Genomic DNA, 57,671 nt, shown 5'->3' on the forward strand with positions numbered 1-57,671 from the left:
GGGGTGGCACAAAAAATTCTGCGCTCCGTTGATGGGATTGCATTTTGCGAACTTTCCACTCAAGATGTGGTTCGTAATCCTCTGGTTCAGCGCATTGTTGAGGCTTACGAGAAACATCAAAAATAAGGCAGTGGATAGAGGATAGAGGATAGAGGGTAGAGGAGAGAAGGAAAATTACTACTGCTCGGATAAGCTCTAATTTAATTTTTCTTCCCCAGCTCCCCCAGCTTCCCCAGCTCCCCCAGCTTCCCCAGCTTCCCCAGCTTCCCCAGATTCCAGACGCGCCATGGCACGTCTCTACATTGCTTCCCCTATCTTCCCCAGTTATCTACTGAGGATTACCAATCAAGGTAAAGGGCGCCCAGTAGTACGGATGCGAGAAATTGAGATTTTTGGTCTTGGCGAGTTCTGCCATTTCTGGGGGTAAAGTTATGCTCTTATCTCCATAATTTAATTGACCGTTAGCAATACTAACTTCGCCGCGAATCATGGCAAGTTGCGCTCGGCGTAATGCCTCACTTTTAATCGGAACTTGGCTTAACTGACGATAAAATTCAGTGGTGACACCTAATGCCCCTTCATCACTGACGTACCATAGAGTAGCCAAGGTAGAATCAACACCTGCTTGTAAGGCTGAGCCAGCAAAACCTAATTCAGCCTCTTGATTACCGAGGGCAGTTCGGCAAGCACTGAGGACTAATAAATCGATAGCGGAATCAGATAAGCCCAATTCCTTGAGTTCATTCAACCGGAGTTTGCGATTCCACAGTTGAATGTAAGAATTCTCTGGATTACCTGGTTTGAATTCGGCGTGAGTGGCTAGATGGATGATACCAAATTCATTCTGGCTGATTTGTTCTTGCAGATTCTGGAAGGTGAACTTCTCATTGAGAAATGCTTTGCCTTTCCATAGGTATTCGGTAATTGTGGATAATTCTAGGGGGACATAAGGTAACTCTTGTAAATCGAGGAATTTCGACGCCCCCATCGCTAGAACTGGACGCGAACGAATGTCGGGATTGCGAGCTTGCATTAAGCTGAAGCTAGGAATCAAGTTGACACTATAGTTCTCGATTAAGAAGTTGTCTCCATCATGAAGGGCGGCGATGGGGAGCGATCGCAACCCGGAATCCATTGCAAACATTAACCCTTGGATTTGGCGTGCTTCTAAATCGTCCGCTAAGGGTTCGATTAACCATTGGTAGAGTTTTTGAGCTGAATCCAGATAGTTCGTCGATCCGAGGTTACGGCGATCGCTGAGTGTCCGCTGAAACTTCTGAGTCTCTGCTAAAACCTCAGCCCGAATCGCATTAGGAACTCGACGTTGAATGGCTTCACCATTAGCAGTAATCAGTACCAATTCTAGCTGTTGATTGTCTTCTGGTGAGCAATTGCTTGATGCTGAGGGGGTATAACCAAATCGGCGATCCACGGCTGGCGCAGACTCTGCTTGACAAGCATTAGCTTCTGAGTTCATGGGTTGAGGGACAAAGCTGACATAAATCACAGCGGTTTTCAAGCCAGTGACTTGTTCAATGTCGCGAGTCTGTTCGCTGATCTGTTGTAGATTTAGCTGTCTGGTGACAAATTGTTGTTGGAGATAGGTTTGGAATTCTTGGGTAAAAGCAGCTTCAAGTTGATCCACGCGATCGCTAACATTATCCGTTTCTGACGATGTTGATGATTCTTCCTGGTTTGAAGCCTGCTGTTGGGATGTCTCACTGGGGGTTCCATTACCGTTATTTGCGGCTGTGGTGTCTTGTCCAGAGGATTCAGGGGTATTGGAATTACCGTTGGCGATACCGGAATTATCGCCACTGTCGGTGGGGTTCGAGCCACCGTTATTCACCGTATCGCTATTGTCAGGAGTATCCGGATTAGGATTACGGCTATAGGTTTCGCCGCCATCATCATTAGAGGTATCGGTGTTGGCGTTCTCTGTCTCCGTCGGATCTGTATTGTCGGTGTTGTTATCTACCGTCTCTGTATCACTATTGTCTTCAGGGATCTCACTATTTTCAGTGGTATCGGAGTTACGGCTATAGGTTTCGCCGCCATCACCATCATCATTAGAGGTATCGGTGTTGGCGTTCTCTGTAGAAGGCGTATCGCTAGCTTGAGTCGGAGTCCGGCTGTAGGTTGTCGGAGGGGAGTTATTATTCCCGCTATTAGAATTATTGCTCTCGGCGTTACTTTCCGCTACATCCCCCTCTTCGCAGCTAGGGTCATCTGCGGAGCAGTTTTCTTCATCTTCGTCATCATTATTAGTGTTGGTACTAGGAAGCCGACTATAAGTTCGGCTATAGGTTTGGCTGCTGTTTTCCGTATCTGAATTGGCAGCTTGAGTATCGCTGCTATTGTCCGAGGTATTTGTATCAGAATTAGCCGTCGTGTCAGTACCACCTTGACCTTGACCCTCGTCTAAGTTATCTTGACCGCCGCCAACAACGTCCTGTTCACCCTCGTCTAAGTTATCTTGACCGCCGCCAACAACGTCCTGTTCACCCTCGTCTAAAACATCACCTTGGTCATCTTCTAAACCATTACCTTGGTCATCTTCTAAGTCATCTTCTTGACCTTCACCTACCAAATCGCTGACAACATCACCGAAGTCATCACCTAAACCATCTCCGTTGTCACCGCCAGAATTGTCTGTTTGTTCACCGCCAGAATTGTCCGTTTGGTCACCGCCAGAACTGTTGCTGAAAGGAGGAAAACTAACGCTATTTAAAGGATTAGATATAGAAGTATTATTCAGCTCAGTTACTACATCCCTGGATGGATCTATAACTTCACCCGGCTTTTGTTGGAAACTTTGGGCAAACCAGTTAAGTTGACCATCCTCACCATTGCCGTTGTTTCTTAACCTTATCGCTCCATCAATGTAAATGTCGCCCTGTGGTGCTTCTAATGTAAACGTGCTAGCATTTCCTCGACCGCTATTGTTACCAAAAATATTTTTGGTAGTTATATCACCGTCTCGGGAAGATATCTGTACAGAAACGCTATCATCGTCTGGTCCACCTCGGTCTTCTGTTCTGATATCACCCGTTTCAATATTGCCTATAGCGAGTAAGGATATATCGCCTGCTAAATTGTTACCCTGGGCACTGGTATCTAGTTCTCCTGTGGTAATACGATTGCCGCTGATACCAATTCCATCTTGCCCCCTGATCTTTCCAGTTGCGACAACATCGCCATTATTTACAGTAATTCCTGAGCCTGATAAGATTACCTGCTCACCATCCGCGTCCGCGATCGCTTGAGTGGCATGATCAATCCCTCCTCCTGTCAGCAGTTGAGGCAAAGAAGCTACATTACCATCCCAACTGCCTGGATTACCACTTACTGAGTCTACAGGTTCAAACTCTAAATTTAGCACCATTCCCGGTTGGCTGAGGCGCACTACCGTATTACCGGGTACTGTGGCGATAGTCACTTGACCATCTGGTGCTGAGAGCGTGCCTTCACTGACAACAGTGCCACCGATTAAGGCTAAGTTCCCACTATCAACTGTTAGGTTAGCAGAGCTAACGATTCCTCCGGGTTCAGACGTATTAAAGGCAAAAGAATTGTTAGGATTTCCTGTTAGCTGACTTGCATCAATCTGCCCTGTCGCATTAAACCACTGGTCATTGTCTAAACCAATTGACGTGGCGGTTGTGGCAGTAAAGGAACCTGGCACATCCAGACTTGCACCAGCTCCAAACACAATACCAGCCGGATTCATCAAAAAGAGATTGGCACTGCTTCCTTCCGCGACTTTGATGATTCCGTTGATTTCAGAGGGACTACCACCCGTAATCCGACTCAGAATGTTTTGAATATTTGTATTATTGACATTAAATTTAGCCGTTTGCTCTGCGCCAATACTAAACTGCTCAAAGCTGTGAATCAGATTATTGCCAGCTTCAACACCACCGTCAATGTTATAAGTTCCGTTCTGTTCGTTAAAAGTCGTTGTGCTACCCGCTGTATTATCTGGAGTAACCTCGGCTTGGGCAAGCTTAGCAAAGCCCAGAAGCCCTGTTAGACTATAAAGGGCTGCCAGTGATTGACTTATTCGGCGTATGGCTGGTTTCATCTGGCTCACTTGAAAAACAGTAAATGCTGAGTCTCCTAACTGCTGGTGTTGTCATGTTTCCTGGTGTAGTGGATAACCCAAACCGTTGCGGTAGGTAGCTAGTAGGAGTGTTTAGGCTGATCTGCTGATGATCTTGACTCTGGCTATTGTGTGTTGTATATATTTTACCCTATACTCATCACTTTCTTGTCGAAAATTTTTTTCTTTCCACAAGCTTAATGATTGAGTTGTGACTAACGCTACACTTTGAGCCAGGTAGGAAAACCTATACTTGATTGATATTATCGATCTATCCTAAACCTCCATTATATTAAATATTGTGAATTTGTCGAGAAAAAGGCTAGAATCCGCATCTCAGGGTCGATACACTATGGAACAGTGCGGATGTACTGACAACTTGATTAAATCCCTAGTCTCAATGGCATTCCAGCCTGCATGATTCCCCTGAAACTGACCCTGAAAAATTTCTTAAGCTACCGCGAAACGACCCTGGACTTTCGCGGACTGCATACGGCTTGTATCTGTGGCGCCAATGGTGCGGGCAAATCGTCTCTCCTAGAAGCGATTACCTGGGCGATTTGGGGACAATGCCGTGCCGCGTCGGAAGATGATTTAATCCATTCCGGGGCGAAAAATGTGCGGGTAGATTTCATCTTCCATAATAACCAACAAACCCATCGGGTGATTCGCAGCAAGCAACGGGGACAAAGCAGTTCCCTAGAATTTCAAATTGAAACCCCAGATGGATTTCGTTCTTTAACTGAAAAAGGATTACGGGCAACTCAACAGCTCATCCTGCATCATATTAAGCTGGATTACGATACCTTTATCAACTCCGCTTATTTGCGTCAGGGGCGGGCGGATGAATTTATGCTACGGCGTCCCTCGGAACGTAAACAAATCTTAGCCGATTTATTGAAACTGGATCAATATGAAACCTTAGCCGATCAAGCCAAGGATTTATCCCGCCAATTTAAAGGTCAAGCCGAACAACTGGACTCCAGTTTACAAGCGATTGGGCAGCAACTGGAAGAACGAGAGGCGATCGCACACCAACAAGACGCCACTCAAACCACCTTATCTCAACTGCGCCAAGACCAGGACACCGACCAAAGCCAACTGCACCACCTGCAATCTTTAAAACACCAACGCCACACCTGGGAACAACAACTCACCTTTGTCCGCCAGCAATACCAAAATCTTACCCAAGAGTGCGATCGCCTACACCAGGATATCACCACCACCGAAAGCCAAAAGCAGCAATTAGCCACGATTCTCGACCAACAGGATCAAATTAACACGGGTTATGCCGATTATCTCACTCTGCAACAGCGAGAAGAAAGTCTCAGCCAAAAATTCCACGCCGATCAAAACGCCCACCGCCAAAAACAGCAGCACCAGCAGCAACTCAACCAACAGATTCAGGAATTGAATCTACAAATTCGCCAAACCCAAGCCCAACTCGACGCCCTGCGCCCCCAAGAACAAGAAATTCAACAGATGCTTACCCGTTCTGGAGACGTAGCGGAAGCCGTGGAAAAACTCAAAGCCGCCCGTACCCGCCTCAACCACCTGGATCAACTTCAACTCGATGTCTCCCCTATCCTACAACGTCGCGCCGCCTTGCAAAGTGAACTGGATCGCAACCACGCCCGCCTCAGCGCCCGTTTAGATGAACTCAACGCCTCAGAAGATCAACTCTCGCACCAAATCGCCACTACCCCCCAACTGCGACAAACGGTTCTGCAAGTCGTCGCCGAAATCAGTACCTTAGAAAAAAAGAAAGTCTATCAACAGCGCGTCCAAGAAAAAGGACTCGAACGCCGCAGCTTCCAGGAACGACTGCAAGAAAGCCAGCGCCGTTATGAAAAGCAAATCGCCGAACTCACCCAGAAAATCCAAATGCTACAGGTTCAGGACGCCGTATGTCCCCTGTGCGATCGCCCCTTAGATGAAGCCCATTCTCAGCACGTTATCCAGAAAACTAGCACAGAACAACAGGAAATTCAAGATCAATTTTGGGTGGTGCGAGAACAGCTAGCGGTTTGTGAACGGGAACTGCAAGTCTTACGTCAAGAATACGCCCAACTCTCCCAAGAATTGGCACCGTTTGAACAATTACTCGAACAACGGGGACAACTCGAAGCCCGACTCGAAGCCACCGATGAAGTGTATGATCGCCTCTACGACATCTCCGAAGAAAAGAAACAACTGGAGCGATCGCTAAGTGAAGGAACCTACGCCCTAGATATCCAAACCCAACTCCAAACCCTGGATAGCCAACTGCAACAACTAAACTACAACGAACAAACCCACGCCCTCGCACGCGGAGAAGTCGATCGGTGGCGATGGGCGGAAATCCGCCAAGCCAAACTCGAAGACGCCCAGCGACGCTTAGAGAAAATTCAGGAACAAAAACCCCAACTGCAAGCCCAACTCGATCAGCTAAACCAATCCCTAGAGGAGTTACAAACCACCTCTCCCCTCAAACAGCAACTCGACGTGATCGAGTCACAAATTAGCGAAATTGGCTACAACTTAGACACCCACAACCAACTCCGCACCTCCCTGCGACACGCCCAATCTTGGCAACTGCGTCATCAAGAATTAACCAAAGCCCAAGAACATTATCCCCAACTCTGTCAACGATTAGACAGCCTGACTCAAACCCTCGCCCAACGACAAGGCGATCGCGAAACTCTCAATTCACAACTTGCCGAAATTGTCAAGCAATTGGAACAGTATCCCGACACCAGCCGCGACATCCAAAGCTTGGAACAGCGCATCCTTCAGCGACGCCGACAACTCGACGAACACCTATCCCAAATTGGGCGTTTACAACAGCGCTTAACTCAACTGGATACCCTGAAAACTCAATATCAAGAACAAGAGGAACAAGTTAAAACCCTAAAACGGCAATATCGAGTGCATCAGGAACTCGCCAAAGCCTTTGGCAAAAACGGGATTCAAACGCTGATGATTGAGAACATTTTACCGCAATTAGAGGCAGAAACCAATCAAATTTTATCCCGACTCACCGGAAATCAGTTACACGTCCAAATTGTCACCCAAAAAGCCGGAAAACGGGCATCCAAGCGAAAAAGTAAACTCATCGACACCCTGGATATTTTAATCGCCGACGCTAGCGGAACCCGCCCTTATGAAACCTATTCTGGCGGTGAAGCCTTCCGGATTAACTTTGCCATTCGCCTCGCCTTAGCCCGACTCTTAGCGCAGCGGGCGGGAACCTCCTTGCAAATGCTGATTGTCGATGAAGGCTTTGGTACGCAAGACGCCGAAGGGTGCGAACGATTGATTGCGGCAATTAACGCGATCGCATCCGACTTTGCCTGTATCTTAACCGTAACCCACATGCCCCAATTTAAGGAAGCCTTTCAGACACGAATTGAAGTGCAAAAAACCGAGCAAGGTTCACAGTTAAGTTTACTGATGTAACGCTTAAAATTATTGAGCTGGACGATTTACTCGAATCACTTTTCCCCTTAAGGAGTCTTCCAGATATAGCAAATCGCTAGGCGTGTATTTACAACTCCCGTACCTGAAGCTGAGTCCAGATGAGATGTTCGTACACACAAAGTGTAACTAGACCAGCGCGAAGCGCTATAAATGGCTTAAAGACGTGCCATTAATCAATCTTCTTCGTTCTGTCGAATAACGAGTTCAATCTCATCAGCATAGACTTCAGCATAAATCCATGCATTCACTAAATCAGCAGCCGATAACGTGGGATAATCTTGTAGAAGTTGAGCTTCACTAATCCCTAAACGGCGAGCATCGGCTAACACCCAAACCGGAATGCGAGTATTGGCAATGCAGGCTGTTCCCCCACAGACACCAGGGTTTTTTTCAATTCCCTTCCAATTGTTATTGAAACTTTGGGTGAGGAGGTGAATAGCTTGAGCTTTTTCAGTTGGCTTTAGAGCAAGCAACTGCGTTTCTAACTCTTTAATGTTCATTATTATAAATTATGAATTCTGGATAAAACAGAAAGTGATACATCAGTAAGTAAGCCTTACACCCCTACATTCGGGTAAACATAATCGGTTTGAGAAATGCTATATTATCATTGTCCAATAAAAACGGCAATAGGGAAGTGTAAGAATGTCCTAACCTGCATTGGTAAGGTGATAAAACCCTCATCGATCAAAAGTTTGTTAATGTAGCTGTTTTTCTTTCCAGAAAACGCCGACTTTATCTGATTTTGTCATCTAGCAAGGCAAACAAATAGCTATCCGTTAGAATTCGAGTGAGAGGAAACTTGAATCCTATGACCCAAACCATTACCCTGCAAATCCCAGAGCCACTCTACCAACGGCTTGTCCATACTGCCCACGCTACTAACCGCCCTCTAGAGGATGTCATGCTCCACGCACTGAAAGTGGGCAGTCCCCCTGATTGGAATAATGTACCCGATGAGTTTCAGGTTGACCTAGCTGCTTTGGACAGAATGGAAGATGAGGCATTATGGAAAATTGCTCAAAGTCGAAAGACTGTAGCCGATATGGAGCGGTACAATATCCTACTCGATCGCAATCAAGAGGGTACACTGACGGATGCCGAACGAACGGAACTAACAGCACTACGAACCGAGGCAGACTGCTTCATGCTGCGGAAAGCACAGGCAGCTGCACTACTGCGCTGGCGCGGACATCATGTACCTTTGCCCTAATTTCTTGTGTCTACCTATATCCCTGAAAGACTAAAAGCTCAAATTGAAGCGTGCGATCGCCACCGTTGCTGCTACTGTTTGACCAGTGAAACCAATAGCGGCATTCCCATGACCTACGATCATATCTTGCCCTGCTCAAAAGGCGGAGCGACAACCTTTGAAAATCTCTGCCTTGCTTGTCGTACCTGCAATGAATTTAAGTCTGACACCACAGAAGCCGAAGATCCGCTAACTGGAGAAACTGTGCCACTTTTCAACCCACGCACTCAGAAGTGGACTGACCACTTTACCTGGAGTCTGGACAGCACCAGAGTAGAAGGGTTAACTGCTACAGGTTGCGCCACCATTACGGCATTGCGAATGAACAACCCCATCATTGTGTCTGCGCGTTGGCGCTGGACAATCAGTGGTTGGCATCCTCCTGCTGATTGACACTTGAGCGATCGCTCCTTTAGCCATTACAGCAGTTTTCAAGTTATAGCACTACGCATTGAGGTTAGGACAATAAAATTGGGTGAAAAGGCAACAGGCAATAGGCAATAGGCAACAGAGAAATGTCCTAACGTATCCCCGTAGTGCTATACTAGACTACGAAAGCAATCATTTCGATTTAGCGTTAAAACCGCTTGGTATATTTCACAGGCTTGAGAACTGCTATATTAGCATTATCCATTACGATCACTCTTCACGCCAAGTAAACTGAATTTGCTCATCAGCCTGTCTAAACTCAATATTAAACCGATCAAAAACAACTTCCCGCCCCAAGAGCAATTGTTCTGCACCTGTAACGCTTTGTAACCAAGCGACAGGAGCGATAAAACTGTGTCCATCAATCGTCATTTCCACATTACGCAGAACATACTCAACCGTTCCCCCAATCGTCTCCGCTAATAACGTTGATTCAGCATCCGCTAAACTGTAGCCTAAATCTTGACCTACCTTTAAAGAAATTAAACTAATTTCCGCCCCAGAGTCCACTAACATTGTAGTAGAAACCTCCAAATCCTTATGCTTAAGCCTGACATGATAATTCGGCAACCAGTCATGGCGAGCCACTGTGCGAAAGCGAATTGGTAAAATCTGGATAGAAGCCGTGCTGCGTGGCACTAAATAAATAGCAAACGTCTCGCCTGATGCCGTAGCTATGTCCAAAACGTCTCGCAAACTTTCACTATGAGCAATGACACGATGGTCATTATAAGCCACATATTGATTCCGATATAAATCCAACAAAGTGTGCCGATTTTTATTCAGCCACTTCAACATTTGCTCACTTTCACGCTTAGATGGCATTTTAGTCATAGCTTATCAAAGGAAATCCTTTCAACTATCGAAAACGACACTATTCACCGTTGTTTCCGAACCCAATAAAATACCCTCCCAATCCGGCAAACCCCCTCTGCGTCCCTCTGCGTAAACCTCTGCGTACCTCTGCGTTAAAAAAACAAAATTATCATCCATAAAACCCTCATCAATCAAAACGGCGATAAAAACCGTAAAAGTAGTGAACCAATCCCCACAAGCGCATTCCCAAACGAAGGGCGAGAACGAACTTCCGGAGGATTTTGGGCAATTTCCACCATAGCGATCAGATTCTGTGAGGCTTGGAAACCCACCGGGTTTTCTTGAGTCGTAAACAGCTGACTCGCCACTTCAGCATCTCGGATTGCACCGCCGTGATTACTTAAGCGAAATTGGGCAATTCCCCGGGCTAAATAGGCGGGAGCAAAATCTGCTTTTAGATTCAGGGCTTGATTATAATGTTCAATAGCCGCTTGATAGTTTCCCCGTTCAGCTTCAATCACACCCCAAGCATAAAAATCTTCAGCGGTTCCGGCATACTCAGGAAGACCAATTGTTCCTTGAATATAAGCGCTACTGAGATCCGTACCAAACAGTTGTGCATTCACCAGATACGCATCTCTGAGATCCGTTCCCACTAAAATAGCGCCACTAAGATTCGCCCCCGTTAAGTTCGCACCATTGAGAGACGCGCCACTGAGATTTGCCCCAGTGAGATCCGCCCCCGTCAAATTTGCCCGACTCAGATTAGCGCGACTCAAATCTGCCCCACTCAAGTTTGCCCCGACTAATTCTGCCATGACTAAACCTGCATCGGCGAGATCGCATCCGGGACAGGTTTTGGTGGAGAGTACCTTTTGGATATTTTGCAGATTTTCCGCCAAGGCGCTGGTATTCAGAGTAATGGCGGTGAAAATAGCAGCCGTGGTTATAAGTATGGGTTTCATAGCACGATGACGGGGTGAATGGGGCTAAAGGTTCTACGCGATCGCAGTACTTGGGATTGGGGTATACCTTTGACTGAGTTAGGGCGGGTTTAGTTACATCCGGGTGACAACCTACGATACCGATAAAACCCGCCCCTACAGAAATCAACACTCAGAATTCTTGTCAGCTACACCTGCTAATAATTCTAATTCACTCACCACCCGATCCAATTCGTCAATGATTGGCGTAGATTCCTGGGTGCGAAAGGCTTCAATTAAGGAACGGTAATACCAAAGTGTACCGTCTTTACCCCCATGAAAGCGTTGCCATAAATTATCTCCTAAAATGCGATAATCTTTAAGAATTGACCAAGCATTATGCAGCTTATCAGCAGCAGACACTAAACGCACCGAAGCCGAGGCTGTGGGAATATGGGCAATATAAGCCGCTTTGCGCTGACGCCAAGGGGGTTTAGGTGTGGTGTCAGCGTCGGTACACCCATCGACAATCTCCGTGATAGTATCCCCAAAGCGGCGGCGAATTTCCTCACGGGTTGCTGCACCACCTTGGTCTTCAATGGCATCATGGAGAAGCGCCGCGATCGCTTCCTCTTCATTTGCCCCATATTCTAAGGCAATACTAGAAACGGCTAACAGGTGGGCGATGTAGGGAACGCCATTCCCTTTCCGGGTTTGGTTGGCGTGCAGTTCAGTAGCAAAGGTTAAGGCGTCGGTAAACCGTTGGGAGAGTTTCATGGAAAAATTAGGACAAAATCTAACTTAAAGTAGTAACAATTGTGACTGAATTTCTAGCAAACAATCTACCGAAGATATGGATTGCGTCTTATTCCGAAGCCAGCCAACTCTTAGCTTCCGAGACAGGAGACGCGATCGCGCATATCATCTCGATTGGCGAACCCGGTAGTACCCCTCCCGCCGGTTACACCCAAGTTCCTCACCGACTGCGGTTAGAGTTTGATGATATTGTGGCTTTAAATCATCATGAACCCGACTATGTTTTAGCTACATCTGAGCATATTCGTCAAGTCATTGACTTCGTACCGATAATTTCTCAGGAAGGCGGAGATGTTCTCATCCATTGCCAAGCTGGGATCAGCCGATCAGCCGCGATCGCTTTAACAATTTATGCCATCCTCTTGGGGGCGGGTCAAGAGGAGGAAGCCTTATCCCTAGTTCTAGAAAATAGACCTCAAGCCGTACCAAATATTTGGATTGCCCAATTAGCCGATGAAGCCTTAGGTCGTTTGTCTAAGAATTAGAGTGACAACCTTTCTGCAAAATAAAAATCATAGAAGGACTGGTTTCACTGTTGAATTCTGAATAGGAATAATCACCATACACAGCCACTATTTTGTAACCCGCTTTCTGCGCCATTTCCTCAAAGTCTTGCTTTTGGATCAGGCAAAACTGCATATTCAGGAGGCGCTTAGATTGCAAAAACCCATGGTGATCATAGATTTCGTAGAACTGAGTGCGATCAACAATGCAGTGATTCGATTGCTGTTTTTCCAGTCCCCAGAACAGGAGTTGTTGCTTTTCCAGACTGTACGTTCCCTCTAAACGCAGAGAACCATCGACCAATTTTAACCGGACATTAGGATTATGTAAAGTACAGATAAGTCGCCCACCTTCACGCAAATGGTTGTGAATTGATTGGAGTGTACTCTCTTGGTCTTTCTTTGACAACAGTTCCGAAAATGAATTGAACGGAATAATCGCTAAATCAAAACACTCTTGCAGATTCAACTCTCGCACATCAGCCCGCTGAATCCTAGCAGACAACCCCTTTTGTACCAGCTTCTTTTGCAGAACAGCTAGTATTTGCGCTGAAGCATCCACACAAACCAGGGAAACGCCAGCCTCTAATAAAGGAATCGAGACGCGACCCGTTCCCGCCATCAATTCGAGGATTTGACCTGATACGTTACAGGTTTCTCGAATAAAGAAGGAAATATCAATATCACTATGGACATAGATATCATACAACTCGGCGACTCGATCCCACTCAATCATTTTTTTCTAGTTACAACGGCTGAATATCATTAAACCGAATCCTTGTATCTGCCACAGGTTTTTCTTCCGGATTTTCCTCCTTTGCATATCGAATCGTCCGGTTCGTTAACAAATAGTAGTTGCCCACCTTTTCATGAAAATCTCGCACATCTTCTTTTTCCAGAACTTCATCGGTTTGGGCATCGCGAAACGTAGTTTTAAAGTGACTGACTAAATACCCCTCTGGCGTTTTAGTCGTACCTAGGGTGTCAACGGTTACGGCTACATCTCCAAAGCTACGATTTACTTGAGTGATTACATCTCCTTTAACCTTATAGTATGAATTATCACCCATCTCATTAATTTTTAACGCGCCATACTCGTCTTTCCCCTTTAACTCAAAGTCATTGTTTCCATGCAACTGTTCAAATGGTATCTGGCGACGGTGAATGATTTCCATCTTAACCGTATTGGCGACCAAATCACGTAAATCTTCCGGTTCAACATTAATGACATCCACACTTAAATCCGGTTGAACCCGAACGATTCCTTGGTCAATATCTCCCTGGTGCGTAATCGAAACCTCTGCGGAATAACCTGGAAAATTTTTATCCCAGGTATAGCGCTGATTGTATGCATTGCGAAACGCTTCGCTGGCTGATACTGTAGCGATTTGAGTTGGATGAGTTTTTGAGATAGACTGAGCATTTACACTTGCAGGTAGTCCAAAGACGCAGCTAATACTAGCGATAATTAAACTTAAACTCCAACAGATGATGCGATGCTGTAATTGCTGTGTCATGATTTTAATTGGCTATCGACATTGAGGATAAATCTCCATTTTACAAGGGGATGCCCATCAGCATGAGGTCACTGATTTTCTCCCCCATATCCCTTAATTATCTGGGTCTTCTCCTAACTCCCGCAATCGTGCGGCTAAACGTTCGGCGCGTTGGCGTTCAGTTTCGGCACGTTGACGTTCGGCTTCGGCGCGTTGGCGTTCAGATTCAGCCCGCTGACGTTCAGCTTCTTCGGGTAATAAAACTAAATTCCCTTCTGAGTCATAAAATCGTAACCACGGTGCTGTTTCTCGGCTTATTGTTCCTTGCCAAATTCCTAACCATAAGCCTAAGGTTTCGCACCATAACCATCCTGACTCATTCGGAACCAACGGTTGATAACGGAAATTTGCATCCAACCGCCATCCTTGTAAAGAGTCGGGATTAAACGGGTCAAAGACGAAATAATCGGGTGTTCTAAAGGTTCCTTCGTAAATATCCTTTTTTGCCCCAATATCCGCATTGGCTGTAGACGCCGACATCAGTTCAATAATCACATCCGGGTAACGCCCTTCTTCATCCCAGACTACCCAACCTTGGCGAGAACGGCTTCCATCCACATTCAATACCACAAAAAAATCCGGTCCTCGAAAGTCCCGATTGCGTGCCTGGGTGCGACTATAATAAATGAACATATTGCCACCCACAAAATAATCCTCGCGCTGTGCCAAGACTTGGTGGGTTAACTGAATCAATAGATTCATGGCAATGCGGTGGCGGTTACTTTCCAAGGGTTCTCCATCATCAAAAATTAAATCAGTGGGTGGCATTTGGGGTTCCCAATCCACCACGGGAGGTGTTGGGGAACTTTGAGTTTGAGTTGTCTCTGTTGACATAATCCAACTCCTCCATCTGTAAAATTCTGTCTTCTTATGGTATCGCGTTTCTGGTAATAGGTAAGTAATATCATGTCCGGTTGAATACCCATAATTACAGTGATGGGGAGTAGAGGCTTGGTTACCAGATCCCTACATTTTTATTAGGGGTGAGAAAGCCGGACATCATATAAGTAGTCGGACAAGAGAAAACGTTACACCTACTTAGAAACTTCTGCGGTGACAGGAAAGTCTTGGTAGAAACGATGAAAGCTGATAGCGTGAGACAGAGGAAAATTGGATTTGGGTGATTATACATTGAAAACCCGTTCTCATTACTGGCAACTGTTGCCTTATCTTCGCCCTCAAGGAGTTACCATTGGGCAAGCCTTAGCTTGTACTGTGGGATTTGTCGCCGTGTGGCCCCTCCTAGCTTGGCTAGCGGGGCGGATTGCGGCTTATGTGGGACAAGGAAATGTGGGCGCGATCGCACAAGTTGCCGGAATTGCTGCTTTAATTTTCTTGGGTCAGAAGCTGGCACAGTATGGGCAAGATACCCTCATGGCAAAGGCGGCTTTGTCGATTACACTGGATTTGCGGAAAAATGTCTACGCCCACCTGCAAACCCTGAGTCTGGACTACTTTGAAACCACCAGAACCGGGGACTTATCCTATCGACTCACTGAGGACATTGACCGCATTGGTGAGGTGGTGAACAAGTTCTTTCACCAGTTTCTCCCCAGTGTCTTACAGTTGATTGCGGTCTTCGCTTATGTGGTTTACCTGAATTGGCAACTTACCCTGGGTATTATACTCATTGCCCCACTGATGGGTCTATTAATTGGCTGGTTTGGCGAACGGATGCGCCAATTTTCCCGGCGGAGTCAAAATCGGGTGTCGGATTTATCGGCGTTGCTGATTGAAGTCTTTAGTGGGATTCGGTTAGTCCAAGCGTTTGCGGCTGAAGACTACACATTAGAGCGATTTAGTCAAGAGGCAGAACACAATCGGAAAGCTAAGTATGCGGCGGAACGGTTAAAGGCGATTCAGTTTCCGGTGGTGGGGTTTCTGGAGGCGATGTGTTTGTTATTAGTCTTTTTACTGGGGGGATGGCAAATTGCCCAAGGTAACTTAACGGGGAGTGAATTTGTCAGCTACGGGGCGGCGGTTGCCATGCTCATTGATCCAATCGCGATCGTTACCAGTAACTATAACGAATTTAAGCAAGGTGAGGCATCGGTTGATCGCATCTTTGAACTGTTTGCGATTGTGCCAACGGTGATCGAAAAAGAGGGGGCGATGACTCTACCCCCGGTTACGGGTAAAGTCGAATATCGTCAGATTAGCTTTGCCTACACTCAAGCCCAAGAGAACTTAGAAAGGGCGGGTTTTGAGGAAACGTTATCATCAATCGCCAAAGATCAAGACGCGCCATGGCAAGACGTGCCATGGCACGTCTCTACAGGTAAAACGCCTTGGGTGCTAAAAGACTTAAGTTTTCTGGTTCAGCCAGGAGATGCGATCGCACTGGTTGGCGCATCGGGTGCGGGTAAAACCACATTAGTTAATTTACTCCCCCGTTTCTATGATCCGCAAGCCGGAGAAATCCTCATCGATGGGATTAATATTCGAAACGTTACCCTAAAAAGCCTACGGCGACAGATAGGCATTGTTCCCCAGGAAACCACCCTATTTTCTGGCACAATTGCTCAAAATATTGCCTTTGGTCAAAAAGACTTTGACCTAGACGCTGTTCAAGACGCCGCCAAAATCGCCAATGCCCACCAATTTATTATCCAATTCTCCCAAGGGTATCACACCTGGGTGGGAGAACGGGGGATTAACCTATCTGGGGGACAACGACAACGACTTGCGATCGCGCGGGCGGTTCTTCTGAATCCCAGTATTCTTATCTTAGATGAAGCCACCTCCGCCTTGGATTCAGAATCAGAAGCCTTAGTTCAAGAAGCCTTAGACCGGATTATGAAAGAGCGCACCGTCTTTATCATCGCGCATCGCCTCACCACGGTGCGCCGCGCTGACCGAATTTTGGTGATGGAACAGGGACAGATTATCGAGTCAGGAACCCATGCCGAATTGTTAGAGCGAGGGGGACGTTATGCGCGATTCTATGCTCAACAGTTTACTTAGGGTCTGCTGATGGTGGGGTTAGAGAGCAGGGGAAGCTGGGGAAGCTGGGGGAGCAGGGGAAGCAGAGGGAGCTGGGGGAGAGGAGGGCAAATCTTTATGGCTGAATCCCTATTACTAGGCAAACGTTATCGACAGTTGCTTGAGGGGAATGCCAAGTCAGAAGCGATCGCCGAATTGCTTCTATTACCGTCTGATCCTTTACCGATGAGGCTTTCTCGTTAATCGTTAGCTGTTGTACAAGACGTTTGCTAATGTAGAACTCGAAGACGAGAAACCCGTTAACATTTGGGGATAACTGGATCGATTGTAGGCGTTGAGTCAAACGCGCGATCGCATCTTCGTTTAATCCAGATGCACTAACAATGTGTAGGCGATTCGGAGTAGACGGAGCTGTCGGAAGCGGAGCTTTTGCCGTCGATTTCATCTTTGGAGTTCTCGATGGCGCTGGCTCAGGGGTAGGACTCCATTCCTCATCGAGTTCCATCATATTGGGACTGATCAGGGTGATATCAAACTCATCCAGCGGTCCTGAAGGAATCTGCTCAAACTCATAGGTCGCTTCTACTTCTACATCTCCAAAAATTCCCTGATAACTAATCCCTTCCGGCATTTCCACGGGAACTTGTACAGAAACAGAATGATTATTGGGATTGACGCGCACTTCATCACTGACAGCAATAAAAGCAGTATATTGAGACAAGAGTTGATAAGTTAAAGCCGTATCCGTGATAGTCTCTACGCCAACCTTTGTCTCTCCCTTCACCATTTGATTCATCAAGTCTTTAATCCGGTTACGACCCCAAAGTTGGGCAATCGCAGGATTTCCCGTCTCCTCAAAGTTAAGCTCAAAACTCTGCTGATACTGCTGTCCTCCAGCAATCGTTCCTGTTACTTCTAGCCTTCCCGGTATAGCATCTTTTTTGCATCCAAATAGAACTAATGGCTGTTCAGCAAATAAATCGGGTGGAGTCGCCGGATAAATGATGGGAGGTTCACCCTCGCCTTGCCAGTACAATTGAATATTGGTCAGCACTGGATTATTAATTTGCCCGAAGAACTGTTCAGCGACTTCTTCAGTCGGCTCATCGTAGCGGACAATCCGGGAAATTCCCCGTCCAATTTCAGCAATTCGATTTAGGATAAAACGATTAACCGAACTTCCTGCACCAAAACTGTGCAAGCGATTTCCTAATTTTAAATGGCGTTGGACTTCTGCCAGAATTTGATTTTCGTTGCCAATATAGCCGTCGGTTAGCAGTACAATACTCCGTAATCGTCCCGGATCAACCTCTGGAAAATTTAGCACCGCCTGAATCCCCCGCATCAGTTGGGTTCCGCCACTGGCGTTTAACTGATTGATATACTTCATGGCGCTGTTGCGGTTTTTTTCTGTATTCGCCAAGGGAACGGGTGAAAGTTGGCGGGTGGTATCTGAGAAATCGATAATAGTGAACGTATCGTGGGGATTGAGTCCGTTGATAAAGCGGCGCATTAATTCTTGACATTTGGTTAAGGGTTCACCACTTTGAGAACCTGATGTGTCAATCAAAAACACTACATCTTTGGGAACCAACTGATCGGGGTTATACTCAATCGCTGGAATCAAATAAACCGCAAAATGTCCGCCACGAGTATCGGTTTGAGAGAGGACTGTGGTTTGCGTGCGATCGCCTGCGACTTGATAGCGTAAAATTAGGTCTTTATTGGGAATTGTGTCTCGTTGAGATAGCGTGACTCCCATCCGCTGTTCTTGACGCTCAATTTGAATCTGGTGTGAGGGAGAATGCACGTCTTTAATCTCAACCCCAGCCTCAATATCTACGGTTACATTAATATCATGTCCCGAACGAGTTCCGGGAGGTAGAATTGGCGCATTTAAGCGGGACGCATCTGGCACTAAATCGGTATCTTTATTCAGTGTCATTGGTGCAGGTGCTGAACCCCCACCTACCGTATTTTCATCAATCGTGGTTCCGGGAATATAACGAGGTCCCACGACCATGGGAAAGATAAACTCGTAACTTCCCCCAACAAATTTTAGACTATCGGTATAGCGAATTATCACATCAATTTGCTCACCGGGTTGGATGTTAGCTAGGGATTGAGTAAAAATGTTAGCCCGTTCCTGTTCTAGTAATCCGGCGGTGCGTCCTTGCTTTTTGGCTTGTTCGTAAATAGCTACCGCTTCTTGGCGTTTTTTGATGTTGCCTTTGATTGTGCGATCGCCGATGCGAATCTCCATATCATCGACAGCCGCTTCATCGGGTAAGGGGAAGATATAGGTAGCTTCTAGGGGAGTGGAAAAAGGATTCTCAAAGGTTTGTGTTACTTCTACCCGTGAGACATTTCCCGTCACCTTGGCTTGTACATCAGTATGCTTCAGGGGAAAGACTAGCGGGTTTCCTGTTTCAGATTGAACGTATAAACCACCAAATTGGGGAGGTTTGGGTAGAACGGTTGATTTAGTCTTCTTGGTCTTATATTTCATTTTCCATTGACCTGATTTTTTAAGTAGGTAGTATTTCGCACTGACATTGGGACCAAAAACAACCTCATCTTCATCTTCAAGATCATGGACTTGACATTTTTTGCTATTAACTAATAGTCCATTAGCACTTTGCTTACCTTGGACATTACCATCAACAACTTTATAAACACAACTGCCATCGTCTCTAATTTGTCGAATTAATGTGGCATGATGGCGAGATATAAACATTGAGTGGATGCGGATATCGCATTGTGGATCTCTACCTAGGGAATAGACTGATTCTTCCAAAGTATATTCTTTGCGCCCCTTGTCGTCTTCAATAATCAACAAATGGGTGGATGGATTTAGCATGATGGTTCTCCTTTTTTCAGTAAGCCCCGACACCCGCCAAGACCTCAAGTTCTTGGCTAAAAGCTTAAGTCCATTAAAATGGACTATAATTTTTATCTAGTCAACTCGATTCTGACTTGAGCTTGGGTGCCTTGGGTTTCAATTCAAGGCGGTTTAACACTTTTGTCTGTCTATCCTCAGCATAAGGGCGGTTTTGAGGGGAAACTGTTCAGTCTTTGACTCACCCTTTGACTCAGTAATTGACTCAGTAGAGGTTGTGGTATCCTGTGCCTCCCCCATGGGACTGATTAGGCGTTACACTTGCTGTTGAGCTTGTTCATCAATGGCTACAGCATCTGAGTATGAAGGACACGCTCCAGTCAGCCGTTTTGGACTGGAGTTTAGACCCAATCTGAAACTACATATAGCGCTACGCGCCAGGGAATAGGCAATAGGCAATAGGCAATAGTGAAGACAAAAGCTTACCTTACAAGGGATTGAGCGATTTGAATTTTTCTTCATTTGTCCTAACCTTATTGCGTAGTGCTATATAGGGGGTGAGTAACGCTTACCTTCCCAGTTTAATTTTAATTATTATTCTCATACACAGACGACCAGGAATTCAAATACATGGCTTAGTTTTCAGGGTATGTGGCGCAACGAAGGGAGGTAAGTTTTGAGTGAGAGATTGGGAGATTTGTAGATTGTGTAGGGGCGGGTTTCACTACTATCTTTTAGGTGTCACCAGAATGTGACTAAACCCGCCCCGACTCAGGTTTATAGACTTCCCGTGAAAAGTTAGAAATACATGAAGGCGTTAATTCTCTATGCAAAGGATGAAAAGATGATTCAATTCTTGGGGAAAATATTTAGTTGTCTGTGTCAATCTGTGTCCCCCACTATTCAGGGTTCTGTCTGCGTCATCCCTTCTGTGTCCTCTGTGTCTTTGTCAATACTTAGTCATAATTCTTCTTGTAACTTTAACAAAATACATGCGTCCAAGGGGATATTGGGCGTGAGGCAAGAATCATGTATTATACAAAGTTTTTACGAAGATTCAAGGGGTTTATCTGTGCCTAGATTATTTTTGCCTACAAAAAACCCACCATAGATAGTATACCTGAAAACCGCACAGTCCCCTCACAATCGCTGTAACCCCTGAAATTTCGTAGCTTTTTCCCAAAAAGAGGTAAAAAACGAGCAATTATGACGTTTTGTTGAGACGAGACTTTGATTTAAAAATTTAAACTGTTCTGAGGGAAAGAATGGTTTAAATTATCAAAACTTGACAATTTGAGCCGAAATGACATCGAGTCAAGGGAAGCATAACAGTAGCGAAGCAGAAAGAAAAAGCCAAGGGGTATTTAGTGGATAGTGGTTATCAAAAGAAGTGCGATCGCCAATACGAATCTCCAGGCTTTGGGGTTTTATATCAAGTATGGCTTTGGAACGATCGTGGTCTATAAATTTCCGCAGTTGAGTCGGCAGGAGATTGCAGCAATGTTTGGATTGAGTGAGTTGAAGCAGACACGAGTCTATCAGGAAGCGTTGGAGGAAGGAAGGCAACGAGAGGGAGTAGCGCTGGTTCTCCGTTTGCTCAATCGTCGAGTTGGGGTAATAAGTCCAGAACTCCAAGCTCAAATTGAAGCGCTATCGCTGGAGCAAGTGGAGGCATTGGCAGAGGCGTTGTTGGATTTTTCTGGAGTGGAAGATTTGGTGAGTTGGTTGGATAGGCAGGGTGAGCATCCTTCAATGGTTTGATAAAATTCCGCCCGGAGTTTAAACTCCGGGCTAATAGCTTAAGTCCACTTCAGTGGACTGGAAATTTTACCGAGTTCTATGCAAGAGGAGTTTTGCTACTTGCTGAGTCATTGGAGTAATCTCCTGTACGTTTTTGCTTGTCTATCCTTAGCGTAAGAGGGGTTTTGGGGGGAAAGTGTTCAGTCTTTGACTCAGTAGAGGTTTTCGTATTGTACCCTTACCCGATGTGTCACAAGGCGGATTTGCTAGAATATAGGTTCTTGACTCTCATCTAACTCTAGAAACCCACATATTTGAACGAGTGATTAGCGAATCTCAAGCAGAATATTTACTGTCTCAGTGTGAGAGGTGGCTCGGCGCAAAATTACATAAACTTCGATGGCGTCTTAGAAGTGAACATGAACAGACGAAATCTCACTTATGGGAACTCATCGTGCTACAGGCAACAGCTTCTGCGGTTATTTCAAGGCATCATAGTCGAGATGTAGCAAACTCAGAAGTTTCATCTCTAATTCAGCCTGAGGGAGAGCAAGAAGCAGTTCCTGATATTTTCTTGCAACCTGATGACGGCGCTCCTTTTTGGGTAGAAGTTGCATATATTACCCCTCGTAACCCGCAACAAGAAACTGATATTATACATTTTCCCTCTTGGGTGAGAGAAGAATTATCCAAAAGAAAGGTGGCTGATTCACAACACCTAAGAATCAGACTTAAGCCAGCCGATACTAGCAAAGATGTACAAGTACCGCCAAAAAATTCCTGGGGACAGTTACTTAAGACAGATAAATGGAAAACCTTTGTAGCTGAGCTGTAATCGGGTAACTTAAAGTCAAATCTATTTCTTGAAGAAACTGAAAATGCAAATGTAATTGTGCTAATTGAAGGGGTAGAACAAGGGAGTTTTGTCTCTTCATCCTTTCCAACCTTAAATGTACCAAGATGTGCTGAAGACCACCCAATTTATAAAAAAATTGAGGAAAAGGCAAAGCAAGCCAAGAAATGTGAAAAATCCGGCAAAAAGTATAAACCGCTCGTTCTTTTTCTAGGTGCTTCTGAATGCCTACATCAAATCAATGATCATGGTACACCCTCATCTATTAGTCTTGAGCAAGCTGTATACTCTGCTCTAGCAGATACGGAACAGTGGGATTTAACAACAACTTTGAATGCGATAGGAACTGCACCTTGGCCTGGGACAAAAGGACGTAGACAAAGAGTTAAAAGTTCCAGGTTGATTTCGGCTGTGGTAATCGTCACGATTAAAAATGAATATTCTGGCTTAAGGTGGAGAAAACGAGCCAGTAGACCTATCGTGATCAAGAACCCTCATCCTGATGTAGAGTTAACGGCACAGCAGGAACAACTTCTTCATCAAATAAATCTTAATCAGGTTGAATATGGATCTGGTTGTGAAAGCTGGGAGGCACAACAATCACAGAGAATTCCTGTAGCATTACAAAGATACAAGGAACGAGAAGGTCGTTTTGTTTTTAGCCCTGGATCAGATTTTTCTTTTAACATAGAGATTCGATGCAATCTTGTAGCTCTGTTCCTAGCCGGAGATATTACTGATTGTGAGGTTTGGGATAATAAAAATTCAGGCAGTGATGATTATCCAACTCTCAAAAAGCGAATAGGTGATGATCTGCGGCTTGCGGCAGAACTAAACCTAAAAATAGTCAATGTTAACTTTGTAAAAGTAGATCCTAAATTGAGAGAGCAATCACGCATCAGGTTAGAGTTTGGTGCATTCACTGCTTCTACAGAGCCTATTAATGATTCTCCTAAAGCCTACATAGAAACTGATGCTAGCGGTGCTTTTACACTCAAGCTTCCCCAGAACCTTATAACGCGCCTGTTAGCCGGAAAAATTACGGCTGATGAAGTGTGGAATATTGAGAATAATAAACAAATCGGTGATTTATTAAAAAATGCAGTGAGTAGAGGTCAAGATATTATAGATGCAAAGCTCGTTCAGGTTAGTTCTGACCCTGAAAGTGAACCTGCACTCAGCTTAAACTTCAGCGCTCCTACCGACACGACAATACGTGAGGACAAAAAAATAATTCGTGAAGAAAAAAAGCGAAGAAAAAATTAAATATCAGAAAACTAGACAACAAGGAATAGATAAATTAAACAGGAGGAGAACGAATTAAAACAGATGAAACCACCTTAACCGCCTGAATAACCCAAAAAATTGAAGCCTTGGGAGTTGAATTGTCGGATTAAATCTATGTTAAAAGAACTCCGGTTCAGTGACCATGCTCTGTTTAAACTTGACTTGTTAAGTCAACGAGGAATTGTGATTCATCAGGACTTTGTTATTGACACCATCCAGGCTCCGGATAGACGAGAATTAGGAGAATGAGAAAAAATCACAGCACAAAAAAAGTTAGACGATAACTTAGTGTTACGAGTTGTTTATCGAGACTATGAGGCATTCATTTTAGTGATTACATTGTATCCAGGTAGAAGGAGTCGCTATGAAAAAAATTAGATACAGCAAAGATGTAGATGCACTTTTGATTGAGCTTTCAGAGGATGCGATCGCCTATGCAGAAGATGAAGGACGGATAATCCTTCACTACTCACTTAATGACCAGCTCGTGCTGATTGAGATTTTAGATTTCAAGCAGTCTATGTCTGAAGAGATGATTGCTGAACTTGTTTCAACATCTTGATTTTTATCAATTGCGATCGCAGTACCATCGGTACTATGGTGGGCAAGGTTTAAAGGGCATTTAACTCTTACCAACAAGCAATGGTGAAACCTTGCCAACCCTAAGATGTAATTTTAGCTACCTTACCATTCTCCAAGTAATGTCAGGATTTTAGTCGGTGTTTGTACCATTGAGTTACCTTTACAAGCAGACTGCTATTGTATCAAGCCCATAACGATTAAGGGCGGGTTTTGTTGAACAGTTATCGGCGGAGTAAGCGCATTTTAGTCCCTAAACCCGCCCCTACAATTGATAGACGTGCCAGGATATGTCTCTACATGACTTACTCTGTCTTCCCCACTACTAGCTGCTATTACTGAATCGACGCTCTAGAGTCCCCTAGCTAAACTAGAATAAGTTGAGAATTGTGGGCAGGAGAGCAAGATGGATATGCCTATTTTGGATAAGCTTATTGAACAACTAAAAATTATGCCTCAAGACTTGCAGTGGCGAGTGCTGGAATTTGCACGCGCTTTAGCCAGTTCAAGAATTCAAGGTGTCCCTGGGCGACAATTACTACGTTTTGCAGGTTCAATCCCACCCGATGATGTTAAGTTAATGCGCCAAGCAATAGAACAAGGCTGTGAACAAGTTGAACTCAATGAGTGGTAGATAGTTATTAGAAAGCAGGGGAATATAAAACATAAGTAAATCGGCATGTTTTACCGGATTAACCCATAACTAAAGTCCATAATTAATAGACAGTATATGGATTTTAGTCCATTTTAATGGACTTGAACTATAAGCCAAGAACTTGAGTTCTTGGCAGATACTATCCTCATCGATCATGCTACTATGACCAACTCCCTCTCCGCATCCACAGAAGGATTAACCATTGTAGACCGAGCCAGGAAACGTCGGGGCTGGACGAAAACTAGCACCGCCTGTTGGTGGGAAGATGCACATACCTCTAGAGCTACCCTACGCCGCTTTTGGCGCGGGGAACGGATTCAACAGGATGCTTTTATTTCTATCTGTAAAGCTGTGGGGATCAGCGATTGGCAGGCGATCGCACAATTCCCGGAACCCCTAAACCCTAATGTACCGAAACTCCCGTCTCCTCTGATTGATTGGGATGAAGCGCCGGATCTGGATCATTTCTATGGACGAACTCAATCGTTAAATCAGTTAGAGGAATGGATTACTACAGATAATTGTAAACTCGTGGCAATCGTAGGCATGGGTGGGATTGGCAAAACCGCCCTCACCGTTGCTTTATGCGATCGCATCCAGTCGGAGTTTGATTGTCTCTTATGGCGATCGCTAACTTACCAACCCTCCTTGCTAACGCTACTCGACAGTATCCTGAATACCTTTGAACCAACCATTGTTCAAGATATTCAGTCAGGAATCAGACAACTCAGACATCATCTACAACAACGTCGCTGTCTACTGGTTCTTGATGGATTTGATTCGGTGTTGCACCAGAAAGACAATATTGAGGACTACAGTAAATTGTGGCAAACCTTAAGCCGCAACCGCCATCAGAGTTGTATTCTAATCACCAGTCGCGAACAACTCCCCGGATTTGATGCGATCGCAGCTAACTCGAAAGGGGTTCGCTGTTTAAGGTTGCAAGGCTTAGAACAGGCTGATGCAATGGCATTACTGCAAACTGGCGGATTCACGGGTCAAGAACAGGGATTATCGGCTCTGTGCCAACTGTACCGGGGTAATCCATTGGCATTGAAAACCATAATACCGCTGATTCAGTCGATTTTTGCTGGGAATGTAAACGCATTTCGCCACCAGAATACTATCGTTGTAGGCGATCGCCTGGAAGCGTTACTCACCCAGCAATTCGACAGATTGTCTGAATCTGAACGATCCATTGCCTACTGGCTAGCAATTTGGCAGGAACCCATCGCATTATGCCGATTACAAAGCCATTTGCTCTATGCTTCTGATCCGAGTGTCATTTTAACCGGGATTGCCGCTTTGGAGACGCGATCGCTCCTAGAAAAACGATTCAGTGCTGATACACCCTCGTTTACCCTGCAACCCATGGTGATGAAAGTGGTAACGGATCGATTAATAGAACAAGCCGTTAGGGAAATTAATCAGGTTATCCAAAGCGATGATATCAGCCATCTGCACGTCTTGAGAACCCACTGGCTAATGCGCCCCGGTACTGATGATATTGCAGGCGATCGCATTCTCTGTCAACTCCAGGAACAATTGTTTCGAGTGTATAGCAATTCTCTGTCTCAAACCCTGTTGCAACTTCTCTTTCGGCTACAGGATCACTCTCCTCAAATCGTGGGCTATGCCCGATGCAATCTCACAGCACTTGTGAAAAAATTAGATCTGGCGTGAATTCCCAAAGCGGATTGGGTATAAGACCAATAAGCGGTACATTAAGCAGTTTACGTTTGATTTTTATTTAGCAAATTCCCCCGAAATACATAGAAGAATAACGGGGGTTTTATTTACAGTTTTTCCAGGTTTAATTGGGTAAACTTTTCCTTTTTTTTGGTGTAGTTTTCCGGACTTTGCTTTTAAGTGCGGGAGGGGGTATACAACTGTGCTACATATTCTCCATACCCGTTATAGGGAAGTGTTTCCCGTCTTTCCCAGGAAAAATCGGGTCCCTTGCCAATAAACTTTTCCGTTGCTTGAGACCAACGCGGGTGCGGCACATCCGGATTGACATTTGCCTCAAACTTGTACTCGTAAGGAATTAACGTATTCCAAAATGTCGCGGGTTGAGTCTCCACAAATTCAATCTTGACAATAGACTTAGCCCCCTTAAACCCATATTTCCATGGCACAACCTCTCGAATTGGTGCCCCATGCTGTTTCGGCAGAAAATGACCGTAAATCCCCACGGCAAAAAATGCCAAATCATTCGCCATTTCCTCTACCGTTAATCCTTCGGTATAGGGCCACGGTAGTTTACCACTGAATGACCACGCCGGACCGATTCTAATTTGAGGATCATCGAAAGACGTAAACCGGACAAATTTGGCTTTAGACGTGGGTTCCACCTCTTCCATTAATAATCGCATCGGAAATCCTAGCCATGGCAATACCATCGACCAGGCTTCGACACAACGGAAGCGATAGATGCGTTCTTCTAGGGGGAATTTTTTGCGTAAATCGTCTAAATCGTAGGTGCGGGGATTTTTCACCAATCCGGTGACTTCAACCGTCCACTCATCGGTGGGTAAGGCTTGGGCGGCTTGCCATATCGATTTGCCACTGCCAAATTCATAGAAGTTATTATATTGTCCCGCTAGTAACTGATTGGTGATAGGGCGGTCAACATTCGCAAATGCGGGATTGGTGCTAAGGGGTTTGACCGTTGGTTGATTGAGGGTAGCGGCTAGTTCCTTATTGGTTTCCGAGTCAGAGGAGGCTTGACATCCCAGGATGGGGAGAATACTCGCACCGACTAGGGTTTTGAGAAAGCGACGCCGATTGAAGTAAACGGCTTCAGGCGTGATTTGGTTTTCGGGGATTTCCCAGGATTTGGGAACGCGGATAAGGGTCATTGGGAAACAAGGTTGACGGCTGATGCGGCGGCGTGACTTGAAAGAACGCCTGTATACAAATCTTAACCTGTTTCCAGTCAAACGCTAAATAAGTGTTGGGGGAGATGGGGGAGATGGGGAAGATGGGGGAGATGGGGAAGATGGGGGAGATGGGGGAGCAATGATATATTTTCCCTGATAGCGGTGCAAGGGTATGAAAGGGTTTTACCTTATGTCCTTGAAGATGAGCCAATGTTCATGCTACTCAAAGCTTTTATATCTAAGGGTTTTGGAGTTGTGCAGTAAACCCGAAATAGAGAATGGGAACGGTTGTTGTAGTGCGAGCGTCTCGCTCGCTACTTTGTATGAATTTTTATCTATTGAGGCAAATTGGCTGGCACTAAATAAACCTTATAATTGCCTTTAAAACCTTTATTTTTAAGGGGTTCCAGTTCTTGCAGCAAACCCTAATTAATCGTTTACGCTTCTACTTTTCTATACATAACAACAACACTCAACCTGCTCTCTGAGTGACTTCCTCTGTGTAATTAATCCTAAATAGAGTTGCTCTAAATTCGATAATTCAGATGCATTGCTCCCTACATTTCTAGTTAGAGGATGTATCAGTCTTCGCGTTGAGTGTTGCTGTTAGAAGTTGTGTCTCGGATAAGACAGATATTAGATTTAACAGAGTTTTAGACTTCCCTCCTTTCTGGTTTTTCAAGTGACATTAATATCTGTCATTGAAGCTTTCTCTTTCGCTTCAATTACTAATTTACTACTCTCTCAGAAAAGTACAACCCTTTGCAACGCTTTTTAATGTTTCTTTTCTTTCCATAACTTATAGACACATAAGTTTAAATTGGTGAGAGTAGCGACTTGTAAGGGTTTGAGTAAAATTCACAGAACTTAACATGGTTCAGTTTATTTCCACCGACCTACTTAATTCTCAAATGGCTGCAAAGAAAAGCTTTGCACTAACGTGGTTTTGACGACATCCTCGTGAGTCGGTTGCAGCATATCTAGCAGAACCACGATATTACTACGGTTAGGAGATAGCCGCACCTCTCGAATCCGATAGCCTTTCACGGCATCACGGTAGTTGTTCAAAGTACCCAGAGTTAAGCGCTGATTCTGATAGTTGATGATTAAGCGCATGGACGCCCGTTCGACTGGAGACGTACCTCCAGATAAGACGGAGGGGATACGCCTTTGTTCTAGACGCAGTTGTAACGGCTGGTTCTTTAAGCGAAATGTAACAGTTTCGCTGTCATCCGGCTGACGGGTGCTATCGATGACAGGGAGTTTAATGCCAACTTTCAGCCGATTCAGTCCTAAATCTTGTCGGAGGGTTACTGTATCTTGCAGCAAGTCGTTTTCAGCCGCTTGATTGCTGAGACTATAGGCATCGCGATTATAGTCTGTTCGCAGACAACCATTTCTGACACAGGAATTATTGGGGATATTGATAATTTGCAGATGAGCCGTGGGAACTTCTGTTACTGAATCCCGGTAACTTTCTAGATGAATATAATGGCGATTATCAGGGGAGAATCCAGCTAAGCGAACCGAGGTGTTGAGTATGGCTGCATATCCAGGGTTGAGGAACAGGATCACACTAGCTGCGATCGCGGAAGACCCAAGTGATACAATTTTCATAATAAGTAGGTGGAGACAACTAAAGTTAATGGCGGGGATTGTCTTATGTCTTATGTCTTATGTCATACTCGTGAAGTGCCAAGCCAGCTAGGTTTATGTAAGAGTTTGAGAACTCTTTACGACACAATTTGATTCTGGATTTTAATTGAACTGAGACTGGAGGGCGACGGCGGCTTCTGCTAGCGCTTCTCGACCTTGATCTAGAAGGTGTGCCATGCCAATAAAGCCATGAATTGTACCATCATAGCGAGTTATTCTTACAGGTACACCCGCTTTTTGCAAGCGAATCCCATAGGCTTCTCCTTCATCTCGTAGGGGATCATATTCAGCCGTGATAATTAGGGCTGGGGGTAAGTTACTCAAATCGTCCGCCAGTAACGGTGAAGCCTGGGGATTTTGTCCATCGGCGGCTGATGGGAGGTAATGATGCCAAAACCAAACTAATAACTCGGTGGTTAACAGGTAATCTTTGCCATTTTGCCGATGGGAGTCGGTGTCAAAGCCATACTGAGTCGCGGGATAAAATAGCACTTGATAACTTAAGCTAGGAAAGTTGCGATCGCGTGACAGTAAGGCGACAACGGCGGCTAAGTTTCCGCCAGCGCTATCTCCACCAACAGCAATGCGTTTGGGATCACCGTGGAATGACGCCGCATTTTTAGCCACCCATTCCGTAGCGGTATACGTATCCTCTACGGCGGCGGGAAACTTATGTTCGGGTGCGAGACGGTAATCCACAGACACAACAATACATCCCGCTTGATTTGCCAAGGTGCGACAGATACTATCCACCGCATCCAAGCTACCGATAACCCAACCACCACCGTGGAAAAATACCAGAACCGGAAAGGGTGGGTTTCCGGCGGGTGTATAAATTCGGATCGGAATATCTACCGTAGAACCCGGAATGGTACGATTGTCCACCGAGGCGACAGGTTCAGGTTTATGGGAAAATTGATCCGCCTGTGCTGCTTGTTCTCTCGCCGGGATGGGGTCAAGTTCATTTAGGGGAGGCAATCCTGATTGTTTAATTTGGTCTAATACTATTTGGGTTTGGGCATTCAGTGGCATAATTAATTGGCTATTAAATTGGATAGACTGATGATTAAAGGTAGTGGCGTGGCACACCTTATTTGGTAGATTATATTCGGCTTGTAGTAAGGGCTTCAGCCCTATCTTTTGTTGGGTTGAGCGAAGTCGAAACCCAACCTACAACCTATTCCACTATTTTAGCTGTGTCACGCCAGTAGGTTTTGTTGAGGCGTTATTGGTGAGGAAGGGCGGGTTTTGTTGAGGCGTTATTGGTGAGTGAGGGCGGGTTTTGCTGAGACGTTATCGGTGACAAGATAATTGAGTTCCTAAACCCGCCCCTACAATTGTTCCTAAACCCGTCCCTACAATTGATGTATGATTTATGAATTATGATGTATAAACCAACAATCTGTATTACATTAGGTACTCGTCCAGAGGCGATTAAACTTGCACCCGTGATCCAACAGTTTCAAGCCTGTGATCAGTTTCAGACTCAGGTGATTTTGACGGGTCAACATCGGGAAATGGTCGATCAGGTGATGCGGCTATTTCAACTTAAAGCTGACCGCGATTTAGCAATTATGCAAGCCAAGCAAACGCTGACCGATATTACCTGTCGAAGTTTGCGAGGATTGGAGGAGTTATTTGCTGAGATTAACCCACAGTTGGTGATTGTACAAGGGGATACGACGACAGCATTTGCGGCAACTTTAGCGGCATTTTACCAAAAGATTCCTGTGGGTCATGTGGAAGCAGGGTTACGAACGGATGATTTGTTTAATCCCTATCCCGAAGAAGCGAATCGGCGGTTGATTTCTCAGTTAGCCCAACTGAATTTTGCGCCGACTGCTAAGGCGGTGGAGAATCTCAAAACGTCGGGGATTGTGGGCGAGATTCATCAAACTGGAAACACGGTGATTGATGCGTTACTAACCGTAGCCAAGCAGGAACCTGAATGTCCGGTTCCAGGGTTAGAATGGGACAAGTATCGGGTGTTGTTAGCCACGGTTCATCGTCGCGAAAACTGGGGTAAACCGTTAGCAGATATTGCCCAAGCGTTTATTCAACTGTTGGATCAGTTTCCGGATACGGCGTTATTGTTACCGTTACACCGAAATCCGACGGTTAGAGAACCCCTGAAACAAGTATTAGGTAAACATCCGCGAGTCTTTTTGACCGAACCTTTAGATTATGGCGAATTAGTGGGCGCGATCGCACGGTGTTATCTGTTGCTGACGGATTCGGGGGGATTGCAGGAGGAAGCGCCAAGTTTGGGTAAACCCGTGTTAGTGTTGCGGGAAACCACGGAACGCCCCGAGGCGATTGAGGCGGGAACCGCGAAGTTGGTGGGAACGAATCCGAGTCAAGTTGTCGCTGTAGCCAGTGAATTACTCGGAGAGGCTAAGGCGTATCAAGTGATGGCTACCGCCGTTAATCCTTTTGGGGATGGGTACGCCGCCGAACGGATTTTGCAAGTTGTTAAAGGGTATTTGTTAGGGACAGGTTGAGGTACTGTAGGGGCGGGTTTAGGGAGTAACGCTACTTAAGCAGCCGACAACTGAGCAACAAAACCCGCCCTGACCCCGTTGAAACTGATAGTTTTTCACCTTTGTCAGTCCCAACACCCGCCAAGAACTCAAGTTCTTGGCTGATAGCTTAAGTCCATTAAAATGGACTAAACTTAGAAATATAGTCGGTCTTTAGACGAATGCAAGCTTTTGGTTCTTTGGGTTAAAACCAAAGGCGGTTGGCGAGACTAAGAATTAACCAACAGGATCATTTATTTCCCAGCTAGACTGCTGATAGAGTTAAAGCCAGGGAATGAAAATCTTCTTTGACACGGAGTTTACGGGATTACATCAGAATACTACGCTGATTAGTATTGGTTTTGTTACTGAAAATGAACGCACATTTTACGCGGAGTTTAATGACTATGCTCAAAACCAAGTCAATGATTGGCTGCGGCATAACGTATTCCCGAATCTTCAGTTTATTGATATCCATTCCCTGACACCCAAGCTAGATTTAGATCATCATGCCATGAAATCAACCCGTCAGATAGTGACAACGACATTATCTGAATGGCTAGCACAATTTGAATCAGTTGAGATGTGGGCTGACTATCCAGCGTATGATTGGGTTTTATTTTGTGACCTATTTGGCGGCTCGTTAAATTTACCTAAACATATCTTCAATAATTCATTTGATGTAGCAACCCTACTTAAAGTAGCTGGAATCAATCCAGATGTGAATCGAGCAGAATTTGTCGAATTGTCCACTGTCAAAAAACACAACGCTTTAGACGATGCGAAGTTGGCAAAGGCTTGTTATAAAAAATTGACTTCTCCCTGGCATAAATGACCAGGGATTCTAAAAGCAGTAAATATTCAACCGGACATGATAGAAGGACAGGCTAAAGTTCCCTTACTACCAACCCATCACAATAACCACGTTTTCTTCGCAAAATCCGCAGGCTTTTCACTTTCCCGTTGAATCGGTCGTCCGATAGGGCGGGTGGGAGTTCTAGCGGGAGGACGTTTGCTTTCCACGGGTGGCGCGGGTTCTATCGGTCGCTTTTGTGTGGCTTTGAGGGATTCATTCTCTTGTTTAAGACTCTCCACTTCTTGCATCAATTTCTCATTGGCTTGGGCAAGTTGAACAGCGGCTTTTTTGGCGTCCTCAAACTCACTCTTTAAATGGTCGAGTTTCTTTAATTCATTTTGCAAATTTTCAACGGATTCGTGTTGCTGTTGTAATTGGGCTTCTAACTCGGTAATTTGTTCCTTTAACTGTTGTTCTCGTTCCTCAGCTTGGGCTAAACTATCTTTTAAATTAACAACAGTGGTTTCTTGTTGTTGGGCTTCTTCGAGTGCCTGTCTCAATTCCGCAACCGTAGCTTCAAGATCAGCTTTGGTGGGAGTTGAAGATTTACTGGTACTGGTTCTCCGGCGGGTTGCCATGGTTGATTCGTCCTCTGTTTCTGTATTCGGTTCGTTAGACTCTTCAATAAATTGCTGATGGGAAGATGGCGACTTTTCCACCTCTTCCCGCAATAAATCCGTTAACTTTTTTTTGGTCATTAGCACCCCCAATGATGGTGTAGTTCATCCGCCACCCGGCGATAATCGGCTTGGGCTTCACGGGCATTTTCTCCGCCCAATTGAGTAATCGGTATCCCCTGCAAGGCGGCGCGTTCGTGGGCTTTGTACGTCCGAATAAACGTCCCGAATGCGGGAACACCAAGTTCTCGGAGTGTGGTTTGCGCCTCTAACGCTTCCCGACGACTGCGAGAGTCTACCCGAGTTAACAATACCCGATGGGCGGTTCCCACTGGCGCGATCGCCCGCCGTACTGTTTCCATTAAAACCGCTAAGTCCATCGGTGCGGGAGGTGTGGGTAAAACTATATAATCTGCGATCGCGACTACCGCAGTCAAGGCGTCTGAACGCAGGGCGGGCGGTGTATCTACAACAGTTAATTCGTAGTCTTTCAGGGTTTGTAGGCGACTCAAGAGTTGAGGATTGGTTTCTTGGGCGATATCAAACCCGATTTCCCCCTCACTTCGTTCTACCCACCAACTGGCTGAACCTTGGGGATCAGTATCTACTAACAAAACCTGTTTTTTTTCCGCAAGTACGGCGGCTAAGTTGACTGAGGTTGTGGTTTTGCCTACCCCTCCTTTTCCATTAATAATAGCGATTATTTTGGTCATTTGTCATTGGTCATTCGTCATTCGTCATCCTCGCGAAGCGAGAAGCAAGCTACGTCTTAGGGTCAGGGCGGGTTTTGTATAAACGTTATCATCAATAGCGAAACGTGATTCCCTAAACCCGCCCCTACACATTCAACATTTATACCGCTTCCGGTAAGGCTCCTTTCATCTTGCTTAACCAGTCGATTAAATTCTCTAACTGTTTATTGGCGTTGAGAACTCCTAATCCCCATACTGTTACTTTACCAGAAGAATAGACAAAGCGCGATCGCAAATGTTCATTGAATTAGAGATGTCTGAGTTACTTGACGAAGCTGCTAAAGGATTTGCCGTTGCTAAACCACCTGTTCATCATTGTATAATTGTACTGATCCCATTTCCAGTTCACCAAGCATCGCTATTTTGCAGCCTGTTAGTATTTTTTGTGAATCGTGGAGGTAAATCCTATGGAAGCCAACCTGAATAGCACGCTTGGAGATCTAAAGCAAATTATACAGCACCTTTCGATTAGCGAGCGTTGGGTATTACTGAAGTGGTTAGTCGAATTGCTACAACAAGAACCTTACAATCAGCAGAAAGAGAATATAAAAATCAATTTTAGTGCAGTTCATCAAATTTGTGATGAGATTAGAAGTCTACCTGTTCTTGACAACCGATCTCCTGAGGAAATCATTGGCTATAATGAGTTTGGAGGATTGGATTAGTGGTAATAGATCCTTCTGCTATTCTGGCAATTATCTATGCTGAACCTGAAGAAGCAAAATTTTTAGACCTCATTGATCAGAGTGAAAACCGCCTTCTTTCTTCCCCTAGCTATGTTGAAATATCGATTGTTTTAGGCACTCGGCATGGTGAACAAGGCGTCAAAAAGTTAAATCGGTTAATCGACGAATTATCAATTGTTATAGTACCGTTCAGTCGAGAACAAGCAAGATTAGCGACTGAAGCTTTCTTAAAGTTTGGTAAAGGTCGTCATCCAGCAAAGTTGAATATGGGAGATTGCTTTTCTTATGCCTTAGCAAAGGCGATGAGTCAACCTTTGCTTTTCAAAGGTAATGACTTCATCCAAACTGATATTGATAAGGCATAAGCTGTAATGCATTTAAATTGGGTATTAGTAGCGAGCAAGATGCAAAGCCTGCGGCATGGCTTCGCTAAACGCACTACAAGGATTGCGCCATTATTGATATTAAGGTTTAAATGCCGAACAGCTTAACGATATCTCCCCCATCTTCCCCATCTTCTCCAACTCCCTCACACTGCTTCGGGTAAAGCTCCTTTCATCTTGCTTAACCAATCGATTAAATTCTCTAACTGTTTATTGGCTTTGAGAACCCCTAATCCCCGTACTGTTACTTTACCAGGAGAATAGACAAAGCGCGATCGCAAATGTTCGGGCAGGTTTTCTTGTAATAGCTTCCAGGCGGGTTCCTCCATTGGTGTTTCTAGGGCGATGTGCTGTTTTCCTTCGGGTTTAATTCGACTAAATCCTAGGGATTTTGCCACCTGTTTGAGTTCGACAATCCGTAATAACTGTTCAACGGGTGCAGGTAAAGGACCATAGCGATCATGCCAATCTGCGGCTATTTGGACTAATTCCGAATGAGAATTCGCCGCCGCAACTGTTCGATAGGCACTCATTTTTTGATCTAAATCGGGAATATAATCCGCAGGGATAAAGGCAGTGAGATTTAAGTCAATTTGGGTATCATCAACTTGCGGAATTTCTTGACCCTGAATTTCGCGAATGGCTTCTTGTAACATTTCCATATACAAATCAAAGCCAATTACGTCCATTTGTCCCGATTGTTCCGCCCCGAGGAGATTTCCCACGCCTCGGATTTCCATATCTCGCGTCGCCAGTTGATACCCGGAACCTAACTGGGTAAACTCCTGAATCGCCCGTAAACGCTTGCGGGCGGCGTCGGATAGGGTTTCTTGTTTGGGATAAAATAACCAAGCATGTGCCTGCACCCCGGAACGCCCGACTCGCCCCCGCAGTTGGTAGAGTTGGGCTAAACCAAAGCGCTGGGCGTCTTCAATCAGGATGGTATTCACACGGGGAATATCTAACCCGGATTCAATAATTGTGGTACAAACCAGGATATCCGCTTCCCCGTTACTAAAGGTAAGCATGGTGGCTTCTAATTCCCCTTCGGGCATTTGTCCATGGGCAATTGCCAGTCTCGCCCCCGGTATCATTTCCCGCAATTTCGTGGCGACTTCTTCAATTCCCTCGACTCGGGGAACCACATAAAACACCTGTCCACCGCGATCTAATTCGGTGCGAATTGCCGTGCGAACCGCTTCGGGATTATAGGGGGCTAAATGGGTTTTAATCGGACGCCGGGAAGGAGGGGGAGTGGTAATTAAACTCATTTCCCGCACCCCAGAGAGGGACATATATAAGGTACGGGGAATCGGTGTGGCGGTTAAGGTGAGGACATCAACTTGGGTTTTTAGGGTCTTAATTTTTTCCTTTTGGTTCACCCCAAAGCGCTGTTCTTCATCAACAACTAACATGCCTAAGTCACGGAATTTAACGCTTTTGCCTAAAAGTTGATGGGTACCAACAACAACATCTAATTCTCCAGTAGAAAGGCGGCGCTGAATTTCCTTACGTTCCTGGGCGGTACGAAACCGATTCAGTAATCCCACATGAATCGGATAGGGGGCAAAGCGTTCTTTTAACGTGTGGTAATGTTGTTGGGTAAGAATCGTGGTTGGGGCGAGGAAGGCGACTTGTTTTCCGGAGGTAATCACTTTAAAAATTGCCCGCAGTGCCACCTCAGTTTTACCAAATCCCACATCCCCACAAACCAAGCGATCCATGGGGCGATCGCTCTCTAAATCTCGCTTTACGTCTTGCACGGCTTTGAGTTGATCAGGTGTGGGTTGGTAGGGGAAGGATTCCTCTAATTCGTCTTGCCAGGATGAATCTTCCGGAAAGGCATGACCGGATCGTTGACTGCGCTGGGCATAGAGTTTGAGTAAATCAACCGCCAGTTTTTTAATGGTTTTGCGAACCCGATTTTTGGTCTTTTCCCAGGCTTTGCTGGACATTTTATTCAGTTGCGGCGCACGGCTATCGGCACTGCGATAGCGTGATAAAACCCCGACTTGATCGGCGGCAACTCGTAATAAGCCATCGGCATATTTGATGACTAAATATTCACGGGTTTGATGGTTAAGGGTGAGGCTTTCTAGCTTGACAAATTGACCAATTCCGTGGTTTTTATGCACCACATAATCCCCAGGAGTTAATTTATTCGGGTCAACTTGTTTCGATGCGGCGCGGCGTCGCTTCCGCACATAACTGGGGGTGGCAAGGGTATGCTGTCCAAAAAACTCGCGATCAGTAATTACAACCAAGCGAAATGTGGGCAGGATAAAGCCTTCCAATTCCGCTAATCCGGAATATTTTACCGCCACAGGTGTTTTCTGGCTTTGCAATTTATCAATTGCCGGATAATCGCGGGGATTGGGAACAAATTGAGCCGGACAATCATGTTCCTGTAACAGAGACACCGAACGACTCGGTTGAGCCGAAACCAGCCAAACCGAAAACTTGCGATCGCGTTCACTGCGGACAATTTCTGCAAGTTTGGCAAATTGGTGTGGTGTGGCGGGAATCGGGCGGCTGGCTAAATTCACCGCCGTCTCATTGGTGGCTTCTGCTAGTTCCGATAAATAGAGTAAGGTTTGATTGTGTAGGGGCGGGTTTAGGGATTTTTGTTTCGTTGTTGATGATAACGTTTCATCCAAACCCGCCCTGACTGGGGTTTGAGTGTTGAATAATTGATCAAATGGACGATGCAGAGGGGGAAGAGGATGGGCTAACGTATCTAAATGATCTTGAGCATGTTCCACCCAGCGATCGCAATGAGCGCGACATTGTTCGGGTTCGTCAATGGCAATCACTGTATTATCGGGCAAATAATCCAACAGAGAAGCAGGTTTATCAAACGCCATCCCCAAAAAGCGACGACTCCCTTCCAGATGTCCCCCCGCTTGCCAAAGTGCCTGTTCCTCTTCCTCTAGATGGATTTGAACCTGTTGGGCTTGGGTATCACTAAGGGCATCAGTAATAATGGGGCTAAAATCAGTAGGGGTGAGTACCAGTTGCTCAATTTTATCCAGGGAGCGTTGGGTTGCGGGGTCAAATTCGCGCAGTTGTTCGAGTTCATCCCCGAACCATTCCAAACGCACGGGTAATTCGGCAGCAACCGGGAAAATATCCACAATATCACCGCGCCGACTCCACTGACCTTCCATTTCCACCAGGGGGACTCGTTCATAACCCAAGCGTGCTAATTGTTTATCGATGTCTTTCGTATCCCAACTTACGCCTCGGTTGATTGTCAGGCAGTAGGATGCAAAGGCGGCGACGGGTGGTAAATGGGGTTGGAGTGCCGCATGAGTAGCGACAATTGCCAGTTGTCCGTTGTGCTTTGTCTGTCCATTGTCCGTTGAAGTCCGTGGGTTACCCTGATCAGGACTGGACGAATGATCAATCACCAAATCGGCTAATACCTGCATTTGTCCCCAGGTCATTTCCGATTCTGGGTCAAAAGGTTCGTAGGGTGACGCTTCTGAGGTGGGATAGAAATGAACCGTTTGCCAGTTCATGGCTTCCAGTTGCACTGCCCAGCGACTGGCTTCCTCCAACGTGGCGCAGATAACCAAAAGATTGCGCCCTGCGGCTTGGGCGATGGCAGATGAGACTAATCCCTTCGGGAGACGGGCAATCCCATTCAGGTGCAAAGACGACTGACGATTTAGTTTAGCAAGGAGTTCACCCGTCAGGGGCGATCGCTCCAGAGTCCGAATGATAGAAGAGAATGCCATGATTCACCGCACGTTATTAGAAATAGACAACCCAAGCCGCCATCCATCGACTTATCCTATTGTAGAAGCCTTGGTCGGGGCAGGTTCAGTTATAGCTAGGTCAAAAAGAAATAATAATCGTGAAACTTGCCCCTACACTAAATCCCCAACCTGATTCACCCCACAGTCAATCTACCGCTCAACCCCTCTGCGCCCCTCTGCGTTAAAAAAACTAAGCTATCGCCCTCCTCAAACCTTGGTCAGGACAGGTTTCCTCCCCTAGATAGGAGTGAGTCAAAAGAACCCCCGACACCAAACCCCAGACGCTTCTCACATCACCTCTGGAACAGTCAAAACCCAGAACTCAAGTCATGCTTGATACTAGAACCTGAGAATACATCCTCTCTCATTCCCAGCCATTACACTCATGTCCTCTGTCTCTCGCGAAATTGTCTTTGTCCTCTTGCTAATCGGACTCAATGGTATCTTTAGCTATGTCAGAGATGGCGATTGTTGCCGCTCGCAAGGTACGCCTGCAACAGTTAGCCAATCAAGAGTTGACAACCAAGCATTCCCAAGGTAACATGACATGACATTTATCCACGCCAAGGTCGAAGCTGTGGTTAAGAAAAAAGCTAAAAAGCAATCTAAGCGAAAAAAGCCTCAAAAAGAGTCAAACATCAGAACCGATGTTTGGCAATTGGTTATGACGCAAGAGCAGCGCCGACTAGCCGTCTTGACCGTAGCGGAATACCGACATTTTCTGAAGCCATTAGTACTTATTAGCTATTGGAATTGGGGCAACCTGTCTGGGTTGAACAGTAATGAAAGAGTTAATGCTCTAGAAAAGCTGGTTCACCAGACAGGGGATAATCCTAATCCTAAATACTATTGGTATTTCCAGAAAAGTATTGGTCGTTATCCTTCATTCCGGAAATTTCCCAGTTATCTAAGACGTGCTGCTATTCAGGAAGCATTGGGTATTGTTAGCAGCTTCGTTACTCGCTGGGATGCTTGGAAGAGGGGAGAGCGAAAACATCGTTACGACAAATCGCCCAGGTTAACCGTAATGTGCAATAGCTATCCAGCTTTGTACAAGGGTCAGCAAATCAAGTACCATTCCAACTTCAATGCAGTAGAGCTGAAAATATGGAATGGTGCTGATTGGGTTTGGATGCAAGGTGTTTCCATCAAAAAGCATGGAAAAAGTCGGCACACCAGAGAGGGAGCAAAACTGTTGTCTCCTGCTCTGGTTGCTAATAAGCGAAGTGTTCATCTTTCCATGGCCGTTGAGGTTAATCCTCAATCTCTACCTGATTCAGATTATGTTTGTGCTATTGATATTGGCATAAACACAACAGCCACCTGCTCAATAGTTGGCTCATACGGTACTGTAAAAGCTAGGAAATTCCTCAATCCGGCTAGAGACATAGACCGTCGCGACCAACGTAAGCAGCGCATTGCGACTAAGTCCAAACTAACTCGGAAAATTACCAACCAGGATTTACCTAAAGGCTTCTGCCAAGGTTTGTATCGAAAGTCTAAAAACATCAACAAACATATTGCTCAAACGGTTTCTAGGCAGATTGTTGAGTTTGCACAAAAACATCAAGTTAACGTGATTGTGTTTGAGGACTTATCGAATTGGAAAGCTAAGGGTGGGAAGCATGGGTCTTTGCAGAAACAGCGCTTTCACCAATGGTGCAAGGATAAATTAGTTGAGCTAACCATTCAGAAATTCTCTGAGTTGGGCGCAAAGGTATGTAAAGTCAACGCTAAATACACCAGTGCTTACGCCTTTGACGGTAGTGGGAAAATTAAGCGGAGTAACAAGAAGTATTCCCAAGCCGTATTCCCAAATGGCAAGCGCTACAACGCTGACCTATCCGCTTCCTACAACATCGGTGCCAGATATTGGTACGCGGTATTAACCAATAGTAAATTCACTAGGGTCTGGGCAGGCAGAAGCTCCTCCCAGACGCTGCGAACGCCAGTGACGCTCAGTACTCTTTGGGAGCTGAGTAAAGCCTAGCATAAGAATCCCCTGCTAGAATTTTTAATTTAGCTGGGGTGCGTTCAAGTGATGGATATGGATGGCAATCGGGTGGATAAGATATTGGTGATCCCGTTGCACAAAGAGTATTATCAGCGTCCCAATGACGTGTATTAAATCCTTTTAGTAAAGACGTTCCGGCGGAACGTCTCTACTAATCGGGTCGCCCTATTGTTTTAAACGCTACCAACCATGGGTTTTTCGGGCAAGGATTGACGTAAACGATCGCCATATAAGGCTAACGCATTCCCGCCTAACAGCAGTCCCAGATGTTCCCGGTCATAATCGGCAACAGTTGCAGCATCGTGGACACAGCCGTGCAGCACACCATCCCAGTGACCATAGTCCCCAGAGAAGCAGGTTAAATGCTTGCCAATTTCACCCATCGCCACAGGTAAATACGCAGGACCCGGATCATCGGATTCAAAGGAGGTAAAAATTTGACCCCGTTCAAAATACTCGAAGGGATCACGGTGACGCAGGTCATAATGTTCATACAAGCTAGCATCCTCAATCTTCGTCGGATCATGTGCCGCATTCCACAACAAATCAAACAGGTTTTTCGCCTGAGAGATAATGTTGACATTATCCCGACCGCCTTTTTCCTGAATCATCAACTTGGTGAATTCCATCAAAGAGGGGCGATAGGGATGTTTCGGGTCAAAGTCACGAATCCGCTTTTCCCAATGTTCGTGGAACGCATGGGCTAAATCCGGTAGCCAACCACAACCGCCTTCTAAGAAGCCAACGCGCAGGGTGGGAAATTGTTCAAACGCCCCATCAAATACCATCCGGGCTAATGCCAATTGTTGCTGGTTGCGCTGGACAAAAATGTGGTTGAGGACAAAGGTTTCTAGATGATCCGCAATGCCGCCTACCATGTAGGAACCGGGTCCACCGTGAATTCCTAAACCAATATCCAAGTCTACCGCCGCCTGTAAAATCGGACGGAAGTCAGGATGGCTAATTGCCTTACAGGTGCGAATTTCGGGGAATGCATCGGGGGCTTTGGGATGGGGAATCGGCATATTAGGCGCAACCGCGACACTAATCATCCCCAGTTCGTTGACGCAGCGATACATTTCCTTGACCGCTTCATCGACATCCTGAAGACAAATAACCCCAATGGGTTTGAGGCGATTATCGTACCCTCGGCAATCATCCGCCATGTAACTGTTATAGGCGCGGCAGAGTGCGATCGCAAAGTCTTTATCCAGAATACTGGAAAAGATTAGATTCAGTGTGCCAAAGATAACATGGACATCAATCCCCTCTTGATCCATGTGTTGAATCCGCACCCGATTGAACATCGCACCCAACGTGGTATCGGGATGCAGATTGCGAAAGCCGCCTTTGCCTAACCCTTGAGGTTGGGGAAACATCCGCAAAAAGTCATTTTTCCCGGTTTCTGGATTGAAGTCGATAATCTTTGCTCGTTGATCACCGAGACTATCAATTACCAAACCGACGCGATCGCGATACTCTGGTTCTAGATAATCCCGCATAATCATCGGATTCTCTAGCTTATGAGCATCCGCATCGATCACTAGCAAGTCTTGATACATTCTCACTCCTCAATGTATTGATGAAGGCGTGAAGTACCCCAACTTGCTTCGCTGAAGTTGGGGCTTCCAACTAGCAAGCAAGGACGGTCTTATTCGTCTTCGGGATTTCCCGTTTCATCCGCCGACGCCTCCAAAAGTTACCTTTTATTGGTCTTACTCAGCGTCCACAGGCAGCCGTCCGCCTTCCGCAGACAGTAATATTATTGTTAGCCCGCTTGGTTAGAGCGGTTTATGGTTAGAATTCTAACCGGATAATGGCTCGCCTGGGTAGAAGGAAAAAATGCCCAAGGGATTTGGTATTACCCATCTCCCCCATCTCCCAGACGTAGCATGCTACGTCTCTACACTATGCCCAATCACCCCTTCCTGGCGGGACGCAACCCAAACCAGTTCTCGAATGACCAAGACAGGGATGCGAGGATGGTGATACCCGGATATTTGCGAAACGCGGGTTCATTCTTCTCAAAGAACGCATGTCCCCCTAACGCAAAGACTTGGGTAAGGATGACGCAAATCAAGGTCAACCGCCAATCATAGAATAGTAGGATAACGGCTGCGATCGCGAGTAGGTTGGTGAGGTGGTGCAGCCTCTGATTGATCGGATGCCGATGACTGGCGATGAAATGGGCTTTGGCTTCTTGAAAGTTGTTCAACAATGGGACTCTCCTACAGTGACACTCAACTCAGCAAGTTTAAATTATTGTAGTCATAATACGCGGATGTGCTAAGCGCTAAAAGCAGGGGGAGCAGGGGGAGCAGGGGGAGCAGGGGGAGCAGGGGGAGCAGGGGAAGCAGGGGAAGCAGGGGGAGATGAGTAAGTTAACTCAACACTCTACCTTACCTATTGCCCATTGCCTATTGCCTATTCCCTGTTCCCTGACACAGGACCAATGAGAAAGGACGAATGACTAATTCCACTCCAAAGGATCTAACTTATAATACTGTTTCAATTGCCGATAAAGTGCGGCATGTTTCCTTACCATTTGCTCAGGTTTTTCAAAGAACGTCTCTGTCGCTACAGCAAAAAACTCAGCCGGATCAGTCGCACCGTATTTATTCATCACTGTTTTTCTACCGCGTTGAGCATCACGTTGTAATTGCTGATACTCTTGTGTAAATACCTGCGCCCATGTCCGATAATCCGCCTGAGAGTTCAGCTTTGGTACACCATTAATCATCCCATCGGTTTGATCAAGCTGATGGGCAAATTCATGGAGAACCACATTATGTCCATCCTGCCAATTCTGGATATCATATTCGATTTGCTGCCAAGATAGAACCAGTTGATCTCGCGTCCACGATTCCCCCAGTCTTACTTCATCTCTTTCTTCGATGATATAATCACTGATTCGCTTCGTGGGTTTGACTCGGTACGCGCTGGGATAAACCAGAATTGAAACTAAATTGGGGTAATAGTCACCGCTATCATTCAGTAAAAGCAGACAGGCTTGAGCAGCAATCGCCAGTTTTATTTCTTCAGTAATCTGTACTCCTCTACAGCCAATAAACTGTTTTTCCGCTAAAAAAACAGCTATGTAACCCTGGAGTTTTCGTTGTCGGGATTGAGAGAGACAGTGATAAAATGGCAAAGTTTGTTTGATAACTGTTTGCCAATGCCGAGGAAACGGTTTATTTCGGATGCGGTTCCGTCGCCATTTAGTCAGAAGTGGACTTAATAGAACCCAAGCGCAAATCCCAACAATAATTACTAAAACAATAATAGCTTCAACCATATAATTTATTTGAAGTTGTAGCCCTCACCGAATGCCCATCGCCTTTTTTAGATCCCCCTCCCGTCCCCCTTCAAAAGGGGGAAGCCAGCGGATGCTTCGCTTTTTGTTCCATGAGGGAGACCATTCAAAGCCTTCTCAAGAGCAGGAGAGAGGTTTGGAGAGAGGTTTTCCCAATCCCGTGAAAAGCAAGGTGGGCTGAGGCGGTAAAGTGACCTGCCGCGATGGACTTTGTACAATAGGATGGAGAAATGGGGATTATTTTTATGTCATTGAACAACCAATCGATAATCCAGATCGTCCTGAAACAGCAGAGAGTTCAACAAGACTTATTGTCCGTAAAGCTTCTGAGGTAATCCTAGAAACGACAGGATTTCAATTTGTCTCTCCTTAGCCTTTGCCTAATCAAAATTATCTCCATTACTCGTTAAATTCCTTACCTTTCAAACGTCCTTGCCGAACTTCAGCTTCCGAACTATCTGCATAAATACTCGTCGTAATCACGCGATTCGTGACTTCCTCTAAATAAGACCGCAGTGTCTCATCTAGTTCCTGAAATTCGGGCCACAGGGTTTCATTCACAAAGCTAATGGGAACACGAGCCATTACTGTGGTATATTTTTGCCGATGATAGCGATATGGTTCAATCCCGTAGCGACGCAATAACGCTAAAAATAACTTCTTTGACCACATATCCGTCAATGTGAATTTGTATTCCACTGGGGGATCAAGCTTTTGCACATCGGTGAGCTTTTCACGGATACGGTCTAGGGCGTTCGCCGCCGCCACTTTTTCCCCCGTTGTGGTTGCACCTGCAAACAAGGCTTCAATGCGTTGTAGCTTTTCAATCAGCTTTTGTTCTTCTGTCAAGATGATTTCCTCTCGGCTTCCATTCAAATTGACCACCGATTGTTAATATACCACTCTTGCTCCGCCTAAATAAAATCTAACGTTTCACGGCAAGTCTAGAAACTGTAGTAACGTAGGGTGGGTTAGGCGGAATTTAAACCGAAGCAATAACCCTTTAATAGAGTATCCGCCGTAACCCACCGATGTTAACTGAGCGGTGTATTCTTTAATCAATATTTCAGATAATGACTCTTAACTTTATTGAGTTTCCTGTGTTAACCCAACCTACAACTACTAAAATTAAGGAATAGACGGTATAGTTAAATTGGGCGCACGTCAGTGCGCCCCTACCGTTTTGTTTGCCTAATCCTAATTCATTTATGCTGGTTGTTTCACAGGTAAATCGGCACTCTTCCAGGCACTCCATGAACCGGGAATATTGATAACTTTCTCAAACCCATGCTTTTGCAGCAAACTGGCAGCAATAGATGCCCGATATCCACTCCCACAGTAGGTGGCTACGGTTTTAGTTTTGTCTAACTTATCCAGTTTTTCTTCGAGATGGGGGACATAAATATGTTCAGCGCCAGGGATACAGCCACTGTGAAATTCTTTGTCGGTTCGCACATCTAACACCGTGAGTGCTGAGTCTTCCTTGTGCTGATTTAACTCATGTACCGTCCACTCACCAACGTGTTGCAAGGGTAGCCCCGCATTTTGCCAACTTTTCATCCCATCATGGAGATAGCCAGCTAAGTTATCGTAACCCACGCGGAATAATTGTTCGGTAACAAGCGATAAATCCCGCGCACTTTCTACGACTAATAACAACGTTTTTTCAGGTGGAATCATCCAACCCATCCAGGTAGGAAAAGCAGATTGCAGGGCAATGTTAATCGCACCCGGAATATGTCCGCCGCCAAATGCTAGCATTGAACGGGTATCGATGACAAGGGTGTTTTCATCTGCCATCTTCTGTTGGAATTCTTGAGGAGATAAGGGTTGTAAGGTGGGTACACCCCCTTTAATCGGTGCGCCTTTAGCGTTCACTTTTTTTAAGCGGGAATAGTGAGTGGGGGCTTCTGGCATATCGCTCAGAATCCACTCGACAAATTCGGCTTCGGTTCGTTCTTTATAGGCGTCACTAAAAACCCGTTCATTGCCGATTGTACTCTGTCGGCGATCGCCTATGGATTTACCGCAGGCTGAACCCGCACCATGACAGGGATAAACTTCGACGCGATCGCCTAATGGGACTAATTTGTCGAATAATGAGTGATACAGTTGCGCCGCCTGTTTTTTCTCGGTTCCTGTACCGACTAAATCGGGACGTCCAACATCTAGATTAAACAGCGTGTCTCCTGTGAGTACGCCAAAGGGTTCTTTCCCCTGTTGAGCATCATGAATTAATACACAGATATGTTCGGGTGTATGTCCCGGCGTATGCAGGGTGCGGAGGGTAACTGTACCCAGTTGGAATTCGTCTCCTTCACTGAGTTGCTGTATCTGGAACTGATAATTTTCACTCTTCCCGCCGTAAATTGTGGCGCCAGTGCGGGCTTGAAGTTCCGATGAACCGGATACAAAGTCGGCGTGGATATGAGTTTCTAAGATATGGGTAATTCTCACACCCCGCGATCGCGCGATTTGCAAATAGATATCGACGTCACGACGCGGATCAATAACGGCGGCTACACCTGCTTTATCATCCCCGACTATATAGGATAGCTGTGCCAATCCTTCGGTGTTAATTTGTTCTAAAACTAATGCCATGATTCTTGCTCCGGGTAACTATTAACTCGCTGAGGAATGCTGTGAAATATAATTTTTGAAAAATTCTTTCATTTGAGGGGATTTTTCACAATCAAAACCCATGCTTTTGCCTTTTTCCATGGCTTGTTCGGCGGTCATTCCTTCGCGAGTTGCCACATACATTAATGCCATCATCCCCGAACGTAACCCACTCTTGCAGTGAATTACGGCTGGCTTGGGCAGTTCCTCGATTTGTTGGAGAACTTGGCTTGCCAGTTCCTCGGTTAGGGCGTCGGGTTTAACGGGGATATTGACATAGTGCAATCCGGCGGCGGCGGCTTGCTGCTTTTCATCGCTAGCGAACCCCTCTTCCCCAGGCGATCGCAGATTCAATACCGATTTTACCCCCTCTTGAGCCGCTTGTTGCAGTTGTTCCGGTGTCACCTGATTGGTGGCTACGGTTAAGGTATCGTTGATTTTTTTTGCGTTTTCCATGAATGTCTAACTCCTTGTTAAAATGCCGATAGTGTAATTGAATTGGGTATAAATAAACACATTGATTCAGGATCGATATCCCCAAAGAACTTCTCGATCGGACTTGCAGAGATTTCATCCTAGGTGTCCCCATTCAATGTCACATTAGACACACCAATTTATTCTTAGGTCGGCTATTTATAGCCCATTCATAGTCTTGGCTGAAAATTGGCACAATTCATCTAACCTGAGAATGAGATTTATTTCTGTCTAACGATAGTTGTAATTTTGAGATTAGGCTATTTTATTAGACGCTTATGCTGTGAGTTAACAGGCGACTTCAGCTAAACGTTACCTCGCTCATAATACTAGCAGAAATTATTGTCAATAGAGTTATCTATTTTTTTCTTGACGCGGAATTTAATGTATAAATTATCTGAAAGTGTTAGTCTGAAAAGAGAGGGTGTTTGAATTAACGCCAAACCCACACTTGAAGCGTGGCGGATATGTTCATTTAAGCAATGACACCATAGAAACAGAACTTGTCAAATACCCTCTGAGCAGACTCAAGAGGATGAAACCATGAATATCAACCTACCCAATAAAGCCGTTATTGGAGCAGTAGTGATTGCGGGTTCAACCCTGTTGGCGCTGGGAACCAGTCCCTTGTGGGGAGAGAAATCGACAGAGGCATCGACTCTACTCTCTAACCAGAATGCTGGAATCAGAGCTAACACCAATCAAGAGATAGCCCAATCGCCTCCCGACACACCTAGAGGTCGAGGACGCTGGGGACATGGACATGGACAGGGACATGGACAGGGACACCCAGGTCGAGGACGTTGGGGACAGGGACATGGACGAGGGCGACAGGAACACCCAGGTCGAAGACCCAGAGGTTTAGGTAACCGAATGTATAACCCCGATAGCGTGGAAACTATCACGGGTGAAGTGATTAGTGTAGACCGATTCACCTCCAATCGCGGCAGGTCTGAGGGTATGCGTATGCAAATGAGAACGGGTAATGAAACTGTTTCTGTCCATTTAGGTCCAGCCTGGTATTGGCAAAACCAAGGAATGACTATTGAACCCAATGATAGAATTCAGGTTCAAGGTTCCCGAGTCAATAGGGCAGGAAACCCCGCTATGATTGCGGCTCAAGTCCAAAAAGGAAACCAAGTCCTGAGGTTAAGGAATGAAAATGGGGTTCCGGTTTGGAGTCGGCGACAATTGCCCCAGAATTAATGCCGAGTTGCAGTAAGGAAAGTCGGGGCGGGTTTAGTCACATCTGGGTAAAGCGATAGTTGTCAAACCCGCCCCTAAATGGGCGCTATGATGTTCTGCGATTTGGCGTCAGTGTTTGTGTTGATTCCTCCGGGCTTTAGTGATTTTTTTCCACTTTTCCTTCTCGGCTAAGGAGGCTTTTTGGTCTTGTTTCCTGGCTAAATAGTCAAGTTCTTTTTGCAGTTTTTGATAATTCAGGAAACGCTGATCATCAAGGGTGCCATTTTCCAAGGCTTGTTGCACAGCACAACCGGGTTCGTCTTGGTGTTTACAATTACGAAAACGACAGTGCTGGGCTAAGGTGTCGATATCGGTAAAGGTATTGGCTAAACTTTCCTCGTCTGCCCAGATCTGAAGTTCCCGCATCCCTGGAGTATCGATCAGCAAACCTCCTGAAGGCAGGGGAATCAATTGGCGATGGGTAGTGGTATGTCGCCCTTTACAATCGTCCGAACGAACTTCTCCAACCGCTTGCACGACTTGACCAATTAACTGGTTCACCAACGTCGATTTGCCGACGCCTGAGGAACCCAGTAAAGCAACCGTTTGTCCGGGTTTTAGGTAAGGCGTTAGGGCTTCTAATCCCTGATTTTTGACCGCACTTAAAATAATCACCGGTACACCAAAAGCGATCGCTTCAACAGCCTCTCGCTTTTCAGCAATATCTTCGCCTAAATCCGCTTTATTGAGGACAATTACAGGATTCGCGCCGCTTTCCCACACCAGAAGCAGGTAGCGTTCAATGCGCCGCAGATTAAAATCCCCATCCAAACCAGAGACCAAAAATATCGTATCGATATTGGTGGCAATAATTTGGACTTCGGTTTTTGTGCCAACGGTTTTCCGCGAAAATTGACTTTTCCGGGGCAAAATGCTATGAATTATCGCCTGTTTACCTTCATTGGTGAGGCGAATCACCACCCAATCCCCTACAGCCGGAAAGTCTTGGCGTCCAGTTGCTTGGTATCGCAGTTTGCCGATAACCTTTGCTGAGAGTTCGCCTTGTTCGGTGTAGAGACGATAAGTATTTTTGTACTCTAGGGCAATTCGACCAATGGTGTAGCCTTCTTGCCATTGGGGATTGAGGCTGTTGGCAAAAAATTCACTCCAGCCTAATGAGTCTAAATTCATTGATTTCCTCAGTGTCTGTTGCTTGATTTGAGCAAGGCGCACAGAGGACTTTTGACGTTCGTTAGCCTGAGAAACGACGCGATCGCGTCAAATCCTCTGTGGTTGCCTTGAGTTGTCTTATGGGGATGGAAATGGTTACAAGCTCAGACATAGAGTTATCCTTCTGGGTATTTTCCAACAACAGATTTATCTATTATACTACAAAAACACTACAGTTAAGTAGATGGACACAATTAACGTGAACGGTTGAGATTAGGGAACACCTCGGCTTACCTCGACTTCGCTCGGTAACACGCTCGGTGTGTCACAGGGAACAGTAAGGGTTTAAGGTTGATGTACAAAACTTAATACAGTACCGTTTTCTTTTGTCTGACTACTTATCTCAGATTTTGCACCTGATCCAGCCGAGTAGAAACGGGTGAAATTACTAAGTCATAATGACTTAGTAACAGGTAGCTTAATTACAAACTCTGTTCCTTGAGGATGATGGGAATGACATTGAAGCTGCCCCCCGTGTTTGTCTACAACAATCTGATAGCTAATTGATAATCCTAAACCGGTGCCTTGACCGACGGGTTTTGTCGTAAAGAACGGATCAAATATTCGGGATTGAACCTCTGCGTTGATGCCAGCACCGTTGTCAGCAATACGAATAATTATCCAGTTGGGTTCAACGAATTCCGTGTGAATCCGAATCATCGGAGAAGGTTGAGGATGTGTTTTCGATGTGTCTTGAAAATCCCGCGTTTTTGTTGAAGGTAGTCCTGATAAATAGGCAGTATCATGAGCGTCGTCAAGGGCATCAAGGGCATTGCTCAGAATATTCATAAACACTTGATTTAGTTGACCGGGATAACATTTGACTAACGGCAGTTGACCATAGTCTTTAATCAGTTGAATCGGAGGACGATTTCCCTTTTGGGTCAGTCGATGTTTTAAAATTAGTAGTGTGCTATCAATGCCTTGATGGAGATTCACCTGCTTACATTTGGCTTCATCAAGTCGGGAAAAGTGGCGTTTGCTCTCGGTGATGTCGGAAAATGAGGTGACAACGGCGTAGGGTTGGCTGTCTCCGGGATTAAACAGAGGTTGAGAATTCATGCTAATCCAGGTGATTTCATGTCTTTGTTCCTGGCAACCTTGCTGCTTCTGTCGTAATTTCAGCCCTCCGCTTTTTGCTTTGTTTCCAGCAACAGGTGAGTCGTTCACTGGACAAGGTAGGAGTGATGCTTCAGGTGGGGAAATCCCCATAATTACTCTGACTTGGGGTTTTCCTGTGCGTAAGGTTACCATCGCGGGATGCTCTTGGCTGGGGAAGGGAGAACCATCTTCCTGAATGATTTGTCCCCCCCAGTTCATCCCGATTTGTCCGAGTATCTGTTGAGCAGAGCGTCCTAAAATGTTTTCAGCACTGAGATTACAAGCAATAATCTGACCGTCGGCTTGCTGGAGTATAATTCCCTCAGACATGGCGGTGACGACGGAACGGTATCGTTGTTCGCTGACTCGTAGTTCTTTCTCTATCCGTTGCCGCTCGATGAGTTCCGCCTGTACTCTAGAATAGAGTTCCGATTGTTGGAGTGCGATCGCGACTTGGGTGGCTAATTGCTGTAATAGCTCAATTTCGTAGGATTGCCAGTGCCGTTGACTACGACAGTGATGGACGATTAATAAACCCCAGAGTTTTTCTCCTAAAATAATTGGCACGACTAAGTTGGCGATGACTTGGAAGGGTTTAAGTAACTGGAGATGACAAGGCTTTGACTTCTCCCCTGGTTAAAAACGCAGGGGATTCTAAGAGGATACTGCGGGACGGGCTAAAGCCGCGTCCCTCCGTTTCATCTTCTTAGAGTTCCAGAGGAAAACTCTGGATGGCGCAGTCAAAAACGCCCTACTGACCCTGGCTAGATTGAGACCTAGCTGTATCTCTACTTTGCGGAGGATATTAGCAGCACCGTTAGCATCGGCGTTGACGAATTCTCCTTTAAGCGTGCGGTACATTCCTCGTTTTACTCGCTTCCCACTAGCCTTCCACCCTTCCGGCTTGGAGCCGAATACAGGTAGAGTATCGTTGTCGAGAAAACTAGCTTTAGAGGTATAACTTTCTTCAGTTTCTACGAACTGAATTCCATAGTGTTTGCACAGTTGCTCAATCCTATTTTTGAGACGGGCGGTAGGAATTTGAACAAACTCTTGATTCGTCTTTTTCCCCAGCTCAATCCCATCTTTATTGTGTCGATTCCAACCGAAAACGACTCTTCCAATTCGATGTTGGAGGCAATGGTTGATAACGACACGAGCGGCTTTGTTAACCGCATCTCTTACTTGCCTATTGCGCCTTTCTGTGAGAAAGGCTAATTCTTCATTCCAAAATCCTTGAGCTTTCCCCAACTTAATGGTTGCCACCCGTTTGTTGTAGAGCTGATTAAGACTCTTTAATTTACGTCCATCAACAATAAAGCTGGTTCCTACATTAGAAACACAGGTCATCCAGTTGTTGAGTCCGGGGTCGATTCCTATTACCCGTGAGGAGTCTACATCTGCTGTTACAGAAGGCAGGAGGTAGACAAACTCAGCATAGAAGCAGCCGTTGCGGGGAAGGATTCTCAGCTCTTTGATGTCTTTGAAGGCAAGATTAGATGGCTTATGAATGAAGAAATCCGCTATCTTGAACCATGTCTTGACTAGCGTTCCTAGCGGTATTCTGATTTGACCATCTTTAATCTTCAAAGCTTGTTTAGGATAACTCACAACAGAAAGACCGCCCTTCTTTAAATACTTAGGTAGTCTAGGATTGTCCGCTATCTTTCCTTTTCTGAACGCCTTCATCAACCCATCAAACGACTTGAAAGATTCACTAACCGTTCTTAGCGCTTGTTGAGCTGCCTGAGAATAGAGAGCTTGGAAATGTTTGTTGTTTTTGTACTCCTTTTCTAAGTCATATTTGCCGATAATCCGCCGACACTTAAACCAGACTTGACGAGCATAATAAATACCGCAGTTCATTAAGTTATTCGCTTCGGTGCAAATAAACTCTAGAACGGCGGTTAGATCTTGATCTGGATTTAATAGTAATTGCTGACAACCGTACAAGAAAATCACCTCCTTGTTTAGGGTTATATTATATCACTTGAAGAAATTATTGCGGGATAAATCCCGCTGTCTTTACGACTTGCTCGGTTTCATCCCCCGACGCTCAGTACGGGGGAGCCTGCACCATCGCTTATACTGTAAGGCAATTGCCCCGAATAACCGTTCCCGTTGTTGCGCTGCGACGCGATCGCTGATATCTAGTAGAGTACCGAATAGTTTATGTACCTGACCCTGGGCATTGAAAATTGGTTCTCCTTGGGCGAAAAGATGGCGGATAAACCCATCAGGGCGCAGGATACGAAATTCTAGTTGGCAGGATTTCCCCCGAACAAGCTGGTGAACTGTTTTTTTCCAAGCCTTTCTATCATTGCCATGAATCGTTTGCCAATGTTCTCTTATGGTGGGTGTGGGTTGTCCTGGAGAGAGTCCATAAATGCGGAAGGTTTCATCGGACCAAGTAATGTTTTGGGTGGCTAAATCAAATTCCCAGCTTCCCACATGGGCAACTTTTTGAGCTTGGGCAAGGTGGGTTTTTTCCTGCCAGAGTTCCGCTTGGGCTTTTTGACGTTCCTTGATTTCGGCTTCGAGTTGGGCGGTGCTGGGGATTGTCAGGGCTTGGGGAAGTAGTCGGACGAGTTCTGCTGCGGTTACTACGGAAATCAGGGCAGTCGAGGCTTTTATCCAACCGGATAACCAGTAATTCGGATGCCAAAGCGTCCAGATTTCCATAATATGGGTCGTACCACAGGCAATGATGAACCCACTAAATAACCAGAAAATCCAGTTAAATGGGACATCATTTCTCTTGGTGACAAAATAAGTTAGCGTTAGGGGAATGGAGTAATATGCCAATGCGGTGAGAAAATCAGAGATTAGGTGTAACCAAACTAATCCCGGCTTCCAGAGGTAGCAATGTCCGTGGGGAATGAAAAATTCTGCCAATACCATGGTGGTTATAAAAAATTCTTAAGAAAGAGTATTAAAATGGTAGATTCAATGATTATGCTGTTATTTATACTCTACTCTTTCTTTATCCGGCAAACGGGACAAATGATTACTGTTCCCTGTAACACACCGAGCGAAGTCGAGGTGTTCCCTGTTCCCTTTCCTCACCCCTATACTTATTCAGTCAGCCCTACTTCTTAAACGGCAAATGATAAGGGAAAAAATAACCGCAGATAAGCTGACAAAATAGCTTCTCCCAAAAAAACTGTCAATCCAGCACCTAATGCCAAAAATGGTCCAAAGGGCATCGGTTGTCGCCGATTTAGCCAACCCATTGCCATGGCACCTCCCCCAGCGAATGCGCCGATTGCACAGGCTAAAAACCCAGCTAATAGTAAATACTTCCATCCCAACCAAGCCCCCATCATTGCGGCTAATTTGGCATCTCCTCCGCCCATGGCGGTTTGCCCAAAGAGGATAGAACCGACTAGGGTGATGATGTCAAATAACCAAATTCCCAACACTGCACCGCTTATTCCGGTCATGAGTTGAGCTGATATATCGGAAAGTTGAGTGGTTTGGAAAAAAGCGAATGCGCCTTGAAAGAGTATACCTGCAACTAATCCGGATTGGGTGAGGGAGTTGGGGAGTGTCATGGTATCGAGGTCAATTAAGGATAGGGCTAATAACCAGCTTAAAAATGCCCAATAGCCAAAGGTTTCTAGGCTTAAGCTATAGTGTAAAAATACGAATAAAAATAATAGTCCGGTGATGGCTTCGACTAGGGGATAACGCCAAGAGATGCGACTACGACAATGGCGACAGCGCCCTTTTAACCACAACCAACCGAGGATGGGAATGTTCTCTCGTTTGCCGAGTTTGTGTAAGCAATGCGGACAACGGGAGGGGGGAAAAAGGATGGATAAGTTGGCGGGTAGGCGATAAACGACGACGTTGAGAAAGCTACCGATTGATGCGCCGAGGGCAAATACGATTAAAGAGGTGATGATGATAATTAAAGTATCCATGGTGAATTATGTTGTAGGTTGGGTGGAGGAACGACACCCAATGAGTTTGATGTTAGGTATTGTTTACTAGCCTTAAGTTGGTATGATTTAACTTATAATATTTTTTGGCTAGACTTTGAGGGAGTGAGGCAAAGGATTAGGGCGCTAAAGCGCAACTACAAGCGCAACTACAAACAAACTATTCTACTCTCCATAACCAGGATTTGGAGTTGGGTTCTTCGGTTAGTTGATGATTGGTTTGAATTCCTTGTTTCAAGGGTTCTGTGGGTCGATAGACAAAGATGGGAGAAAATGTATTTGGAATTTGGGGAATTCCAGGGGGTAGAACCATCTGGAGATGAACGTCTGGATTTAGGGAATGACTGAGAGAAAACATAATTCCCGGAATTTTATCACTAACCACTAGGGGATTTTTGGCTTGATTGACAATTTCAGCTACTTGGGGATTATATCGACTTTTACTATGACTTTTGTGCCACCACACCGGAAATTGGGCGCTGACGATACAGGAGACAATAGCACAGAACAAGAGTGCGATCGCGCCGTATTGCCAGCGCTTCAGATGCTTTGTCTTGCCGTTGATTGCCGTATTTTTGGCGGTGATTAAATAAGCGACTGCTATCTGAATTCCTAAATAACTGGGAACGGCGTATCGGGTAATACTAGAACGACGCCCCCCTAAAATGACATCGGGTCCAATCAGCGCAATTCCGGTAACACCAATTAAGGTGATAATAAATACCCAAGCGTTGAGGGAGGCTTTGCGGTAAAGGTAGTATAGCGCATAGCCGGCTAATAACGCACTCAGATAATGCAGTGGACTAAATGGGCTGGTTCCTTGATTCACATCAAAGAAGATTCGACTCAGATTTAATCCCCAAAATAAGGGTAAAAATTCTTCTCGATTCAAGTTAACCGAGGCGGTATTGTCCACGAATTTGGAAAAATGGGTGATGACAATCCCTAGCCAGGGTAAAAATAGGAGTACCCCGACTAGGGAGGATAATAAATATTTCGTTAGTTTGCGACTCCAGCGAAATCCTTCGGTGACTAAAACATAAATACCATGTCCAATAGACACGAAGGCGGAAAAGGGATGAGTATAAAGTCCCAGCGCCACAGTTACTCCGTAAATTCCCCAACTCGGTAAAGTTTTTAATCGCATGGCTCGCAATAATGCGGCACTTGATAATAAAATAGTCACTGTCCACAAACTATATTCTCGTGCTTCTTGGGCGTATAAGATATGGAACGGGGAAATCGCTAGAATAGCAACACCAACCCAACTTACTGTCGATAATCCGAAGAGTTCCCAACATAACCAGTACATACAAGGAAATGCCAGAAAACTGATTAACACGGATAGGAAGCGAATGGTGACAACTGAATGACCAAAGCGTTGCAACCAGAACCGTGCCATTAGATAATAGAGGGGCGAATGTTCGGGATTTCCGGCTAAGGCGTTAATCGTGTCATTGAGATCTTTTTCTGGCGTGGGATACTGATACCGCTCTAAGAACGTTGCAACTGGAATCACTTCACCGTCGAACGCCTGCTGGATAACTTCGGTTTGGGTATATCCAGAGATTCGCATCGAGGTCATTGTCTCATCGTACCAGTAAACCTTGCGATCGAGGTTATAGACGCGGAAAACTATCCCCAGTACGATTACGGCAATCAGTAAATTTCGCCACCCGGTTGGACTTAACGGTAATTTTTTTAACATCATTCATTAATCTCACCCACGCGCCTTATTATAAGATTAATCAGGCGTGCAGTTTTCATCCCAGTCTGAAATTATTTCCTCATACCCTAACCTTAATTGGCATAATTCATTTATTCAAAGAAAAATTTTATCAGATATTTGATAACACTGATTTCGCTGAGTAAGGAGCATAGGTAGTGGTGGGGACTTGGCAGGTTATTCCCACTGATTTCACAGAGGTGTTAGCTCTCAATGGGGCTAAGGATGAAAAGATGATTGTCCCCGGATAAAAAATGATTAGCTTGTGGGAGGACTATTTTCTCGTCTGTGTCAATCTGTGTGCTTCACTATTTGCTGTTCTATCTGTGCTATTCCATCTGTGCAATCTGTGTTTTTGTCAAGTCTTGGTCATGATTTTTATCGTAAGTTTAAAAAAATACATGCGTTCAAGGGAACATTAGCCGTGAGGCAAAAACTAGAAATTATACAAAGTTTTACGAGAATTCAAGGGTTTTAACGTTGTCTAGATGATTGAAACTTACAAAAAACCCACCATAAATACTATACCTGAAAACTCCACATTTTTCTCACAATCGCCGTAACCCTTGAAAATTCGTAGATTATTCGGGAAAAGGGGTCAAAAACGAGCAATTATAACGTTTTGTTGAAACAAGACTCTAATTGGAAAATTTAAACTTTTTGGGGAGGAAGGAATAGTTTAAGTTATCAAAACTTGACAAGTTGAGCTAAAACGATATTGAGTCAAGCTACAGATATAGCACTACGCATTAGGGTTAGGACAAATGAAGAAAAATCCAAATTGCTCAATCCCTTGATGAGTAAGCTTTTTTCTTCACTATTGCCTATGACACACCGAGCGAAGCCGAGGTGTTGCCTATTGCCTATTGCCTAGCGCGTAGCGCTATATGTCAGTAGCGAAGGAGAAAGAGTAACGGGGTATGTTGTGAATCGTGGTTGTTGGCAACAGAGCGATCGCCTGTAGTCATATCATTTGAGGGGAATGGAATTGCGGTGGTCATTTTGATATGATGAATTGTCTGTTCCCCTGTTACCTATTCCCTATTCCCTGAAAAATGGAAATTGAACGCTTTAAACTCTCCAAATCAGCTAAAGACCAACTAACCAAACTCAAACGCTACACTAAAATTGATCAGTGGAATATTCTTTGCCGTTGGGCGTTTTGTCGTTCCCTGGCGGAACCGACTCAACCTTCACCTGT

Annotated in this window: 47 protein-coding genes and 2 pseudogenes (2 of these 49 cut by a window edge); 21 read left to right on the top strand and 28 right to left on the bottom strand. The window is 45.4% G+C overall.

Going from position 1 to position 57,671, the window contains the following annotated elements; translation table 11 throughout:
* Positions 1–126, top strand: the 3' end of a protein-coding gene (locus RID53_RS21650) for a PhoH family protein (protein ID WP_446390060.1). It extends 831 nt beyond the left edge of the window; only the last 126 of its 957 coding nucleotides appear in the window; the start codon falls outside the window, past its left edge; its stop codon occupies positions 124–126.
* 202 nt (positions 127–328) lie between these two features.
* On the opposite strand, the gene RID53_RS21655 is transcribed toward RID53_RS21650, so the two are convergent.
* Positions 329–4,084: a CHAT domain-containing protein gene (locus RID53_RS21655; protein WP_446390061.1), complete on the bottom strand. Its 3,756-nt coding sequence runs from the start codon at positions 4,082–4,084 to the stop codon at positions 329–331.
* A 435-nt stretch (positions 4,085–4,519) separates the two neighbouring features.
* Here RID53_RS21655 and sbcC point away from each other — a divergent pair, with 435 nt between their 5' ends.
* Complete coding sequence (gene sbcC, locus RID53_RS21660) at positions 4,520–7,540, top strand: exonuclease subunit SbcC (RefSeq protein ID WP_446390062.1); 3,021 nt, start codon at positions 4,520–4,522, stop codon at positions 7,538–7,540.
* 194 nt (positions 7,541–7,734) lie between these two features.
* On the opposite strand, the gene RID53_RS21665 is transcribed toward sbcC, so the two are convergent.
* A complete protein-coding gene (locus RID53_RS21665; protein ID WP_446390063.1) occupies positions 7,735–8,061 on the bottom strand; it encodes a DUF433 domain-containing protein in 327 nt (108 codons plus the stop codon).
* A gap of 311 nt (positions 8,062–8,372) precedes the next feature.
* Here RID53_RS21665 and RID53_RS21670 point away from each other — a divergent pair, with 311 nt between their 5' ends.
* Both RID53_RS21670 and RID53_RS21675 read left to right on the top strand, forming a co-directional pair.
* Positions 8,373–8,774, top strand: a complete 402-nt coding sequence (locus RID53_RS21670; RefSeq protein ID WP_446390064.1) for a hypothetical protein — start codon at positions 8,373–8,375, stop codon at positions 8,772–8,774.
* Between the two features lie 6 nt (positions 8,775–8,780).
* A complete protein-coding gene (locus RID53_RS21675; RefSeq protein WP_446390065.1) occupies positions 8,781–9,206 on the top strand; it encodes an HNH endonuclease in 426 nt (141 codons plus the stop codon).
* Positions 9,207–9,452: 246 nt separating this feature from the next.
* Here RID53_RS21675 and RID53_RS21680 read toward each other — a convergent pair whose 3' ends face one another.
* The 3 genes from RID53_RS21680 to RID53_RS21690 form a co-directional block, all read right to left on the bottom strand.
* A complete protein-coding gene (locus tag RID53_RS21680) occupies positions 9,453–10,076 on the bottom strand; it encodes a DUF5678 domain-containing protein (RefSeq protein ID WP_446390066.1) in 624 nt (207 codons plus the stop codon).
* Between the two features lie 173 nt (positions 10,077–10,249).
* The gene (locus RID53_RS21685; protein ID WP_446390067.1) at positions 10,250–11,023 is read right to left on the bottom strand and encodes a pentapeptide repeat-containing protein; all 774 of its coding nucleotides are present in this window, start codon (positions 11,021–11,023) and stop codon (positions 10,250–10,252) included.
* 144 nt (positions 11,024–11,167) lie between these two features.
* Positions 11,168–11,758, bottom strand: a complete 591-nt coding sequence (locus tag RID53_RS21690) for an HD domain-containing protein (RefSeq protein ID WP_446390068.1) — start codon at positions 11,756–11,758, stop codon at positions 11,168–11,170.
* 41 nt (positions 11,759–11,799) lie between these two features.
* On the opposite strand from RID53_RS21690, the gene RID53_RS21695 reads away from it, so the two are divergent.
* Positions 11,800–12,282, top strand: a complete 483-nt coding sequence (locus RID53_RS21695; protein ID WP_446390069.1) for a dual specificity protein phosphatase family protein — start codon at positions 11,800–11,802, stop codon at positions 12,280–12,282.
* Here the strand turns inward: RID53_RS21695 and RID53_RS21700 are convergent.
* The 3 genes from RID53_RS21700 to RID53_RS21710 form a co-directional block, all read right to left on the bottom strand.
* On the bottom strand, positions 12,272–13,036 hold the full coding sequence (locus tag RID53_RS21700) for a class I SAM-dependent methyltransferase (protein ID WP_446390070.1): 765 nt from the start codon (positions 13,034–13,036) through the stop codon (positions 12,272–12,274). The two genes, RID53_RS21695 and RID53_RS21700, sit on opposite strands and share 11 nt — an antisense overlap.
* Positions 13,037–13,046: 10 nt before the next feature.
* Complete coding sequence (locus RID53_RS21705) at positions 13,047–13,817, bottom strand: DUF3386 family protein (RefSeq protein ID WP_446390071.1); 771 nt, start codon at positions 13,815–13,817, stop codon at positions 13,047–13,049.
* A gap of 93 nt (positions 13,818–13,910) precedes the next feature.
* Positions 13,911–14,690: a Uma2 family endonuclease gene (locus RID53_RS21710; protein WP_446390072.1), complete on the bottom strand. Its 780-nt coding sequence runs from the start codon at positions 14,688–14,690 to the stop codon at positions 13,911–13,913.
* Between the two features lie 297 nt (positions 14,691–14,987).
* Here RID53_RS21710 and RID53_RS21715 point away from each other — a divergent pair, with 297 nt between their 5' ends.
* Positions 14,988–16,820 (top strand): ABC transporter ATP-binding protein, encoded by a 1,833-nt coding sequence (locus RID53_RS21715; protein WP_446390129.1) that lies wholly within the window; start codon positions 14,988–14,990, stop codon positions 16,818–16,820.
* 94 nt (positions 16,821–16,914) lie between these two features.
* On the opposite strand, the gene RID53_RS21720 is transcribed toward RID53_RS21715, so the two are convergent.
* Complete coding sequence (locus RID53_RS21720) at positions 16,915–19,659, bottom strand: VIT domain-containing protein (RefSeq protein WP_446390073.1); 2,745 nt, start codon at positions 19,657–19,659, stop codon at positions 16,915–16,917.
* 1,353 nt (positions 19,660–21,012) lie between these two features.
* Here RID53_RS21720 and RID53_RS21725 point away from each other — a divergent pair.
* The 7 genes from RID53_RS21725 (at position 21,013) to RID53_RS21755 (ending at position 26,435) form a co-directional block, all read left to right on the top strand.
* Positions 21,013–21,399: a DUF4351 domain-containing protein gene (locus tag RID53_RS21725; protein WP_446390074.1), complete on the top strand. Its 387-nt coding sequence runs from the start codon at positions 21,013–21,015 to the stop codon at positions 21,397–21,399.
* 433 nt (positions 21,400–21,832) lie between these two features.
* Entirely contained in the window at positions 21,833–22,213 is a 381-nt protein-coding gene (locus tag RID53_RS21730) for a hypothetical protein (RefSeq protein ID WP_446390075.1), read from the top strand.
* Between the two features lie 57 nt (positions 22,214–22,270).
* A complete protein-coding gene (locus tag RID53_RS21735) occupies positions 22,271–23,497 on the top strand; it encodes a hypothetical protein (RefSeq protein WP_446390076.1) in 1,227 nt (408 codons plus the stop codon).
* A 135-nt stretch (positions 23,498–23,632) separates the two neighbouring features.
* Positions 23,633–23,767, top strand: coding sequence for a hypothetical protein (locus RID53_RS21740; protein WP_446390077.1), 135 nt, complete (start codon positions 23,633–23,635; stop codon positions 23,765–23,767).
* A gap of 115 nt (positions 23,768–23,882) precedes the next feature.
* Entirely contained in the window at positions 23,883–24,080 is a 198-nt protein-coding gene (locus RID53_RS21745; protein ID WP_446354236.1) for a DUF2283 domain-containing protein, read from the top strand.
* 423 nt (positions 24,081–24,503) lie between these two features.
* Positions 24,504–24,731, top strand: a complete 228-nt coding sequence (locus RID53_RS21750) for a hypothetical protein (RefSeq protein ID WP_446390078.1) — start codon at positions 24,504–24,506, stop codon at positions 24,729–24,731.
* A 183-nt stretch (positions 24,732–24,914) separates the two neighbouring features.
* Complete coding sequence (locus tag RID53_RS21755; RefSeq protein ID WP_446390079.1) at positions 24,915–26,435, top strand: NB-ARC domain-containing protein; 1,521 nt, start codon at positions 24,915–24,917, stop codon at positions 26,433–26,435.
* A gap of 182 nt (positions 26,436–26,617) precedes the next feature.
* Here the strand turns inward: RID53_RS21755 and msrP are convergent, their stop codons facing one another.
* From msrP to RID53_RS21770, 3 genes are all read right to left on the bottom strand, one after another.
* The gene (gene msrP / locus RID53_RS21760; protein WP_446390080.1) at positions 26,618–27,613 is read right to left on the bottom strand and encodes a protein-methionine-sulfoxide reductase catalytic subunit MsrP; all 996 of its coding nucleotides are present in this window, start codon (positions 27,611–27,613) and stop codon (positions 26,618–26,620) included.
* Positions 27,614–28,534: 921 nt separating this feature from the next.
* Entirely contained in the window at positions 28,535–29,251 is a 717-nt protein-coding gene (locus RID53_RS21765; protein WP_446390081.1) for a DUF2259 domain-containing protein, read from the bottom strand.
* A 141-nt stretch (positions 29,252–29,392) separates the two neighbouring features.
* On the bottom strand, positions 29,393–30,322 hold the full coding sequence (locus RID53_RS21770; RefSeq protein ID WP_446390082.1) for an alpha/beta hydrolase: 930 nt from the start codon (positions 30,320–30,322) through the stop codon (positions 29,393–29,395).
* Between the two features lie 353 nt (positions 30,323–30,675).
* On the opposite strand from RID53_RS21770, the gene wecB reads away from it, so the two are divergent.
* Positions 30,676–31,791, top strand: coding sequence for a non-hydrolyzing UDP-N-acetylglucosamine 2-epimerase (gene wecB / locus RID53_RS21775; protein ID WP_446390130.1), 1,116 nt, complete (start codon positions 30,676–30,678; stop codon positions 31,789–31,791).
* 313 nt (positions 31,792–32,104) lie between these two features.
* Positions 32,105–32,644 carry a 3'-5' exoribonuclease domain-containing protein gene (locus tag RID53_RS21780; RefSeq protein ID WP_446390083.1) on the top strand — a complete coding sequence of 180 codons (540 nt, stop codon included), beginning with the start codon at positions 32,105–32,107 and terminating at the stop codon, positions 32,642–32,644.
* Between the two features lie 77 nt (positions 32,645–32,721).
* On the opposite strand, the gene RID53_RS21785 is transcribed toward RID53_RS21780, so the two are convergent.
* From RID53_RS21785 to RID53_RS21795, 3 genes are all read right to left on the bottom strand, one after another.
* On the bottom strand, positions 32,722–33,363 hold the full coding sequence (locus tag RID53_RS21785) for a hypothetical protein (RefSeq protein ID WP_446390084.1): 642 nt from the start codon (positions 33,361–33,363) through the stop codon (positions 32,722–32,724).
* Positions 33,363–33,995 carry a ParA family protein gene (locus RID53_RS21790; RefSeq protein WP_446390085.1) on the bottom strand — a complete coding sequence of 211 codons (633 nt, stop codon included), beginning with the start codon at positions 33,993–33,995 and terminating at the stop codon, positions 33,363–33,365. The genes RID53_RS21785 and RID53_RS21790 overlap by 1 nt, the downstream gene beginning before the upstream one ends.
* Positions 33,996–34,134: 139 nt before the next feature.
* A complete protein-coding gene (locus tag RID53_RS21795) occupies positions 34,135–34,269 on the bottom strand; it encodes a hypothetical protein (RefSeq protein ID WP_446390086.1) in 135 nt (44 codons plus the stop codon).
* A 172-nt stretch (positions 34,270–34,441) separates the two neighbouring features.
* Here RID53_RS21795 and RID53_RS21800 point away from each other — a divergent pair, with 172 nt between their 5' ends.
* Together RID53_RS21800 and RID53_RS21805 are read left to right on the top strand one after the other, a co-directional pair.
* Positions 34,442–34,699 (top strand): hypothetical protein, encoded by a 258-nt coding sequence (locus RID53_RS21800; protein WP_446390087.1) that lies wholly within the window; start codon positions 34,442–34,444, stop codon positions 34,697–34,699.
* Complete coding sequence (locus RID53_RS21805; protein ID WP_446390088.1) at positions 34,699–35,085, top strand: type II toxin-antitoxin system VapC family toxin; 387 nt, start codon at positions 34,699–34,701, stop codon at positions 35,083–35,085. Before RID53_RS21800 ends, RID53_RS21805 begins: the two co-directional genes overlap by 1 nt.
* A 164-nt stretch (positions 35,086–35,249) precedes the next feature.
* Here RID53_RS21805 and mfd read toward each other — a convergent pair whose 3' ends face one another.
* The gene (mfd, locus tag RID53_RS21810; RefSeq protein ID WP_446390089.1) at positions 35,250–38,843 is read right to left on the bottom strand and encodes a transcription-repair coupling factor; all 3,594 of its coding nucleotides are present in this window, start codon (positions 38,841–38,843) and stop codon (positions 35,250–35,252) included.
* 406 nt (positions 38,844–39,249) lie between these two features.
* Here mfd and RID53_RS21815 point away from each other — a divergent pair.
* Positions 39,250–39,376: pseudogene (locus RID53_RS21815) on the top strand (CNNM domain-containing protein); the annotation flags it as partial.
* A 35-nt stretch (positions 39,377–39,411) separates the two neighbouring features.
* Positions 39,412–40,854, top strand: coding sequence for an IS200/IS605 family accessory protein TnpB-related protein (locus tag RID53_RS21820; protein WP_446390090.1), 1,443 nt, complete (start codon positions 39,412–39,414; stop codon positions 40,852–40,854).
* A 197-nt stretch (positions 40,855–41,051) separates the two neighbouring features.
* On the opposite strand, the gene RID53_RS21825 is transcribed toward RID53_RS21820, so the two are convergent.
* From RID53_RS21825 to RID53_RS21850, 6 genes are all read right to left on the bottom strand, one after another.
* Positions 41,052–42,440 carry an amidohydrolase family protein gene (locus RID53_RS21825; protein WP_446390091.1) on the bottom strand — a complete coding sequence of 463 codons (1,389 nt, stop codon included), beginning with the start codon at positions 42,438–42,440 and terminating at the stop codon, positions 41,052–41,054.
* Positions 42,441–42,796: 356 nt separating this feature from the next.
* Positions 42,797–43,093, bottom strand: coding sequence for an Mpo1-like protein (locus RID53_RS21830; protein ID WP_044207192.1), 297 nt, complete (start codon positions 43,091–43,093; stop codon positions 42,797–42,799).
* A gap of 255 nt (positions 43,094–43,348) precedes the next feature.
* Positions 43,349–44,173, bottom strand: a complete 825-nt coding sequence (locus RID53_RS21835; protein ID WP_446390092.1) for a M90 family metallopeptidase — start codon at positions 44,171–44,173, stop codon at positions 43,349–43,351.
* Between the two features lie 417 nt (positions 44,174–44,590).
* Positions 44,591–45,040 carry a hypothetical protein gene (locus tag RID53_RS21840; protein WP_446390093.1) on the bottom strand — a complete coding sequence of 150 codons (450 nt, stop codon included), beginning with the start codon at positions 45,038–45,040 and terminating at the stop codon, positions 44,591–44,593.
* 357 nt (positions 45,041–45,397) lie between these two features.
* Positions 45,398–46,792, bottom strand: coding sequence for an MBL fold metallo-hydrolase (locus tag RID53_RS21845; protein ID WP_446390094.1), 1,395 nt, complete (start codon positions 46,790–46,792; stop codon positions 45,398–45,400).
* A 21-nt stretch (positions 46,793–46,813) separates the two neighbouring features.
* Positions 46,814–47,266 carry a beta-lactamase hydrolase domain-containing protein gene (locus RID53_RS21850; RefSeq protein WP_446378142.1) on the bottom strand — a complete coding sequence of 151 codons (453 nt, stop codon included), beginning with the start codon at positions 47,264–47,266 and terminating at the stop codon, positions 46,814–46,816.
* Positions 47,267–47,827: 561 nt separating this feature from the next.
* Here RID53_RS21850 and RID53_RS21855 point away from each other — a divergent pair.
* Positions 47,828–48,490, top strand: coding sequence for a hypothetical protein (locus tag RID53_RS21855; protein ID WP_446390095.1), 663 nt, complete (start codon positions 47,828–47,830; stop codon positions 48,488–48,490).
* A 108-nt stretch (positions 48,491–48,598) separates the two neighbouring features.
* On the opposite strand, the gene rsgA is transcribed toward RID53_RS21855, so the two are convergent.
* The 6 genes and pseudogenes from rsgA to RID53_RS21885 form a co-directional block, all read right to left on the bottom strand.
* Positions 48,599–49,660, bottom strand: coding sequence for a ribosome small subunit-dependent GTPase A (rsgA, locus tag RID53_RS21860; RefSeq protein ID WP_446390096.1), 1,062 nt, complete (start codon positions 49,658–49,660; stop codon positions 48,599–48,601).
* A gap of 432 nt (positions 49,661–50,092) precedes the next feature.
* Positions 50,093–51,415: pseudogene (locus tag RID53_RS21865) on the bottom strand (ATP-binding protein); the annotation flags it as partial.
* A 39-nt stretch (positions 51,416–51,454) separates the two neighbouring features.
* Positions 51,455–52,753 (bottom strand): RNA-guided endonuclease InsQ/TnpB family protein, encoded by a 1,299-nt coding sequence (locus tag RID53_RS21870; RefSeq protein WP_446390097.1) that lies wholly within the window; start codon positions 52,751–52,753, stop codon positions 51,455–51,457.
* Between the two features lie 72 nt (positions 52,754–52,825).
* Positions 52,826–53,701, bottom strand: coding sequence for a PAS domain-containing protein (locus RID53_RS21875; RefSeq protein WP_446390098.1), 876 nt, complete (start codon positions 53,699–53,701; stop codon positions 52,826–52,828).
* Between the two features lie 194 nt (positions 53,702–53,895).
* Entirely contained in the window at positions 53,896–54,726 is an 831-nt protein-coding gene (locus RID53_RS21880) for a prepilin peptidase (RefSeq protein ID WP_446390099.1), read from the bottom strand.
* A gap of 178 nt (positions 54,727–54,904) precedes the next feature.
* Positions 54,905–56,455, bottom strand: coding sequence for a glycosyltransferase family 39 protein (locus RID53_RS21885; RefSeq protein WP_446390100.1), 1,551 nt, complete (start codon positions 56,453–56,455; stop codon positions 54,905–54,907).
* A 1,070-nt stretch (positions 56,456–57,525) separates the two neighbouring features.
* On the opposite strand from RID53_RS21885, the gene dndE reads away from it, so the two are divergent.
* Positions 57,526–57,671: the 5' portion of a DNA sulfur modification protein DndE gene (dndE, locus tag RID53_RS21890; protein ID WP_446390101.1), read on the top strand. It continues 235 nt past the right edge of the window; only the first 146 of its 381 coding nucleotides appear in the window; the start codon lies at positions 57,526–57,528; its stop codon lies off the right edge, out of view.

Source organism: Coleofasciculus sp. B1-GNL1-01 (assembly GCF_040220235.1).
Lineage (GTDB): Bacteria > Cyanobacteriota > Cyanobacteriia > Cyanobacteriales > Coleofasciculaceae > Coleofasciculus.

Coding starts and splice junctions, on each gene's coding strand:
- RID53_RS21655 (WP_446390061.1), bottom strand. CDS start 4,084: ATGAAACCAGCCATACGCCGAATAAGTCAATCACTGGCAGCCCTTTAT.
- sbcC (WP_446390062.1), top strand. CDS start 4,520: ATGATTCCCCTGAAACTGACCCTGAAAAATTTCTTAAGCTACCGCGAA.
- RID53_RS21665 (WP_446390063.1), bottom strand. CDS start 8,061: ATGAACATTAAAGAGTTAGAAACGCAGTTGCTTGCTCTAAAGCCAACT.
- RID53_RS21670 (WP_446390064.1), top strand. CDS start 8,373: ATGACCCAAACCATTACCCTGCAAATCCCAGAGCCACTCTACCAACGG.
- RID53_RS21680 (WP_446390066.1), bottom strand. CDS start 10,076: ATGACTAAAATGCCATCTAAGCGTGAAAGTGAGCAAATGTTGAAGTGG.
- RID53_RS21685 (WP_446390067.1), bottom strand. CDS start 11,023: ATGAAACCCATACTTATAACCACGGCTGCTATTTTCACCGCCATTACT.
- RID53_RS21690 (WP_446390068.1), bottom strand. CDS start 11,758: ATGAAACTCTCCCAACGGTTTACCGACGCCTTAACCTTTGCTACTGAA.
- RID53_RS21700 (WP_446390070.1), bottom strand. CDS start 13,036: ATGATTGAGTGGGATCGAGTCGCCGAGTTGTATGATATCTATGTCCAT.
- RID53_RS21705 (WP_446390071.1), bottom strand. CDS start 13,817: ATGACACAGCAATTACAGCATCGCATCATCTGTTGGAGTTTAAGTTTA.
- RID53_RS21710 (WP_446390072.1), bottom strand. CDS start 14,690: ATGTCAACAGAGACAACTCAAACTCAAAGTTCCCCAACACCTCCCGTG.
- RID53_RS21720 (WP_446390073.1), bottom strand. CDS start 19,659: ATGCTAAATCCATCCACCCATTTGTTGATTATTGAAGACGACAAGGGG.
- RID53_RS21740 (WP_446390077.1), top strand. CDS start 23,633: ATGTTAAAAGAACTCCGGTTCAGTGACCATGCTCTGTTTAAACTTGAC.
- RID53_RS21745 (WP_446354236.1), top strand. CDS start 23,883: ATGAAAAAAATTAGATACAGCAAAGATGTAGATGCACTTTTGATTGAG.
- RID53_RS21750 (WP_446390078.1), top strand. CDS start 24,504: ATGGATATGCCTATTTTGGATAAGCTTATTGAACAACTAAAAATTATG.
- RID53_RS21755 (WP_446390079.1), top strand. CDS start 24,915: ATGACCAACTCCCTCTCCGCATCCACAGAAGGATTAACCATTGTAGAC.
- msrP (WP_446390080.1), bottom strand. CDS start 27,613: ATGACCCTTATCCGCGTTCCCAAATCCTGGGAAATCCCCGAAAACCAA.
- RID53_RS21765 (WP_446390081.1), bottom strand. CDS start 29,251: ATGAAAATTGTATCACTTGGGTCTTCCGCGATCGCAGCTAGTGTGATC.
- RID53_RS21770 (WP_446390082.1), bottom strand. CDS start 30,322: ATGCCACTGAATGCCCAAACCCAAATAGTATTAGACCAAATTAAACAA.
- wecB (WP_446390130.1), top strand. CDS start 30,676: ATGTATAAACCAACAATCTGTATTACATTAGGTACTCGTCCAGAGGCG.
- RID53_RS21780 (WP_446390083.1), top strand. CDS start 32,105: ATGAAAATCTTCTTTGACACGGAGTTTACGGGATTACATCAGAATACT.
- RID53_RS21785 (WP_446390084.1), bottom strand. CDS start 33,363: ATGACCAAAAAAAAGTTAACGGATTTATTGCGGGAAGAGGTGGAAAAG.
- RID53_RS21790 (WP_446390085.1), bottom strand. CDS start 33,995: ATGACCAAAATAATCGCTATTATTAATGGAAAAGGAGGGGTAGGCAAA.
- RID53_RS21800 (WP_446390087.1), top strand. CDS start 34,442: ATGGAAGCCAACCTGAATAGCACGCTTGGAGATCTAAAGCAAATTATA.
- mfd (WP_446390089.1), bottom strand. CDS start 38,843: ATGGCATTCTCTTCTATCATTCGGACTCTGGAGCGATCGCCCCTGACG.
- RID53_RS21820 (WP_446390090.1), top strand. CDS start 39,412: ATGACATTTATCCACGCCAAGGTCGAAGCTGTGGTTAAGAAAAAAGCT.
- RID53_RS21825 (WP_446390091.1), bottom strand. CDS start 42,440: ATGTATCAAGACTTGCTAGTGATCGATGCGGATGCTCATAAGCTAGAG.
- RID53_RS21835 (WP_446390092.1), bottom strand. CDS start 44,173: ATGGTTGAAGCTATTATTGTTTTAGTAATTATTGTTGGGATTTGCGCT.
- RID53_RS21845 (WP_446390094.1), bottom strand. CDS start 46,792: ATGGCATTAGTTTTAGAACAAATTAACACCGAAGGATTGGCACAGCTA.
- RID53_RS21850 (WP_446378142.1), bottom strand. CDS start 47,266: ATGGAAAACGCAAAAAAAATCAACGATACCTTAACCGTAGCCACCAAT.
- RID53_RS21855 (WP_446390095.1), top strand. CDS start 47,828: ATGAATATCAACCTACCCAATAAAGCCGTTATTGGAGCAGTAGTGATT.
- rsgA (WP_446390096.1), bottom strand. CDS start 49,660: ATGAATTTAGACTCATTAGGCTGGAGTGAATTTTTTGCCAACAGCCTC.
- RID53_RS21875 (WP_446390098.1), bottom strand. CDS start 53,701: ATGGTATTGGCAGAATTTTTCATTCCCCACGGACATTGCTACCTCTGG.
- RID53_RS21880 (WP_446390099.1), bottom strand. CDS start 54,726: ATGGATACTTTAATTATCATCATCACCTCTTTAATCGTATTTGCCCTC.
- RID53_RS21885 (WP_446390100.1), bottom strand. CDS start 56,455: ATGATGTTAAAAAAATTACCGTTAAGTCCAACCGGGTGGCGAAATTTA.